The organism is Kitasatospora sp. DSM 101779 (assembly GCF_025655475.1).
Taxonomy (GTDB): Bacteria; Actinomycetota; Actinomycetes; order Streptomycetales; family Streptomycetaceae; genus Kitasatospora.
In genome coordinates this window covers 5,661,670-5,716,548 of record NZ_JAHTIK010000001.1, presented here as the reverse complement: position 1 = coordinate 5,716,548, position 54,879 = coordinate 5,661,670, and the positions used below count along the sequence as shown (strand labels likewise).

At 73.1% G+C, this 54,879-nt stretch carries 49 protein-coding genes, 4 tRNA genes and 2 pseudogenes (1 of these 55 only partly in view); 28 read left to right on the top strand and 27 right to left on the bottom strand.

Translation table 11 applies throughout. From position 1 onward, the window contains the following. Window positions 1-1,657, bottom strand: the 5' portion of a protein-coding gene (gcl, locus tag KSNIM_RS25990; protein ID WP_263105544.1) for a glyoxylate carboligase. 125 nt of this gene lie to the left of the window's left edge; only the first 1,657 of its 1,782 coding nucleotides appear in the window; the start codon lies at window positions 1,655-1,657; its stop codon lies beyond the left edge, outside the window. A gap of 175 nt (window positions 1,658-1,832) precedes the next feature. On the opposite strand from gcl, the gene KSNIM_RS25985 reads away from it, so the two are divergent. Next, window positions 1,833-2,588, top strand: a complete 756-nt coding sequence (locus KSNIM_RS25985; RefSeq protein WP_263105543.1) for a PP2C family protein-serine/threonine phosphatase — start codon at window positions 1,833-1,835, stop codon at window positions 2,586-2,588. A 128-nt stretch (window positions 2,589-2,716) separates the two neighbouring features. Beyond that, window positions 2,717-3,412: a type 1 glutamine amidotransferase domain-containing protein gene (locus KSNIM_RS25980; RefSeq protein WP_263105542.1), complete on the top strand. Its 696-nt coding sequence runs from the start codon at window positions 2,717-2,719 to the stop codon at window positions 3,410-3,412. Window positions 3,413-3,534: 122 nt separating this feature from the next. Here the strand turns inward: KSNIM_RS25980 and KSNIM_RS25975 are convergent, their stop codons facing one another. Next, window positions 3,535-4,854, bottom strand: coding sequence for an aldehyde dehydrogenase family protein (locus KSNIM_RS25975; RefSeq protein WP_263105541.1), 1,320 nt, complete (start codon window positions 4,852-4,854; stop codon window positions 3,535-3,537). Between the two features lie 74 nt (window positions 4,855-4,928). On the opposite strand from KSNIM_RS25975, the gene KSNIM_RS25970 reads away from it, so the two are divergent. Beyond that, window positions 4,929-5,354 (top strand): MarR family winged helix-turn-helix transcriptional regulator, encoded by a 426-nt coding sequence (locus KSNIM_RS25970; RefSeq protein WP_263105540.1) that lies wholly within the window; start codon window positions 4,929-4,931, stop codon window positions 5,352-5,354. Window positions 5,355-5,420: 66 nt separating this feature from the next. On the opposite strand, the gene KSNIM_RS25965 is transcribed toward KSNIM_RS25970, so the two are convergent. After that, on the bottom strand, window positions 5,421-5,921 hold the full coding sequence (locus KSNIM_RS25965) for a hypothetical protein (RefSeq protein WP_263105539.1): 501 nt from the start codon (window positions 5,919-5,921) through the stop codon (window positions 5,421-5,423). 159 nt (window positions 5,922-6,080) lie between these two features. On the opposite strand from KSNIM_RS25965, the gene KSNIM_RS25960 reads away from it, so the two are divergent. The 5 genes and pseudogenes from KSNIM_RS25960 (at window position 6,081) to KSNIM_RS25945 (ending at window position 10,408) form a co-directional block, all read left to right on the top strand. After that, window positions 6,081-7,802: a SulP family inorganic anion transporter gene (locus tag KSNIM_RS25960; RefSeq protein WP_263105538.1), complete on the top strand. Its 1,722-nt coding sequence runs from the start codon at window positions 6,081-6,083 to the stop codon at window positions 7,800-7,802. Beyond that, window positions 7,778-8,113: pseudogene (locus KSNIM_RS39470) on the top strand (3-hydroxyacyl-CoA dehydrogenase family protein); the annotation flags it as partial. The gene KSNIM_RS25960 and the pseudogene KSNIM_RS39470, both read left to right, overlap by 25 nt. A gap of 293 nt (window positions 8,114-8,406) precedes the next feature. Continuing rightward, window positions 8,407-8,844: a peptidase inhibitor family I36 protein gene (locus KSNIM_RS25955; protein ID WP_263105537.1), complete on the top strand. Its 438-nt coding sequence runs from the start codon at window positions 8,407-8,409 to the stop codon at window positions 8,842-8,844. A 67-nt stretch (window positions 8,845-8,911) separates the two neighbouring features. Continuing rightward, window positions 8,912-9,856 carry a hypothetical protein gene (locus KSNIM_RS25950; protein ID WP_263105536.1) on the top strand — a complete coding sequence of 315 codons (945 nt, stop codon included), beginning with the start codon at window positions 8,912-8,914 and terminating at the stop codon, window positions 9,854-9,856. A gap of 111 nt (window positions 9,857-9,967) precedes the next feature. Continuing rightward, window positions 9,968-10,408, top strand: coding sequence for a hypothetical protein (locus KSNIM_RS25945; protein WP_263105535.1), 441 nt, complete (start codon window positions 9,968-9,970; stop codon window positions 10,406-10,408). Between the two features lie 77 nt (window positions 10,409-10,485). Here the strand turns inward: KSNIM_RS25945 and KSNIM_RS25940 are convergent. Then, a tRNA-Val gene (locus KSNIM_RS25940) sits at window positions 10,486-10,557 on the bottom strand. Between the two features lie 170 nt (window positions 10,558-10,727). On the opposite strand from KSNIM_RS25940, the gene KSNIM_RS25935 reads away from it, so the two are divergent. The 3 genes from KSNIM_RS25935 to KSNIM_RS25925 all read left to right on the top strand — a co-directional run bounded on the left by KSNIM_RS25935 (window position 10,728) and on the right by KSNIM_RS25925 (window position 12,821). Then, on the top strand, window positions 10,728-11,981 hold the full coding sequence (locus KSNIM_RS25935; protein ID WP_263105534.1) for a hypothetical protein: 1,254 nt from the start codon (window positions 10,728-10,730) through the stop codon (window positions 11,979-11,981). Between the two features lie 65 nt (window positions 11,982-12,046). After that, a complete protein-coding gene (locus KSNIM_RS25930; protein ID WP_263105533.1) occupies window positions 12,047-12,571 on the top strand; it encodes a DUF4442 domain-containing protein in 525 nt (174 codons plus the stop codon). Between the two features lie 25 nt (window positions 12,572-12,596). Further along, window positions 12,597-12,821 (top strand): FmdB family zinc ribbon protein, encoded by a 225-nt coding sequence (locus KSNIM_RS25925; protein ID WP_030267496.1) that lies wholly within the window; start codon window positions 12,597-12,599, stop codon window positions 12,819-12,821. Between the two features lie 138 nt (window positions 12,822-12,959). On the opposite strand, the gene KSNIM_RS25920 is transcribed toward KSNIM_RS25925, so the two are convergent. The 3 genes and pseudogenes from KSNIM_RS25920 to KSNIM_RS25910 all read right to left on the bottom strand — a co-directional run bounded on the left by KSNIM_RS25920 (window position 12,960) and on the right by KSNIM_RS25910 (window position 17,606). Then, window positions 12,960-13,814 carry an HAD family hydrolase gene (locus KSNIM_RS25920; RefSeq protein WP_263105532.1) on the bottom strand — a complete coding sequence of 285 codons (855 nt, stop codon included), beginning with the start codon at window positions 13,812-13,814 and terminating at the stop codon, window positions 12,960-12,962. Continuing rightward, window positions 13,814-16,334 (bottom strand): annotated as a pseudogene (locus KSNIM_RS25915) (phosphoribosyltransferase). Before KSNIM_RS25915 ends, KSNIM_RS25920 begins: the two are co-directional and overlap by 1 nt. 105 nt (window positions 16,335-16,439) lie before the next feature. Continuing rightward, window positions 16,440-17,606 carry an HpcH/HpaI aldolase/citrate lyase family protein gene (locus tag KSNIM_RS25910; protein ID WP_263105531.1) on the bottom strand — a complete coding sequence of 389 codons (1,167 nt, stop codon included), beginning with the start codon at window positions 17,604-17,606 and terminating at the stop codon, window positions 16,440-16,442. A 322-nt stretch (window positions 17,607-17,928) separates the two neighbouring features. Here KSNIM_RS25910 and KSNIM_RS25905 point away from each other — a divergent pair, with 322 nt between their 5' ends. Continuing rightward, a complete protein-coding gene (locus tag KSNIM_RS25905; RefSeq protein ID WP_263105530.1) occupies window positions 17,929-18,924 on the top strand; it encodes a TerD family protein in 996 nt (331 codons plus the stop codon). Window positions 18,925-18,995: 71 nt separating this feature from the next. Here the strand turns inward: KSNIM_RS25905 and KSNIM_RS25900 are convergent, their stop codons facing one another. Next, complete coding sequence (locus tag KSNIM_RS25900) at window positions 18,996-19,736, bottom strand: Tellurium resistance (protein ID WP_263105529.1); 741 nt, start codon at window positions 19,734-19,736, stop codon at window positions 18,996-18,998. Window positions 19,737-20,055: 319 nt separating this feature from the next. Here KSNIM_RS25900 and KSNIM_RS25895 point away from each other — a divergent pair, with 319 nt between their 5' ends. Beyond that, on the top strand, window positions 20,056-21,120 hold the full coding sequence (locus tag KSNIM_RS25895; RefSeq protein ID WP_263105528.1) for a DUF2637 domain-containing protein: 1,065 nt from the start codon (window positions 20,056-20,058) through the stop codon (window positions 21,118-21,120). A gap of 119 nt (window positions 21,121-21,239) precedes the next feature. Here KSNIM_RS25895 and KSNIM_RS25890 read toward each other — a convergent pair whose 3' ends face one another. From KSNIM_RS25890 to KSNIM_RS25870, 5 genes are all read right to left on the bottom strand, one after another. Then, on the bottom strand, window positions 21,240-22,334 hold the full coding sequence (locus KSNIM_RS25890; RefSeq protein WP_263105527.1) for a DUF475 domain-containing protein: 1,095 nt from the start codon (window positions 22,332-22,334) through the stop codon (window positions 21,240-21,242). A 55-nt stretch (window positions 22,335-22,389) separates the two neighbouring features. Then, a complete protein-coding gene (locus KSNIM_RS25885) occupies window positions 22,390-22,965 on the bottom strand; it encodes a TerD family protein (RefSeq protein ID WP_263105526.1) in 576 nt (191 codons plus the stop codon). 251 nt (window positions 22,966-23,216) lie between these two features. Further along, complete coding sequence (locus KSNIM_RS25880; RefSeq protein WP_263105525.1) at window positions 23,217-23,792, bottom strand: TerD family protein; 576 nt, start codon at window positions 23,790-23,792, stop codon at window positions 23,217-23,219. A gap of 191 nt (window positions 23,793-23,983) precedes the next feature. Next, complete coding sequence (locus KSNIM_RS25875) at window positions 23,984-24,442, bottom strand: peroxiredoxin (protein WP_263105524.1); 459 nt, start codon at window positions 24,440-24,442, stop codon at window positions 23,984-23,986. Between the two features lie 223 nt (window positions 24,443-24,665). Then, window positions 24,666-25,103 carry a DUF3052 domain-containing protein gene (locus tag KSNIM_RS25870; protein ID WP_263105523.1) on the bottom strand — a complete coding sequence of 146 codons (438 nt, stop codon included), beginning with the start codon at window positions 25,101-25,103 and terminating at the stop codon, window positions 24,666-24,668. Between the two features lie 521 nt (window positions 25,104-25,624). Here KSNIM_RS25870 and aceE point away from each other — a divergent pair. Next, entirely contained in the window at window positions 25,625-28,375 is a 2,751-nt protein-coding gene (gene aceE / locus KSNIM_RS25865) for a pyruvate dehydrogenase (acetyl-transferring), homodimeric type (RefSeq protein WP_263105522.1), read from the top strand. A gap of 66 nt (window positions 28,376-28,441) precedes the next feature. Here aceE and KSNIM_RS25860 read toward each other — a convergent pair whose 3' ends face one another. Together KSNIM_RS25860 and KSNIM_RS25855 are read right to left on the bottom strand one after the other, a co-directional pair. Next, window positions 28,442-30,223, bottom strand: a complete 1,782-nt coding sequence (locus tag KSNIM_RS25860; protein WP_263105521.1) for a serine/threonine-protein kinase — start codon at window positions 30,221-30,223, stop codon at window positions 28,442-28,444. A gap of 208 nt (window positions 30,224-30,431) precedes the next feature. Next, on the bottom strand, window positions 30,432-32,045 hold the full coding sequence (locus tag KSNIM_RS25855; protein ID WP_263105520.1) for an MFS transporter: 1,614 nt from the start codon (window positions 32,043-32,045) through the stop codon (window positions 30,432-30,434). A 229-nt stretch (window positions 32,046-32,274) separates the two neighbouring features. Here KSNIM_RS25855 and KSNIM_RS25850 point away from each other — a divergent pair, with 229 nt between their 5' ends. From KSNIM_RS25850 to KSNIM_RS25840, 3 genes are all read left to right on the top strand, one after another. Further along, window positions 32,275-32,964, top strand: a complete 690-nt coding sequence (locus KSNIM_RS25850) for a TetR/AcrR family transcriptional regulator (RefSeq protein WP_263105519.1) — start codon at window positions 32,275-32,277, stop codon at window positions 32,962-32,964. Between the two features lie 51 nt (window positions 32,965-33,015). Further along, on the top strand, window positions 33,016-33,366 hold the full coding sequence (locus KSNIM_RS25845) for an MmcQ/YjbR family DNA-binding protein (RefSeq protein WP_263105518.1): 351 nt from the start codon (window positions 33,016-33,018) through the stop codon (window positions 33,364-33,366). Between the two features lie 153 nt (window positions 33,367-33,519). Further along, complete coding sequence (locus tag KSNIM_RS25840) at window positions 33,520-34,701, top strand: alpha/beta hydrolase family protein (RefSeq protein WP_263105517.1); 1,182 nt, start codon at window positions 33,520-33,522, stop codon at window positions 34,699-34,701. Window positions 34,702-34,732: 31 nt separating this feature from the next. On the opposite strand, the gene KSNIM_RS25835 is transcribed toward KSNIM_RS25840, so the two are convergent. After that, the gene (locus tag KSNIM_RS25835; RefSeq protein WP_263105516.1) at window positions 34,733-35,791 is read right to left on the bottom strand and encodes a helix-turn-helix transcriptional regulator; all 1,059 of its coding nucleotides are present in this window, start codon (window positions 35,789-35,791) and stop codon (window positions 34,733-34,735) included. Between the two features lie 90 nt (window positions 35,792-35,881). On the opposite strand from KSNIM_RS25835, the gene KSNIM_RS25830 reads away from it, so the two are divergent. Continuing rightward, window positions 35,882-36,460, top strand: a complete 579-nt coding sequence (locus KSNIM_RS25830) for a TIGR03086 family metal-binding protein (protein ID WP_263105515.1) — start codon at window positions 35,882-35,884, stop codon at window positions 36,458-36,460. A gap of 55 nt (window positions 36,461-36,515) precedes the next feature. Here the strand turns inward: KSNIM_RS25830 and KSNIM_RS25825 are convergent, their stop codons facing one another. Both KSNIM_RS25825 and KSNIM_RS25820 read right to left on the bottom strand, forming a co-directional pair. Continuing rightward, entirely contained in the window at window positions 36,516-37,520 is a 1,005-nt protein-coding gene (locus KSNIM_RS25825; RefSeq protein ID WP_263105514.1) for an aldo/keto reductase, read from the bottom strand. Continuing rightward, window positions 37,517-38,035: a MerR family transcriptional regulator gene (locus tag KSNIM_RS25820; RefSeq protein ID WP_411543776.1), complete on the bottom strand. Its 519-nt coding sequence runs from the start codon at window positions 38,033-38,035 to the stop codon at window positions 37,517-37,519. Before KSNIM_RS25820 ends, KSNIM_RS25825 begins: the two co-directional genes overlap by 4 nt. 107 nt (window positions 38,036-38,142) lie before the next feature. Between KSNIM_RS25820 and KSNIM_RS25815 the strand changes: the two genes are divergently transcribed. Then, entirely contained in the window at window positions 38,143-38,976 is an 834-nt protein-coding gene (locus KSNIM_RS25815) for a serine hydrolase domain-containing protein (RefSeq protein WP_263105513.1), read from the top strand. Between the two features lie 221 nt (window positions 38,977-39,197). Here the strand turns inward: KSNIM_RS25815 and KSNIM_RS25810 are convergent, their stop codons facing one another. After that, a complete protein-coding gene (locus KSNIM_RS25810; RefSeq protein WP_263105512.1) occupies window positions 39,198-39,974 on the bottom strand; it encodes a pirin family protein in 777 nt (258 codons plus the stop codon). 266 nt (window positions 39,975-40,240) lie between these two features. Between KSNIM_RS25810 and KSNIM_RS25805 the strand changes: the two genes are divergently transcribed. The 5 genes from KSNIM_RS25805 to fabF all read left to right on the top strand — a co-directional run bounded on the left by KSNIM_RS25805 (window position 40,241) and on the right by fabF (window position 45,217). Then, window positions 40,241-41,437, top strand: coding sequence for a helix-turn-helix domain-containing protein (locus KSNIM_RS25805; protein ID WP_263108114.1), 1,197 nt, complete (start codon window positions 40,241-40,243; stop codon window positions 41,435-41,437). Window positions 41,438-41,527: 90 nt separating this feature from the next. Next, complete coding sequence (locus KSNIM_RS25800; protein WP_263105511.1) at window positions 41,528-42,469, top strand: ACP S-malonyltransferase; 942 nt, start codon at window positions 41,528-41,530, stop codon at window positions 42,467-42,469. Further along, window positions 42,466-43,497, top strand: coding sequence for a beta-ketoacyl-ACP synthase III (locus KSNIM_RS25795; protein ID WP_263105510.1), 1,032 nt, complete (start codon window positions 42,466-42,468; stop codon window positions 43,495-43,497). Before KSNIM_RS25800 ends, KSNIM_RS25795 begins: the two co-directional genes overlap by 4 nt. Window positions 43,498-43,589: 92 nt before the next feature. Next, on the top strand, window positions 43,590-43,832 hold the full coding sequence (locus KSNIM_RS25790) for an acyl carrier protein (protein WP_030267568.1): 243 nt from the start codon (window positions 43,590-43,592) through the stop codon (window positions 43,830-43,832). A 116-nt stretch (window positions 43,833-43,948) separates the two neighbouring features. Beyond that, window positions 43,949-45,217, top strand: coding sequence for a beta-ketoacyl-ACP synthase II (fabF, locus tag KSNIM_RS25785; protein ID WP_263105509.1), 1,269 nt, complete (start codon window positions 43,949-43,951; stop codon window positions 45,215-45,217). Window positions 45,218-45,348: 131 nt separating this feature from the next. Here the strand turns inward: fabF and KSNIM_RS25780 are convergent, their stop codons facing one another. Both KSNIM_RS25780 and KSNIM_RS25775 read right to left on the bottom strand, forming a co-directional pair. Continuing rightward, on the bottom strand, window positions 45,349-45,843 hold the full coding sequence (locus KSNIM_RS25780) for a DUF3145 domain-containing protein (RefSeq protein WP_263105508.1): 495 nt from the start codon (window positions 45,841-45,843) through the stop codon (window positions 45,349-45,351). A gap of 364 nt (window positions 45,844-46,207) precedes the next feature. Continuing rightward, window positions 46,208-47,227 (bottom strand): NADP-dependent oxidoreductase, encoded by a 1,020-nt coding sequence (locus tag KSNIM_RS25775; protein WP_263105507.1) that lies wholly within the window; start codon window positions 47,225-47,227, stop codon window positions 46,208-46,210. 99 nt (window positions 47,228-47,326) lie between these two features. Here KSNIM_RS25775 and KSNIM_RS25770 point away from each other — a divergent pair, with 99 nt between their 5' ends. Both KSNIM_RS25770 and KSNIM_RS25765 read left to right on the top strand, forming a co-directional pair. Continuing rightward, on the top strand, window positions 47,327-47,773 hold the full coding sequence (locus KSNIM_RS25770) for a MarR family winged helix-turn-helix transcriptional regulator (protein WP_263105506.1): 447 nt from the start codon (window positions 47,327-47,329) through the stop codon (window positions 47,771-47,773). Window positions 47,774-47,952: 179 nt separating this feature from the next. Beyond that, window positions 47,953-49,491, top strand: coding sequence for an LCP family protein (locus KSNIM_RS25765; protein ID WP_263105505.1), 1,539 nt, complete (start codon window positions 47,953-47,955; stop codon window positions 49,489-49,491). Here KSNIM_RS25765 and KSNIM_RS25760 read toward each other — a convergent pair. The 3 genes from KSNIM_RS25760 to KSNIM_RS25750 all read right to left on the bottom strand — a co-directional run bounded on the left by KSNIM_RS25760 (window position 49,478) and on the right by KSNIM_RS25750 (window position 51,775). Further along, complete coding sequence (locus KSNIM_RS25760; protein ID WP_263105504.1) at window positions 49,478-50,407, bottom strand: 1-aminocyclopropane-1-carboxylate deaminase/D-cysteine desulfhydrase; 930 nt, start codon at window positions 50,405-50,407, stop codon at window positions 49,478-49,480. The genes KSNIM_RS25765 and KSNIM_RS25760 overlap by 14 nt on opposite strands. A 22-nt stretch (window positions 50,408-50,429) precedes the next feature. Then, window positions 50,430-51,128, bottom strand: a complete 699-nt coding sequence (locus KSNIM_RS25755; protein ID WP_263105503.1) for a class F sortase — start codon at window positions 51,126-51,128, stop codon at window positions 50,430-50,432. Between the two features lie 161 nt (window positions 51,129-51,289). Continuing rightward, a complete protein-coding gene (locus KSNIM_RS25750; protein ID WP_263105502.1) occupies window positions 51,290-51,775 on the bottom strand; it encodes a hypothetical protein in 486 nt (161 codons plus the stop codon). Window positions 51,776-52,077: 302 nt separating this feature from the next. On the opposite strand from KSNIM_RS25750, the gene KSNIM_RS25745 reads away from it, so the two are divergent. Beyond that, window positions 52,078-52,887 (top strand): polysaccharide deacetylase family protein, encoded by an 810-nt coding sequence (locus KSNIM_RS25745; RefSeq protein WP_263105501.1) that lies wholly within the window; start codon window positions 52,078-52,080, stop codon window positions 52,885-52,887. A 448-nt stretch (window positions 52,888-53,335) separates the two neighbouring features. On the opposite strand, the gene KSNIM_RS25740 is transcribed toward KSNIM_RS25745, so the two are convergent. After that, window positions 53,336-53,409: transfer RNA gene (locus KSNIM_RS25740), tRNA-Ile, on the bottom strand. Window positions 53,410-53,679: 270 nt separating this feature from the next. Between KSNIM_RS25740 and KSNIM_RS25735 the strand changes: the two genes are divergently transcribed. After that, window positions 53,680-54,423 (top strand): trypsin-like serine peptidase, encoded by a 744-nt coding sequence (locus tag KSNIM_RS25735; protein ID WP_263105500.1) that lies wholly within the window; start codon window positions 53,680-53,682, stop codon window positions 54,421-54,423. Between the two features lie 124 nt (window positions 54,424-54,547). On the opposite strand, the gene KSNIM_RS25730 is transcribed toward KSNIM_RS25735, so the two are convergent. After that, window positions 54,548-54,620: transfer RNA gene (locus KSNIM_RS25730), tRNA-Asn, on the bottom strand. A 46-nt stretch (window positions 54,621-54,666) separates the two neighbouring features. After that, window positions 54,667-54,739: transfer RNA gene (locus tag KSNIM_RS25725), tRNA-Asn, on the bottom strand. Between the last annotated feature and the right edge of the window lie 140 nt (window positions 54,740-54,879).

The window sequence follows — 54,879 nt, the reverse complement described above, 5'->3', positions numbered from 1 at the left end:
CCTCGACGACGACCGGGACGCGGAACTCGGCGGCGAGCTTCTTCGCCTCCTCGAAGGCCGGCAGCAGCTGGTCCGGCTCGGTGACCCGGATCGCCTTGCAGCCGAGGCCCTCGGCGACCTTGACGTGGTCGACGCCGTAGACGCCCAGCTCCGGCGAGTTGAGGTTCTCGAACTCCAGCTTGACCTGGAAGTCGATGTCGAAGTTCCGCTGCGCCTGGCGGATCAGGCCCAGGTACGAGTTGTTCACCAGGACGTGGACGTAGGGGATCCGGTGCTGGGCGCCGACCGCCAGCTCCTCGATCATGAACTGGAAGTCGTAGTCGCCGGAGAGCGCGACGACGGGGGTCTGAGGGTCGGCGGTGGCGACGCCCAGCGCGGCCGGGACGGTCCAGCCGAGCGGGCCGGCCTGGCCGCAGTTGATCCAGTGCCGCGGCTTGTAGACGTGCAGCATCTGCGCGCCGGCGATCTGCGAGAGGCCGATGGTGGTGACGTACCGGGTCTCCGGGCCGAAGGCGCGGTTCATCTCCTCGTAGACGCGCTGCGGCTTGAGCGGCACGTTGTCGAAGTGGGTGCGGCGCAGCAGGGTGGCCTTGCGTTCCTGGGCGGCGGCGGCCCAGGAGCTGCGGTCCTTGAGCACGCCGGCGGCGCTGCGCTCCTTGGCGACCTCGACGAAGAGCTCCAGGGCGGCGGCGGCGTCGGAGGCGATGCCGTAGTCGGGGGCGAAGATCCGGCCGATCTGGGTGGGCTCGATGTCGACGTGCACGAAGGTGCGGCCCTTGGTGTAGACGTCGAGGCTGCCGGTGTGGCGGTTGGCCCAGCGGTTGCCGATGCCGAGGACGAAGTCGGACTCCAGGAAGGTCGCGTTGCCGTAGCGGTGCGAGGTCTGCAGGCCGACCATGCCCGCGTTGAGCTCGTGGTCGTCCGGGACGGTGCCCCAGCCCATCAGGGTCGGGACCACCGGGACGCCGGTCAGCTCGGCGAACTCGACGAGCAGGTCGGAGGCGTCCGCGTTGATGATGCCGCCGCCGGCGACGATCAGCGGGCGCTCCGAGGCCTGCAGCAGGTCGATCGCCTTCTCGATCTGGGCCCGGGTGGCGGTGGGCTTGTAGACCGGCAGCGGCTGGTACGTCTCGGGGTCGAACTCGATCTCGGTCATCTGGACGTCGATCGGCAGGTCGATGAGGACGGGGCCGGGACGGCCGGAGCGCATCAGGTGGAAGGCCTGCTGGAAGACGCCGGGGACCTGCGCGGCCTCCAGGACGGTGGTGGCCGCCTTGGTGACCGGGCGGGCGATCGAGGCGATGTCGACCGCCTGGAAGTCCTCCTTGTGGATCCGGGCGACCGGGGCCTGCCCGGTGATGCACAGGATCGGGATCGAGTCGGCGATGGCCGAGTACAGGCCGGTGATCATGTCGGTGCCGGCCGGCCCGGAGGTGCCGATGCAGACGCCGATGTTGCCGGGGTTGGCACGGGTGTAGCCCTCGGCCATGTGGGACGCGCCCTCGACGTGGCGGGCCAGCGTGTGGTGCACGTCCCCGGCGGCCTGGAGGGCGGCGTAGAAGGGGTTGATCGCCGCGCCCGGCACGCCGAACGCATTGGTCACGCCCTCGCGCTTGAGGATCTCAACTGCCGCGCGGGCGGCTGTCATTCGAGGCATCGGCTTCTCCTGCCCGAGCGGAAGTTCCGCGATGTGGAATGATGATTCTGAACTGCGGAATCAAACTAAGCCGGGGGCGCCGAGGGCGTCAAGGTAGGTTTCAACAGATCGTTGAAGACTTCGGCGGGGGCGGCCCGGCGGGCACCACAATGGGAGGGGAGAGGGGGCGAGCCACATGCCGTACATCGCCGTCAGTGCGCTGAGCCACGAGGGCCTGGTCCGCGACCACAACGAGGACAGCCTGGCCGTGGGGCCGTGGACGCTCTGCGCCACCGTCACCGAGAGCCCGCAGACACTGCTCTTCCCGCTCGGCGGGACGCCCGTCGTGGTGGCGGTGGCGGACGGGCTCGGCGGCCACCCGGCCGGCGAGGTCGCCTCCTCGCTCACCGCCCGCCGGCTCGCCGCGGCCGGCACCGCACTGCGCTCCGAGGACGACGTCCGCGGCGAGCTCCGCTCCTGCAACGCCGTCCTGTACGACGCCGCGGACGACGACCCGGACCTCACCGGGATGGGCACCACCGTCGCCGGACTGGTGCTGAGCGCCGAGCAGGTCCTGGTGTTCAACATCGGCGACAGCCAGGTCTTCGAGATCGCCGGACCACCCGGCGCGCCCGAGCTGCGGCTGCTCAGCACCGACGACAGCCCGCCGCCCCCGCCCGGCCGGCGTACCACCAACATCGTCACCAGCACCCTCGGCGGCACCGTCGTCCGCCGCGAGGTCGAACCGCACCTGCGCCGCCTGCCCGCCGCGGTCGGCGCCCGCTACCTGGTGTGCAGCGACGGCCTGACCGACCCGGTGCCGCCGGAGGAGCTGGCCGCCGTCCTCGCCGGCGAGGACGACCAGCGGGCCGCCTTCGAGCTCTGGCGGGCCGCGATCGAGGCGGGCGGGCCGGACAACATCACCCTGGCGCTGGTACGGATCGACGAGTGACCGGGCCGTGGCCGCCGAGCGGGTGAACCATCGGGATCGCGATGGATGCCATCGGAGGATCTATTGGCCCGGACGCCGGTCGGCGGCCTAGCGTCGAGGGAAAGCCGAACGAAGGAGTGACCGCCGACATGGCGAAGATCCTGTTTGTGATGACCGGCGCCGACCACTGGACCCTGGCCGACGGCAGCAAGCACCCCACCGGTTACTGGGCGGAGGAGTTCCTCACCCCGTACCGCACCTTCACCGCCGCCGGGCACGAGGTCGTGGTGGCCACGCCGGGCGGCGTGCAGCCGACCGCGGACGCCGCCAGCCTGTCCGCCGGCGCGCTCGGCGGCGAGGAGAACGCCGCCGAGGCGGCCGCCGCGATCGCCGCCGCCGAGCCGCTGCGGCGCCCGATCGCCCTGACCGACGTCGACCTCGCCGACTACGCGGCCGTCTTCTACCCCGGTGGCCACGGCCCGATGGAGGACCTCGCCGTCGACGCCGACTCGGGCCGGCTGCTCACCGCCGTGATCGACGCCGGGCTGCCGCTCGGCGTGGTCTGCCACGGCCCGGCCGCCCTGCTGGCCGCCGTGCGCCCGGACGGCACACCGACCTTCGCCGGGTACCGGCTCACCGGCTTCAGCAACGCCGAGGAGCGGCTCGCCGGCCTCGCCGACCGCGCCCCCTGGCTGCTGGAGGACCGTCTGGTCGCGCTCGGCGCCGACTACGCGGCGGGCGAGCCCTGGGCGCCGCACACCGTCACCGACCGCACCCTGCGCACCGGCCAGAACCCGGCCTCGTCCGGCCCGCTGGCCGAGGAACTGCTGAACGCGATCGGCTGAGGTACCGGCCCCGGCAGTCCCGTCGGGGCGACACAACTGCTTGACATCATCAAGCAGACGGGCGGGAGCCGGCCATCGGCTCCCGCCCGCGGCGCACACACCCTCCGTCGGTGTCCCGCCGGTCAGCCGACCGGCACCTCCAGCACCGCCTTGCGGTGGCTGAACGCCTCGATCGAGTACCGGCCGTGGTAGCTGCCCATGCCGCTCTCCCCCACCCCGCCGAACGGCAGGTCGGAGACGGTCAGGTGGGCCAGCGGCAGGCCGAACCCGAGCCCGCCCGAGGAGGTCTCCTCGGCGAGCCTGCGCCGGGTCTCCTCCGACGGGCTGAACACGTACAGCGCGAGCGGCTTGTCCCGGTCGTTGACGAAGTCGATCGCCTCGTCGAGGTCCGCGACCTCGACGACCGGCAGGATCGGCCCGAAGATCTCCTCCTGCATCACCGGCGAGTCCGGCGACACGTCCGCGAGCACGGTCGGCGCCAGGTAGCGCCCGGCCCGGTCGTGGCCGCCGCCGACCACCGTCCGGCCGGAGTCCAGCAGTGCGGCGAGCCGGTCGAAGTGCCGCTCGTTGACGATCCGGCTGTACAGCGGCGATGCCGCCGGGTCCTCGCCGTACCGGGCCCGAACCGCGTCGGCCAGCAGCGGCTCCAGGGCGCGGGCGGTGGCCGGGTCGGTCAGCACGTAGTCCGGGGCCACACAGGTCTGGCCCGCGTTGAGGAACTTGCCCGCCACCAGGCGCTCGGCCACCACCGCGAGGTCCGCCCCCGCGTCGACGAACGCCGGCGACTTGCCGCCCAGTTCGAGGGTGACCGGGGTGAGGTGCTCGGCCGCGGCCCGCATGACGACCCGGCCGACGGCGCCGTTCCCGGTGTAGAAGATGTGGTCGAACCGCTGGGCCAGCAGCGCCGTGGTCTCCGGCACCCCACCCTCCACCACCGCGACCGCCCCGGTGTCCAGGTACGCGGGCAGCAGCCGGGCGAGCACGGCCGAGGTGGCGGGCGCCAGCTCGCTGGGCTTGGCCACCACCGCGTTGCCGGCCGCCAGCGCCCCGGCGACCGGCGCCAGGAGCAGCTGCACCGGGTAGTTCCACGGCGCGATCACCAGCACCACGCCGAGCGGGTCGTACTGCGTCCGCGCCTGTGCGCCGGCCAGCCGCTCGGGCACCGGGGCGTCCTCCGGCCGGAGCCAGTCCGCGAGGTGCTCCAGGGTGTGGTCGATCTCCCGCACCACGAAGTCGACGTCGGTGCGCATCGCCTCCTGCTCGCTCTTGCCCAGGTCGGAGCCGAGCGCCGCGGCGAGCTCCGGCCCGTTCTCGGTGAGCAGTGCGCGCAGCCGGTGCAGCTGCCCGGTGCGCCAGGACAGCGGCCGGGTGAGGCCGGTGCGGAAGGTCGCACGCAGGCGGGCGACGAGGTCGGCGGGCTGCTCGGCCGGACGGTCGTTCATGGGGTCCTCGCAGGGAATGGTTGATATCCTCAACTACCTGCTGTCAGGAAACGCCGGTTACTTGAGGATGTCAAGTGAATCCAGATGCGTCGGAGCTGGTGGAGCCGCTCGCCCGCGTGGTCCGCGGCTACTACGACGACCTGGCGGCGGTCGCCGGCCGGCACGGGCTCAGCACCACCCAGGCCCGTGCGCTCATCGCCCTCGACCACCCGCTCAGCATGAGCGCGCTCGCCGAGCACCTGGTCTGCGACGCCTCCAACGCCACCGGGCTGGTCGCCCGGATGGAAGCCCGCGGACTGGTGGCGCGGACCCCCTCCCCCGAGGATCGCCGCAGCAAGACGGTGCACGCCACCGGGGACGGGCACCGGCTCGCCCGGTCCCTGCGCGCCGAGATGCACACCGTCCACGGCGCCCTCGCCGGCCTCACTCCCACCGAGCGCGGCGCCCTGCTCCCGCTGCTGCACCGGCTCGGCGAACTGCTCGGCCGGCCGCAGGACTGAACGCGCGCGGCCGGCGCCGGGGAACGCCCCGGCGCCGGCCGTCGTCGCCGTGTGCCCTGCTACTGCTCAGCCCGCTGCCGCCTCCTGCTCGGCGTGGAACCGGGCGACCGCCGCCTCCGTCCGCGGCAGACCCACCAGCGGCTCGCCGACCACCCGGCCGGCCACCTCCACCGCCGCCACCACCACGGCCTCGCGCAGCTCGGCCTCGGCGATCACCCGGCTCGCGGCCAGCTGCACCTGCGCCGCCGCGACGAGTTCCTCCCGCTCCCGCAGCGCCTCCGCCCGGGCGGCCGCCACCAGGGCCGCGCCCTTCTCGGCCGCCTCCTGCCGGATGCGGGCCGCCTCGTGGCGGGCGGCGTCCAGCTGTGCGCGGCGCTCCTGGCCGAGCTCCAGGGCCTCGTGGCGGATCCGTTCCGCCTCGGCGAGCCGACCCCCGGTGGCCTCTTCGCGCTCCGCGAGCGTCCGTTCGATCCGCGGCAGCACACGCCCGCCGAGTATCCGGAACAGGAAGAAGAAGCAGATCAGACCAATGACGAATTCCACCGGGTTCGGCTCGAGGGGTCCCATGCCCCGAACCTACCCATGTCCCGTACGGGCATGCGACTGACTTTCCGTCAGCAACGGCCCGCCGCGGGGCCGCCGGAGCCCTCCGCATCCGGCATGCGTGGCCTGACCTGCGTCCGGCCGGTTCCGGGGCATCATGTCCCCAGGCGAAGGGAGTGTCCCGTGTCGCAGCAGACCGACGCCTCCGACCGGCCGTGGTGGCACCGCGTGGTGCCCGCCGTCCCGGGCCTCGCCGTGCTCCGGCACTACCGGCGCGGCTGGATCCGCGGCGACCTGCTGGCCGGCGCCACCGTGGCGGCGTACCTCGTGCCCCAGGTGATGGCCTACGCCAGCGTCGCGGGCCTGCCGCCGGTGGCGGGCCTGTGGGCGATCCTCCCGGCGATCCTCTGCTACTCCGTGCTCGGCTCCTCCCGGCTGCTCTCGGTCGGCCCCGAGTCCACGACCGCGCTGATGACCGCCACCGCGATCGGCCCCCTAGCCGCCGGCGACAGCTCCCGGTACGCCGTCCTGGCCGCCGCCCTCGCCGTGGTCGTCGGCCTGCTGTGCGTGGTGGCGTGGGTGGCACGGCTCGGCTTCGTCGCCGACCTGCTGTCCCGGCCCGTCCTGATCGGCTACCTGGCGGGCGTCGCCCTGATCATGATGGTCGACCAGCTGACCAAACTCACCGGCGTGGAGACCGAGGGCGAGGGCTTCTTCCCGCAGCTGGTGTCCTTCGTCGAGAACCTCTCCGACCTCCACGCGGCGACGGTGGTGTTCAGTGCGGCCGCACTGCTCTTCCTCTTCGTCGTGGGCCGGTTCCGGGGAGTCCCGGGACCGCTGCTGGCACTCGTGCTGGGGACGGTCGTGGTCTCGGCCTTCGGCCTGGAGGACCACGGCATCAAGGTCATCGGCACGATCCCGCCCGGCCTGCCCAGCCCCGCGTTCCCGAGCCTCTCCGACCTGTCCCAGCTGGTGCTGCCCGCGCTCGGCGTCCTGCTGGTCGGCTACACGGACGTGATCCTCACGGCACGCGCCTTCGCCACCGCGGGCGACGGCACCCGGCTGGACGCCAACCAGGAGCTGCTGGCACTCGGCGCGGCGAACGTCGGCTCCGGCGTACTGCACGGCTTCCCGGTGAGCAGCAGCGCCAGCCGGACGGCACTCGCCCAGTCCGCGGGCGGCCGCACCCAGGTGTACGCGCTCACCGCGGGGCTGGCGGTGGTGGCGGTGCTGCTGTTCTTCAGCTCGCTGCTCAGCCACACCCCGACGGCCGTCCTCGGCGCCCTGGTCGTCTACGCGGCCGTCCGTATGATCGACGTGGCGGGCTTCCGCCGGCTGCTCTCCTTCCGCCGCGGGGAGTTCCTGCTGGCGCTCGGCTGCCTGGCGGGCGTCCTCGCCCTGGACATCCTCTACGGCGTGCTGGTCGCGGTGGGCCTGTCCATCGCCGAACTGCTGACCCGGGTGGCACGCCCGCACGACGCCGTCCTCGGCACGGTGCCGGGGCTCGCCGGCATGCACGACGTCGACGACTACCCGGCCGCCCGCACGGTGCCCGGCCTGGTGGTCTACCGCTACGACTCGCCGCTCTTCTTCGCCAATGCCGAGGACTTCCGCCGCCGCGCCCTGGCCGCCGTCGACGACCAGCCCGACCCGGTGCACTGGTTCGTCCTCAACGCCGAGGCCAACGTCGAGGTGGACATCACCGCCCTGGACTCCGTCGACTCGCTGCGCCAGGAACTCGCCGATCGCGGCATCGTCTTCGCCCTGGCCCGGGTCAAGCAGGACCTCCGCGATGAACTCGACGCCTACGGCCTCACCGCCTCCGTCGGCGAGGACCGCATCTTCCCCACCCTCCCGACCGCCATCGCCGCCTACCGGGCCTGGGCCGACAGCAGCGGCCCTTAGGCCCTCTCCCTCGGATCCCGCCGGGCCTCGCGTCGCACCCTGCGAGGGGGACATCCCCCACCAGCGACGGCAGCGCCGCCAGAGGCCGACTGTTCCGAGAGACCGAGCAGCGCGGCGATCTGGTACATCGGCAGGTCGCTGGTCTCCAGGTACCGACGCGCGGCGTCGCCGATGCCGCGACCGTCGACACCGCCTGGAAGATCGGCACCGGCGCCATCGTCGACCCCTTCGAGATGATCGACAGGATCGGTCTGGGCCCCGCGCACGCCATCGCCACGGCTATGCCGGACGGCCGGGGGCGGCGTTCGCCCGTCACCTCGAGACCGAGTGCCTGGCCAAGGGCACGTTCGGCCTGGAATCCGGTGAGGGCTTACACACGTACGGACCGACCGGCGCATGACGGCACCGGGTACCGGGCTGCCGCGCTACCGGAACGATACGGTGATCATGAAAGCCTGAGGCGGTGGGAGTGCGCCGACGTGCCGGCATTCCGGCGCGAGCCGGGGTGCCGGCACGTCCGCTCCCGGAGCAGTCCAAACCACCGTCCAGCCCCGGGGAAGCAATGTTCTCTGTCCGCACAGCACTTGTCACGGCATCAGTGGCGATGTCCGCCGTTCTCGGCGGGATCGTCGCGGCCTCCCCGGCGAACGCCGCGATCACGGTCAACACCAACACCGACTGCGACGCCCAGTGCATCGTCCTCTACTTCAACACCGGCTACGCCGGCTCGCACACGGTGATCCACTCCGACACCCCCGACAGCGGCGAGGGCATCTACAACCTCGAGGGGTACACCTTCCTGAGCAGCGGCAACGGGAAGGGCCAGGGCCTGAAGAACAACGCGGCCTCGGCGAAGGCCCGGATCTGGGGCATCAACTCCAGCGTGACGGTGTACTACAACAGCGGCTACTCCGGCCCCTGCGACAAGTTCGCCAAGGTCGAGGGCCCGGCCGCCTACCAGCTCAAGAACACGTACAACGAGAACGCGTCGGTGTTCTTCCGGAACAAGACGGTCAACCAGAACTGCGCCGACTTCGGCTGATCCGGATCCCGGATCGACGGCGGCCGCGCCCTCCGCGCGGCCGCCCTGTTCTTCGTGGAGATGTGCGGTGACTGTGGGAAGACGGCGTGCGCGGGCCCGCGCACCACGCGCTCTGGTACTGGTCGCGGCCGCGCTCGCGGCGACGGCCGCCTGCTCGGCGGCCGGGGACGGGCCGGGCGGTGGGCCTGCCGGGCGGAGCGCGGCCGGCGGCCCCTCGGCGGCGGCGCCCTCGGCGACGGCCGCGGGGCGGATCTCCCTGCCCATCGACCGGTTCACCCTCACCGCGGACGAGTCCTACGCGGTCGAGCGGGCCAAGGTGCTGCTCACCAACGAATGCCTGCGGGGGTTCGGCCTCGACTACCGGGTGCCGGAGAGCCCGCCGCCGACCGCGGAACCCTCCAGACGCTACGGGATCGCGGACCGCGAGGCCGCTCGCGACCGCGGGTACCACCTCCCGGCGTCGACCGGCCGGAGCGGCGCACCCGCCGCGGAGCCCACCGAGACACAGGCCGTGGTCCTCCTCGGCACGACCCGCGCGGGAGAGCCCCGGTCGACGACCGCCGACGGCCGCCCGATCCCGCCCGGCGGCTGCTACGGGGAGGCCGAGACCCGGCTGGACGGCGGAGCCCGTCCGGAGTCCGACATCGCCGCCGCGTCGGCCGTCGACACGGACAGCTACAAGCAGTCCCTGGAGGACCCGACGGTAACGGCGGTCTTCCACTCCTGGTCGGCCTGCATGGAACGCCACGGCCACCACTACGAGAGCCCGATCGCCTCCGTCGGGGACAAGGCCTTCGACACCGCGGAACCGACCCCGCGGGAACGGGCCGTGGCACTCGCGGACGTCGGCTGCAAGACCGAGACGGGCCTGCTGCAGACCTGGACGGCGGCCGAGTCGGCGATCCAGACGCGGATGATCGGGGAGAAGTCCGCCGTCCTGGACCGGCTGACCGCCTTCCAGAAGCGCAAGATCACGACCGCCCGCGAGGCGATCGCCCGCCTCGGCCGGTGATAGGCCGGTGGGCAGCAATCCGGTGGGCGTCGCAACCGACGTTCCGCCGGGGCGGGCGGGAACCGCGGGGCGGCGCAGCGAGTCGACCTGTACGTGTCCCAGTCGCTTTCCGTGACCGAGACGGCCTCCGGGTCCGGCGACGCCGGGACGGTGCTCGCCGGCCTCGCCCTCCTCGGCCCCGTGCTCGCACCGGCCCTGCTCCTGCTCTGTGCGGTCGGGATGGTGCGCGCCCGGCGCGACCGGCCGCCGCACGGGGACGCCGGCCTGCTCGTCCGGCTCTCCCTCATGGGTCTCTGCGTGGCGTACGGGGCGTTCAGCACGGGTCTGATGTCGGGTCCGACGTGGATGTCCGCGCGCGAGTACTGCGGCGCCCGGGGCTTCCCCGCGGTCGGGATCAGCACGCGGATGTTCCCGGTGAGCGTGCGCTGCGGACCGGACGGCGAGCTGGTGCCGTCCTGGGTCAACCCGGTGCTGGTGGGCGGTCTGGTGCTCGCGCTGGCCGCCCTCGGCGCGGCCGCCGTGGCGGCGTACCGCTCGCGCCGGAACCGTTGACGTCGCTGATGTCGGCCACCGATGTCAAAAGCCCCGGACCGGGAAGGGTCCGGGGCTTTCGCGGTGTTCACAGCCGGTGGGCGCAGACGGTTTCGAACCGCCGACATCCGCCTTGTAAGGGCGGCGCTCTACCGCTGAGCTATGCGCCCGTGTCGCGGCACACGGGGGTGCCCGGGTGCACGACGGAGGCCTAGCGTACCTGGTCCGGGGGGTTGCCCGCCGCCACCGTCCGGATGGCGTCGGACGGCGGGTCCCGGGCGGTGGGGGCGATCGGGAAGAATGGGCCTGGATCAGGCGTACGAGCAGCAGGGAGCGCGTGGTGAGGGTGGCCGGCGGTGGCGGCGGGCGGGGCGGCTGGTGGCGTCGGGGCGAGGGTGCGCGGGCCGAGGCGGTGGCTGCCCGGGACGCGGCGCAGCAGACCTTCTACGAGCTCGACTCGGCGCAGCGCGACGCCCAACTCGCCCTGGAGACGATCCGCTCCGCGGAGGACGGCGCGGCGGCGGGCCGGGCGCAGGCCGACTTCCAGGCGCTGACGGCGCGGATCAACGAGGTGACGGTCGGCTACTTGTCGGCGCTGGACGCGTACGACCTGGAGGATCCGGAGCTGGACGCCTCCGCTGCGGGCCGGGCCCGGCGGCAACTGGACCAGGCCAAGCGGGACCTGGAGGCGCAGCGGACGGAGCTGGACGCCTTCGTCCAGCGCTTGCAGCCCCTGGTGCAGCACGCGGAGTCGCAGCTGATCCGGGTGACGCCGGCGGTGGAGAAGGCCCGGCAGGCACTGCTGGCGGCGACGACGGCGCTGGAGCAGGTGCGGTCGGCGGGGCTGAAGGCGGACGACCTGGCGGCGCGGCTGGCGGAGCTCGGCCCGGAGCTGACCCGGCTGAACGAGGGGGTGGCCCGGCACGGGGTGCAGGCCACTCTGCAGCGGGCGGAGGACGTGGCGCGCCGGGCCGGTGCCGTCCGCGACCAGGCGGAGCAACTGCCGCAGCGGGCGAAGGAGATCGATCGGCGGGTGGCGAGCCTGCGGACGCGGGTGCAGGCGCTGGAGACCCGCGGGGGCACGGTGGAGCCGGCGTTGAGCGAGCTGCGGCGGCGGTTCTCGGTCTCCTGCTGGCAGGACCTGCAGCGGGTGCCGGCGCAGACGGCGGAGGCGGTGGCGACGGCCTCGCGGAAGCTGGACGAGGCGGCGCGGGCCCGTGACGAGCAGCGCTGGGCGGACGCGACCGGCGCGATCGGGGCGGTGCGGGCGGTGCTGGAGACGGCGGAGGGTTCGGTGACGGCGGTCAACGACCGGCTCCGGCAGCTGAACGAGGTCTCGCACGACCCGCACAAGGAGATCGAGCGGACGCGGTTCGCGCTGCGGGACGCCCAGCGCCTGGCCATGGCGGGCCGTCAGACCCCGGACCCGCGGCACGCGGCCCCGCTGGACGCGGCGGTGGCGCGGCTCGACCGGGCGGTCTCGGCGCTGGAGGAGGCCGGTCGGCACCCCGACTACTGGCACTTCCTGACCGAGCTGGCGGCGGTGCGGGAGACTGCGGCCGGGGTGGTGGCGATGATCCGGGGGCCGCGTTGACGGGCCGCCACGGACGTGACCCAGGCCACATTACTCACCAGTAACTTAGTGCTAGAGTCGCGCCCATGGCACGCAAGCGCACGCTCTCCGCAGCCACCTTCCGGCGCGGCATCAACCTCTGGCCGCCGTTCCTGTTCGCGGGCATCAAGGTGCTGGCCGTCGACGACGCCTTCCGCAGCGCGAAGGTCCGGCTGCGGCTCGGGCGGCTGAACCGCAACTGGGTCGGCACCCACTTCGGCGGCTCGATCTTCGCGATGACCGACCCGTTCTGGATGCTGCTGGTGATGCAGAACCTCGGCCCGGACTACTACGTCTGGGACAGCGCCGCGGAGATCGACTTCGTCTCCCCCGGCCGTGGCGACGTCTTCGCCGAGTTCGTCCTCACCGACGACCGCCTGGCGGAGATCCGCGAGCTGACGGCCGACGGCAGCAAGGCCCTGGTCTGGTTCGACACCGAGGTGCTGGCGGCGGACGGCTCGGTGGTCGCCCGGGTCCGCAAGCAGGTCTACGTGCGGCCCAAGCCGGAGCGCACCCGGCCCGAGCGGGGCGAGCGGGCCGAACGGGCCGAACCCGTCGGTACTGCCGTCTGAGCTGCCGCCTCGGTACCCTGCCGCTATGCCTCGCTACGACTTCCGCTGCCGCTCCTGCGGAGCCACCTTCGAACTCCGCCGCACGATGGCCCAGGCCAACGACCCTGCCGTCTGCCCGGAGGGCCACGCCGACACGGTGAAGCTGCTCTCCACCGTCGCCGTGACCGGCACCGCGGGCGGCGGCGCCGCCGCGGCCCCCGCCCCGAGCGGTGGCGGCGGCGGTTGCTGCGGCGGCGGCTGCTGCGGCTGACCCCGGAAAGGGGCCGGATCGGGGCCCGGCCGACGGCCCGGCCCCGATCCAGCCAGCCCCGATCCAGCCGGCCCCGATCCAGCCGGCCCCGATCGAGACGGCCTCGGCCGGCCCCGATGACGCGGCCCCGATGACCGGTCAGGCCCGGACGGCCGCCCCGGCCCGGACGCGCTCCAGCATCCGCCGGACGATCTCCTCGCCCGCCGCGACGCCGACCTGGGTGAGCGTCGTGACGCCGGGCGCCGCCCAGCCGGTGTCGGCGAGTTCGCCGTGACCGGGCCGCCAGCCCGCGTCGGCGGCGAGCAGCAGCTCCGCGTCGAGCAGCGAGTCGCCGGCGGTCAGCACGGTGGCCGCGCCCGTCCGGCGCTCGACCTCGGCGAGGGCCTCGCTCTTGGTGAGCGGGGCCGGCACCGCGTACACCTTGCGGCCCTGCAACGAGACCGTCCAGCCGCGCTCGGCGCACCAGCCGGTGAGCTCCTCCAGCCAGCCCTCGGGCAGGTCGGCGCGCTCGACGACGAGGTAGGCGAAGAGGTCCTCGGCGACCCGGCGCTTGTGCGTCCACTCCGGGTCCGCGCTGATCGCCAGGTGCTCGACGACCTCGGCGAGCGGGGCGCTGGCGGCGGAGAGCCGGGAGCGCACCTCGGCGTGCCAGTCGCGGTCCCAGACGCCGTCGACCAGCACGTGGCCGCCGTTGGCGCAGATCGCGTACTTCGGGATCCACCCCGGTGTCGGGCCGGGCAGGTTGACCCGCTCGTACTGGGCCCGGGTGCGGGTGGTCGCGGGGACGAAGACGGCGAACCGGGTCAGTTCGACGAGCAGCTCGGCCGCCTGCTCGGTCATGAACGAGAGCGCCCGGCCGTCGTTGACCTCCACCGAGAGCAGCCGGGGGGCGAGCCGGTCCGGCACGTCCAGGGCGAGGGCCCGGTTGGAGTAGATCAGGGTACGGTCGAGGTCGCTCGCGACCAGGAACTGACTCGGCTGCTGATTCGGCATCAACTTTCCTTCGTGAGAACTTCGCCGCCCTCGGCGGCGGTCACCGCCGTGCCGTCGGCGCCGGTCGCCCCGCGGGTGTAGCGGGGGTGGATCAGGCCCACGCAGGAGTACGGCAGGTCGTCCACCTCCTCCACCGGGACGCCGCGCTGTGCGGCGAGCAGCCTGACGTGGTCGAGGTCGGCTCCGGTACCGCGCCGGGCCAGCACTCGCCAGGGCACCCGGCGGAGCATGACGCGGGTGGTCTCGCCGACCCCCGGCTTCACCAGGTTGACGTTGTCGATGCCGTACTCGGCGCTGATCCGCTCGACGGCGGCCCAGCCCTCCCAGGTGGGCGTGCGGTCCTCGGTGGCGAGGGCGTCGGCGGCCGCGACGGCCTCGGCCCGGACGGCCGGGAAGTGCGCGGCGACGGCGGTGAGGAAGTCGTTCGAGACGTCGGCGACGGCGAGCTCGCGGTAGAACTTGGCGCCGTGGAAGTCGTCCGGGCCGATCAGGTCGGGGCGCAGCACGGTGCGCGAGATCAGGCCGGAGACGGTCGAGTTGAGGCAGGCGGACGGGATGAGGAAGTCGTCCCGGGTGCCGTAGGTGCGCACGCAGCGGCCGGGATCGGCGAGCACCGCGAGGTCCGGGTCGAAGCCGGTGCCCTGCAGCGCGTCGGCGAGCTCGCGGGTGATGGCGCCCTTGCCCGTCCAGCCGTCGACGAAGACCACCGAGCCGGCGTCGTGGTGGGCGGCGAGGTGGCGCAGGGCCACCGGGTCGATGCCGCGGCCGCGCACGATGGAGACGGTGTAGTGCGGGACGTCCAGGCCGTGGGCGAAGCCGAGCCAGCGGCGGATCAGCACGCCGACCGGGGTGCCGGCCCGGGCGAGCGAGGCGAGCACCAGGCCGCGGCCGCGCTCGCGCAGCAGCGTCTCGGCGACGGTTCCGACGGCCAGCGCGATCCGCTCGCCGGAGGCGGTGAGCGCCTGCCGGTACAGCTCCTGGTACTCGGGGCTGGGCTGGTACTCGATCGGCAGCGACTCGGCGTAGTGGGCGCCGCCGGACTGCACGGCCTCCTCGCGCTCCTCGGTCGGCGCCTCCAGTGCCACCCCGGAGAGGTCCTTGAGCAGCCAGATCACGTCCTCGGCCGGGTACGAGGAGAACGCGGGGCCGAACAGCGGCGCGGGCAGGGTGGTCGTCATGGTCGCCTTACGTGGGGAGGTGCGCTGTCGATGGTGGGGGACGGAGGCGTCAGCGGGGTGACCCGGGCCGGTACGCGGGGAGAACGGCGAGCACCACCTGGTCGGTGACGGCCCGCAGCTGGCGCAGCAGGGCCTCCTCGCCCTCGTGCAGGGCGGCGGTGTCGCCGGGGGTGTCGACGACCAGGACGATCGCGTCGAAGCGGCGGTCGGGGTCGCTGCCGGGGGCGACGTTGTAGGCGTACCGCTCGGTGGAGCGGTCGGCCGGGTCGTCGTGGGCCGGGAAGGCCAGCCGGGTGCGGATCGCGTAGCCCGGGTCGTCCACGGCGAGCACCGGCGAGCGGGTCGTCGTGGAGAAGCGTACGCGGTCGCCGCCGAGCCGGTCGGCGAGCGCCCCGGCCAGGCGCAGCGGCGCGTACATCAGCTCCTCGAAGCCGAGGACGAGGATGCGGCGGCGGTCGGCGAGCAGGTCGGCGAGCGGCGCGGCGAGTCCGGGCAGGGCGGCGTCGAGGCGGCGGCGGTGGTCGGCGGTGAAGCCGTGCCGGCCGCCGTCGGGCAGGTCGGCCGGCCAGTCGAGGGCGGGCCGGTGGACGGGGGCGAGCGGCCCCTCGGGCAGCGGGACGGCGGCGGGCTGCGCGTCGACGATCTCCTGCGCGCGGGTCAGCACGTCGGAGGGCAGCCGGACGCCGCCGACCGCGGTGGCGACCAGGTCGACGCGGGCGCCGAGCTCGGCGGCGGCCTTGTCGAGGCGCTCCCGGTCTGCCTCGGTGCGCAGGTCGACCAGGGCGACCACCACGTACCGGTCGCGGGGGTGCGCGGCGTGCAGCGCGCGGACGGTGTTGAGCACGGTGTTGCCGGTGGAGAACTCGTCGTCGACCAGCACCAGCGGCCCGTCGCCGGCGAGCAGGCCCGGGTCCTCGGGCAGCAGCAGGTGCGAGGTGGCGTGCGAGTGCTCCTCCTCGAAGCCGCCGACCGGCTCGACACCGTCGACCGGGCGGCGGGTGGAGTGCAGGTACGGGGCGTCCAGGCCGTCGGCGACGCTGTGGCCGAGCGCGGTGGCGGTCTCCGCGTAGCCGAGGACGACGGCCCGGGCGGCGTCCTCGGGGCCGAGCAACTCGGCGACCCGGCGGCCGAGCTCAAGGCCTGCGCCGTGCACCACGGCGGGGTGCTGCGGCACGTGCTTGCCGAGCACGTGCGAGACCAGCAGGTGGGCGCGGCGCGGGTTGCGCCGCAGGGCGAGGCCGATCAGCTCCCGCAGCTCCGGCGAGCCGGTGAGCCCGATGCCGAGCCGGTCGGTGACCCACTGGCCGGTCCACGGGGCCGGGGCGGGGTGCTGTGCGGTCAAGGCTCCTGCTTTCGGTGGTGCGGCGGTGCGGTCGTGCCGGGGTGCGGGTCGTGCGGCAGTGCAAAGGTGCCCAGGGTATGCAAGGGAGCCGAGGGTACGGCCCGGTCAGCCGCAGAGGCAGGCGCCCAGCAGCTCGGCGAAGCTGACGTCCTCGCGGGCCACCCCGAAGACCTCGGCGCGCAGCAGCACCCGCTCGGCCCAGGCCCGGTGCGGCTTGGCCTCGTTCATCTTGTTGGTGTACGCGGAGCGCAGCACCCCGCCGCCGTCTCGGCTGAGGATGTCCTGCGCGTCGGAGTACTCCTCGTGCGTGACCACGGAGAGCGCGTGCACGGCGGGCACGTGGCTGGGGTGGATGCAGGTCTTGCCGAGCAGGCCGTTGGCGCGGTCCAGCTCGATCTCCCGGATCAGGCCGTCCAGGTCGTGCTCGATGATGCGCTGCCGGACGCCGTCGGCCGGCGGGTGCGCCTCCGCGAACGGGGTGCGGCGCAGCTGCGGCTTGAACATGCGCTCCTGCACCGGGAAGTACTCCCAGACCGGGCCGGTCACGGTGTACCCGGTGCCGTCGGCGCGGCCGAGCACGTTCACCACGTCGCCAATGACACCGGCCACCAGGGCCACGTCGTAGGCGGTGAGGTCGGGCGAGCGGCGCAGTCCGTACGCGGAGCACAGGTCGGTGACGCCGAGCCGGACGGCGAGGATGCGCTCGCGGTGCTTGTCGAGCAGCCGGGCGATGGCGAAGAGCTGCTCGCGGCGGGTCTCCAGGTGGGCGAGCTCGGGCGACTCCAGCACGGGCATGGCGAACAGCCGCTGGCCGGAGCGCTCCTCGGCGGCGGTGAGCGCCTCCAGGAAGGCGCCGCCGCTCTCCTCGGTGAACTTGGGCACCACGTAGCCCGCCAGCAGCCGGACGGCGGGGCCGAGCCGCGCGGTGAGGTCGGTGATCTGGGCGGCGGCGCGGACCCGGACGAACAGCAGCGGCAGCCCGGTGTCGCCGGCGGCGGCGAGCTCGCCGAGCTGGGCGACGAGGTTCTCCTCGGCGGCGGGCACCTCGTGGTCGGCGATCGCGTCCTCGAGGCAGAGCACCATGGAGAGCACGCCGCGGGCGGCCTGCTTGCGGATGTCGGCGGCCAGCGTGCTGCGGGTGGCCGGGCTGTAGAGGGTCGCGCCGAGCGCGGTGGAGAGCACGGCGGGGGCACTGCCCAGGTCGAAGTCGACCGGCTGGTGCAGGAAGAGCCGTTCGCGGACGTCGTCGGCGAGGTGGCCGAAGTGGCGCAAGCTGCTCTCCCTGCGATCGTGGTGGCGGGGCCCGGTCACCGGGCGGGATTGGGCTGACGTCCCGACAACAGGGACGAACAGCGGGGCCCGATGGTTTCGCGGGTGGGGGCGGCGCGGTCGCCCTCGCGTCCGCCGCGTCGCGTTCGCCGAGGTGGGTGGTGTACCGGGAGCCGTTGGCCGCTAATCGTACGGTCCTTCAGGGCTTTGCAAAGACCTGAAACATCGAATTCTCGGAAGGTTACCCGGTGCGACACAAAACCCCCCTCCGGGCCTGTGGCGGCCCGCATTGTCCGCGGAGGGCGGGGCCGGGCAGGATTGGGGCATGACGCACGTGATGGCGAAGGGCGCCAACATCCCGCTGACGGCCACCGCCGTCCGCGCCGTGCTGCGCTGGTCGGCGACGCCCGGTGCACCCGACGTGGACGTCTCCGCGCTGCTGGTCGCCGCCGACGGCAAGGTCCGTTCGGATGCCGACTTCGTCTTCTACAACCAGCCGAGGCACCCCTCTGGCCTGGTGCGCCACCTGCCCAAGCAGCAGGCCGGCACCGGGGACGAGGTGTCGGACACGGTCGAGATCGACCTCGGCCGGCTGACCGAGGACGTCGACCGGGTGGTGCTGGCGGGCTCCTCCGAGGAGGGTTCCTTCCCCTCGGTGCCGCGGCTGCGGGTGCTGGTCTTCGACGCCTCGGCCGGCGAGGGTGCCGAGCCGCTGGCCGAGTTCCCCGTCACCGACAGCGGCGACGTCACCGCACTGGTGGCCGGCGAGTTCTACCGGCGCGACGGCGGGTGGAAGTTCCGGGCGATCGGCCAGGGGTACGCGACCGGCCTGAGCGGGCTGGCGACGGACTACGGCATCGCGGTCGAGGACGGCGAGGAGGTCGCGGACGCGCTGCCGCCGGTGGGCGGGCCGCCGGCGCCCGAGCCGGCCGAGCTGCCGGAGGAGCCGGACATCTACACGCTGGCGCCGGCCGCTCCCCCGGCGGCCCCGGTGCCGCCGCCGCCCAGTACCCCGCCGACCGTGGGCACCCCCGCCGCCCCGGCGCCCGCCGGGTACGGCTACCCGCAGCCGGCCGCCGCCCAGGCCGGCGGCTACGGCTACCCGCCCCCGCAGCAGCAGCCCCAGCAGCCGACCGGCGGGTACGGCTACCCCCAGCAGCAGCCGGGGTACGGCTATCCGCAGCAGCAGCCGGCGCCCGGGTACGGGTACCCGCAACAGCAGCCCGCCCCGCAGCCCCAGCCGCCGGCGCCCGCCCCGCAGCCGACGGGTGCGCCGGGCTTCGCGCTGCCGCCGCAGGGCCCGCAGTTCCAGCCTCGCTGACCGCCGGGGGCGTGCCGCCCGCGCGGCGCGCCCCCGGTTGCGTCAGGTCGGGCCCCGGGCCGCCGGCCGGCTCAGGCGGCCGGCCCGGACGGGCCCTTGTAGCCGCGCTGCCACTGCATGCCGAAGCCGTACAGCCGGTCCAGATCCGACTGGAATCCGTGCACGTAGCGGACCTCGCGGCGGACGGTGAGCTGCCCGTCGCCGGAGTTCTCGATCAGCACCACGGCGCAGGAGCGCGCGGCGGGCGCCCGCTCGTCCAGCTTGATCTCGATCCGCGGACCGGTCTGCGGCACGATCGTCACGGTCGCGTGGGTGTGGCCGAAGGCGGGCGTGTCGTCGTAGATGTAGACGAAGATCAGCAGCCGCCGGAACTGGTCCTTCTTCTCCAGGTTGACGTACATCGTCTCGCCGGACGGGGCGCCGTAGACGTCGTCGCCGCTCAGCTTGATGTACGGCGGCCGGTTGAGGTCGCCGAAGTAGCCGCCCAGCGGCTGGACGACCCCGCGGCTGCCGTCGGCCAGCTCGTACAGGCAGGCCAGGTCCAGGTCGACGCTGACCGGCGCCCGGTCCAGCGACTGGGGCGCCATCGGGCGCAGGTTCCGCAGGTCGAACAGGTTGCGCAGACCGCCGCCCCCGGACGGGCGATCGGCCGAACGGGTGGTCCAGTGCAGGTTCACGTACAGATACCCGGTGGTCGCCGCCGCGCCGGTCAGCGCGTGCTGCGGTTGGGACTTGGTCAGCGTGACCTTGAACTGCCCCCCGGAGTCCACCCCTCTGCGATCCCCCTTGAGGAACTCCCAGACCGAGACCATGGCGTCCGCCCTCCCCCTCTCCCGGCCGTCCGGCCGGTGATCACCCTCCGTCGTGCACCGTGCTCGTATCGTCCCATCAGAGCCATACCCCAACGGCGACGATGAGCCACCGTCAGTCCTCCGCCTGGCGGGCGATCGCCGCCTCCCGTACCATGCCGGGCCGTTGGACGCGATATCGTCGGTGCCGCACAGGAGTCTCCGACGTCCCGTGCGGTGGCGTCCACGACGCCCCGTCAGGATCCCGACCCGCCCGGGCCGCCTCCTGTGCCCGACCGCGTTCCATCCCCCCGTCCTGCGGAAATTCGAGGCCCGACCCACGATGAACCTCTCCTCCATACAGCTGGTATGGGCCGTCATCGGCGGCGCAGCCCTGCTGTTCACCGCCGTCCTGGTGGCCGTGCTGCGCGTCAAGAACAACAAGGTCGACGAGAACACCGACTCCTGGGAGCGCAGCGAGGAGCGCCGCCGCCGCAAGGAGGCGGTCTACGGCGGCGCCTCCTACGTGCTGCTGTTCTGCTGCGCCGGTGTCGCGGCCGCGCTGTCCTTCCACGGCCTGGTCGGCTTCGGCCAGGAGAACCTCGGCCTGTCCGGCGGCTGGGAGTACCTCGTCCCGTTCGGCCTCGACGGCGCCGCGATGTTCTGCTCGGTGCTCGCCGTGCGCGAGGCCAGCCACGGTGACGCGGCGCTCGGCTCGCGCCTGCTCGTCTGGCTGTTCGCGGTCGCCTCGGCCTGGTTCAACTGGGTGCACGCCCCGCGCGGCGGCTCCCACGACGGCGCCCCGCAGTTCTTCGCCGGCATGTCGATCTCGGCCGCCGTGCTGTTCGACCGGGCGCTGAAGCAGACCCGCCGGGCGGCGCTGCGCGAGCAGGGCCTGATCCCGCGGCCGCTGCCGCAGATCCGCATCGTCCGCTGGCTGCGCGCGCCCCGCGAGACCTACGCCGCCTGGTCGCTGATGCTGCTGGAGAACGTCCGCAGCCTGGACGAGGCGGTCGAGGAGGTCCGCGAGGACCGGCAGGCCAAGCAGGAGGCGAAGCTGCGGGCCCGCTCGGCGGACCGCCGCGAGCGCGCCGAGCTGAAGGCGCTCGCCCGCTCGCAGGGCGGCGTGCTCTCCCGTGCCCGCGGCGGCCGCCAGGTGCCGGCGCTGACCGCGGCCGGCGCGGGCGAGTCCTCCGCTACGGAGCCTGCTCTAGCCGACGAGGACCCGATGGCCAAGGTCGGCCCCTCCGCGCTGGAGCCCGCCGCCCTCACCGCCGGCCGGCGCCCCCGCGCCGCCGTCGGCAGCTCGTCCAGCATCGACCTGACGCTGGACGAGGACACCCTGGCGATGCCGAAGCTGGACTCGCTGGAGCGCAAGCTCCGTGCGATCGAGCAGCAGCTCGGCTGACCCCGGCGACGCTGCTCCCGGCGGCGCCCCCGGCAACCGCGAAGGGCCCCGTACACCGAGGTGTGCGGGGCCCTTCGCGGTACCGTGCGCGGATCGGGCCGCGTGGACCGGCCGTCGGATCAGACCGATGTCGTCTCCGGCTCGGAGGTCTCCAGCGCCTGCTCGCGCCGGTTGCGGACCACCGAGGAGGCGAGCGCCGCACCGATGAAGCCGACGCCGATCAGGCCGGTGACCAGCTCCGGGATGTGGTACTCGATCGAGGCCAGCAGGATGAGCGCCAGCGCACCGATCGCGTAGTGGGCGCCGTGCTCCAGGTACACGTAGTCGTCCAGGGTGCCCTTGCGGACCAGGAAGACCGTGAGCGAGCGGATGTACATCGCGCCGATGCCCAGACCCAGGGTGATCATGAAGATGTCCTGGGAGATGGCGAAGGCGCCGACCACGCCGTCGAAGGAGAACGACGCGTCCAGGACCTCCAGGTAGAGGAAGAGGAAGAACGCGGCCTTGCCGCCGACCTGGACGATCGACTTGCCGGTCTTCTCCGCCTCCTCCTCGGCCTCCTCCTGCGCCTCCAGGCCGGACTCGAAGACGCCGGACAGTCCGTTGACGGCCAGGTAGGTGGCAAGGCCCATCAGGCCGGCCAGCAGGACGGTCTCGGCGTGCTCGGCCGCGAAGAGGCGGGCGGAGAGGGCGAGGACCACCAGCGCGATGACCGAGGAGAGGGCGTCCAGCTTGCCGATCCTCTCCAGCGGCTTCTCCAGCCAGCGCAGCCAGTTGAAGTCCTTCTCCTCGAAGATGAAGTCGAGGAAGATCATCAGCAGGAAGATGCCGCCGAAGGCCGCAATGGCCGGGTTGGCCGCCTCGAGGTAGTCGGCGTAGGTCTGGCCGTTGTAGGTCTTGGTCGAGTCCAGGGCGAGCTCGATGACCGTGCCCGGCGCGAGGTGGGCCGTCAGACCGACCACCAGCAGCGGGAAGATCAGGCGCATGCCGAAGACGGCGATCAGGACGCCGACCGTCAGGAAGATCTTCTGCCAGAAGGGGTTCATCCGCTTCAGGACGGTGGCGTTGACGACCGCATTGTCGAACGAGAGGGAGATCTCGAGGATCGAGAGGATCAGCACGACGCCGAACCCTTCGGCCCCCCAGATCAGGCCGGCAGCAAGGAGGCCGACGATCGTGATGGCGAAGGACCATCCGAATGTGCGGAGGAACACGGGGTCAGTTACCTTTCGAATTCATGTCCACGGGCGTGTTTTTCGGCGGCGGACTTTACTGCACGTTTACTCCGAAATCCAGGGCGATGCCGCGCAGGCCCGAGGCGTAGCCCTGACCGACGGCGCGGAACTTCCACTCGCCCTGGTAGCGGTAGAGCTCGCCGAAGATCATCGCGGTCTCCGTGGACGCGTCCTCGGTGAGGTCGTAGCGGGCGATCTCGCGCCCGTCCGTCAGGTTGACCACGCGGATGTAGGCGTTGGACACCTGGCCGAAGTTCTGGATCCGGGCCTCGGCGTCGTAGATCGACACCGCGAAGACCACCTTGTCGACGTGGACGGGCACCAGGTCGAGGTTGACCTGCACCACCTCGTCGTCCCCGTCGCCGTCGCCGGTGAGGTTGTCGCCCTGGTGCTCGACCGAACCCTCGGGGCTGCGCAGGTTGTTGTAGAAGACGAAGTACTCGTCGCCGAGCACCCGGCCACCCGCGCAGAGCAGCGCACTGGCGTCCAGGTCGAACGGTGCGCCGGTGGTCGAACGGGCGTCCCAGCCCAGGCCGATCTGCACCTGCGTCAGGTTGGGCGCGGCCTTGCTCAGCGAGACGTTGCCGCCCTTGGCCAGCGTGACACTCATCTGGATTTCCTCCCAGTCCCCCCGTCCCCGGGGCCTCTCTGCCGGGCCGGCTCCGGCCAGCGACCGGCACGACGGGACGTACCCCAGATCTACGCCCCCGCACCGTCGCACGATCCCGCGCACCGGCCTGAACTTCCTGAACTACCCGACCGCACCCGCCGCGGACAGGCAGCGGACAGGCAAGCGGCCGGGGCCGGTACGGGAGTGCACCCGTACCGGCCCCGGCCAAGAGTATGCAACCGCCTCCGCGGTCAGACGTTCACGCCGAAGTCCTGCGCGATGCCGCGCAGGCCGGAGGCGTAGCCCTGGCCGATGGCGCGGAACTTCCACTCCGCGCCGTTGCGGTAGAGCTCGCCGAAGACCATGGCCGTCTCGGTGGAGGCGTCCTCGGAGAGGTCGTACCGGGCGATCTCGGCGCCGCCGGCCTGGTTGACCACGCGGATGAAGGCGTTGCGCACCTGGCCGAAGTTCTGCTGGCGGTTCTCCGCGTCGTAGATCGACACCGGGAAGACGATCTTGGCGACCTCGGCCGGGACGCCGGCCAGGTTGACCTTGATCTGCTCGTCGTCGCCCTCGCCCTCACCGGTGAGGTTGTCGCCGGTGTGCTCGACCGAGCCGTCCTGGCTGGTCAGGTTGTTGAAGAAGACGAAGTCGGCGTCGGAGCGGACCTTGCCCTGGTCGGTGCAGAGCAGGGCGCTGGCGTCCAGGTCGAAATCGGTGCCGGTGGTGGTGCGGACGTCCCAGCCGAGGCCGACGATCACGGCCGTCAGGCCCGGGGCCTCCTTGGTGAGGGAGACGTTGCCGCCCTTGCTCAGGCTGACACCCACTAGTCCTCCAAAGGTGCGGGAGGCACGTGCTGGTGCCCCCGGTGGTGCGGGTCCGGGCCACCCCGTGCGGGGCACCCGTCCTGCCAACGGCCCGATCGTAGTGCCGGGTTCCCCACCGGCCCGCCAGGAAAACCCGGCGCGTCGGACAACCGTCCGAACGCGCCGGGCCGGGGCGGGACGCCCCCTCGGAGTCAGAGCGCGCCGAGGGCGGCCAGGTACTCCTGCTCGTCGCGGGCGTCCGGCAGCCCGTTGACCACGGACCAGCGGACGGTGCCGGCCTTGTCGATCACGAAGGTGCCGCGCACCGCGCAGCCCTTGTCCTCGGCGAAGACGCCGTAGGCGCGGGAGACCTCGCCGTGCGGCCAGAAGTCGGACAGCAGCGGGTAGTCCAGCCCCTCCTGGTCCGCGAAGACGCGCAGCGTGAACGGCGAGTCGTTGGAGACCGCCAGCACCTGGACGTCGTCGTTCTGCAGGCGCGGCAGCTCCTTCTGGATCGCGCACACCTCGCCGGTGCAGACACCGGTGAAGGCGAACGGGTAGAAGACCAGGACGACGTTCTTCTCGCCCCGGAAGTCGGAGAGCTTCACCAGTTCGCCGTGCTGGTTCTTGAGCTCGAAGTCCGGAGCCTGGGTGCCGACCTCGATGGCCATGGATGGGACCTTCCTCGTCGTGGTGCCGCGGCCGCGGAGCGCGACCTCGGGACAGGGGCATCCTCGCATCCGTCCGGGTGGTTTCCGCCGTTCGGGTGAGCCCGGCCCCATGGTTGCGCCCTCGGTGAACATCCGCACCGGCGGCGGCCACAACATGGCACGGCGCACCGAAGGGCCCCGCTGGAGGATGCTCCAGCGGGGCCCTTGACGGTCGTTCCGTAGGTCAGCGCTTCCCGGAGCGCGCGGCCTTCGGGGTGGCCAGGCGGGTTCCGGCCCAGTCCTTGGCGATCGCGACCGAGCTGGTCTGCGACAGGCCGGCCGTCTTGGCGGCGTCGGCGATCTCGTGCGCCTCGACGTGGCCGTCGCGGCCGGTCTTGGGCGTCAGCAGCCAGATCAGACCACCCTCGGCGAGGTACTCCAGCGCGTCGACGAGGGCGTCGGTGAGATCCCCGTCCTCCTCGCGGTGCCACAGCAGGACGCCGTCGGCGACGTCGTCGTAGTCCTCGTCGACGAGATCGCTGCCAGTGATGTCCTCGATGCCCTCGCGGAGCTCCTGGTCACAGTCTTCGTCGTACCCGAGCTCCTGGATGATCTGGCCCTCTTCGAAGCCGAGACGAGCTGCCGGGTTGGACTTGTCCGCGGGGTCCGCGGTCGCGCTCACGGGAATAACCTCCAGTATTCGGCTCGGCGTCCATGCCGAGGCTGTGGGCGTAGTCCACACGTGCGCGGCGGTTCGCGCAAGTACCCGACACCCGATCCCACCCAAAGGTTGACGTGGGGAAGGGGGACACGCCGAGTGACGTGTCGCGAATCACACCCGTTTGCCCTTTCCTGCCCCGACCAATCATGCTTCGCCCCCCGGCCCAGGTCCAGCACCCGCCGCACACCTGCCCGAGATGCGAACGGCATTCGGGGTCACTGCTCCGGCGGGCGTAAAGTCTCCTGTTGGCCCTCAGCCCGACCGCCCTTCCGGGCGGGAGGGACCCAGGTCGGACCACCTCTTCGTAACACCACACCCGGGGGTGCGCAGAACGGGCGACGAAGCCCGCCGCACACCCCCCGACCGGCCCGCCCACCAGGCGGAACGGTTACCGATCGGTAGAGATGACGGATCTCCGAGTCGCGGTACACGATGGAGGCGGCGCGACACACCTCAGTTTCGACCGACAGTGAAGGAACAGCGTGGCTTCCGGATCCGATCGCAACCCGATCATCATTGGCGGCCTTCCGAGTCAGGTCCCGGACTTCGATCCCGAGGAGACCGCGGAATGGCTGGAGTCGCTCGACGCGGCCATCGACGAGCGGGGGCGTGAGCGCGCCCGCTACCTGATGCTCCGCCTGATCGAGCGCGCCCGCGAGAAGCGTGTCGCCGTGCCCGAGATGCGCAGCACGGACTACGTCAACACCATCGCGACCAAGGACGAGCCGTTCTTCCCCGGCAACGAGGAGATCGAGCGCAAGATCCTCAACGCGACCCGCTGGAACGCGGCCGTGATGGTCTCCCGGGCGCAGCGCCCGGGCATCGGCGTCGGCGGCCACATCGCCACCTTCGCCTCCTCCGCGTCCCTGTACGACGTGGGCTTCAACTACTTCTTCCGCGGCAAGGACGCCGAGGGCGAGTCCGGCGACCAGATCTTCTTCCAGGGTCACGCCTCCCCCGGCATCTACGCCCGCGCCTTCCTGCTGGACCGACTCACCGAGCAGCAGCTCGACGCGTTCCGCCAGGAGAAGTCGAAGGCCCCCTACGGCCTGTCCAGCTACCCGCACCCGCGGCTGATGCCGGACTTCTGGGAGTTCCCGACCGTCTCGATGGGCCTCGGCCCGCTCGGCGCGATCTACCAGGCCCGGATGAACCGGTACCTGGAGCACCGCGGCATCAAGGACACCTCGAACAGCCACGTCTACGCCTTCCTCGGCGACGGCGAGATGGACGAGCCCGAGTCGCTCGGCCAGCTGTCGCTCGCCGCGCGCGAGGGCCTGGACAACCTGACCTTCGTGGTCAACTGCAACCTGCAGCGCCTCGACGGCCCGGTCCGCGGCAACGGCAAGATCATCCAGGAGCTGGAGTCGCAGTTCCGCGGTGCCGGCTGGAACGTGATCAAGCTGGTCTGGGACCGCAGCTGGGACCCGCTGCTCGCGCAGGACCGCGACGGCGTCCTGGTGAACAAGCTGAACACCACGGTGGACGGCCAGTTCCAGACCTACGCCACCGAGACCGGCGCGTACATCCGCGAGCACTTCTTCGGCGGCGACCTGCGCCTGCGCGCCATGGTCGAGAACATGACCGACCACGAGATCCAGCACCTGGGCCGCGGCGGCCACGACCACCGCAAGGTCTACGCGGCGTTCAAGGCGGCCCGCGAGCACAAGGGCCAGCCGACGGTCATCCTCGCCCAGACGGTCAAGGGCTGGACGCTCGGCCCGAACTTCGAGGGCCGCAACGCGACGCACCAGATGAAGAAGCTGACGGTCGAGGACCTGAAGCGCTTCCGCGACCGCCTGCACCTGCCGATCACCGACAAGCAGCTGGACGAGGGCTACGCACCCTACTACCACCCGGGCCGCGACTCGGAGGAGATCCAGTACATGCACGACCGCCGGCGCGAGCTCGGCGGCTACGTGCCGACCCGCAAGGTGCGTCCGCGCAAGCTGGAGCTGCCCGGCGACGACGCGTACAAGGCGGTCAAGAAGGGTTCCGGCAACCAGACCATCGCCACCACCATGGCGTTCGTCCGGCTGCTCAAGGACCTCATGCGGGACAAGGGCATCGGCAACCGCTTCGTGCCGATCGCGCCGGACGAGTACCGCACCTTCGGCATGGACTCGCTCTTCCCGTCCGCCAAGATCTACAACCCGCTCGGCCAGACCTACGAGTCGGTCGACCGCGAGCTGCTGCTGGCGTACAAGGAGTCCCCGACCGGCCAGATGCTGCACGACGGCATCTCCGAGGCGGGCTGCACCGCTTCGCTGATCGCCGCCGGTTCGTCCTACGCGACGCACGGCGAGCCGCTGATCCCGGTGTACGTCTTCTACTCGATGTTCGGGTTCCAGCGCACCGGCGACCAGTTCTGGCAGATGGCCGACCAGCTGGCCCGCGGCTTCGTGCTCGGCGCCACCGCCGGCCGCACCACGCTGACCGGTGAGGGCCTGCAGCACGCCGACGGCCACTCGCACCTGCTGGCCTCGACCAACCCCGGCGTCGTCGCGTACGACCCGGCGTACGGCTACGAGATCGCCCACATCGTGCAGGACGGTCTGCGCCGGATGTACGGCTCCAGCGAGGAGTTCCCGAACGGCGAGGACGTCTTCTACTACCTCACCGTCTACAACGAGCCCATCAAGATGCCGGCCGAGCCGGAGGGCGTCGACACCGACGGCATCCTGAAGGGCCTGTACCGGCTCAAGGGCGGCGAGGCGGGCGCGATCCCGGCGCAGATCCTCGCCTCCGGCGTGGCCGTGCCGTGGGCCCTGGAGGCCCAGCGCATCCTCGCCGAGGAGTGGAACGTCAAGGCCGACGTGTGGTCCGCGACCTCGTGGAACGAGCTGCGCCGCGACGCCGTCGAGGCGGAGGAGTTCAACCTGCTCCACCCGGAGGAGCCGCAGCGCGTCCCGTACGTGACCGCCAAGCTCCAGGGCGCCGAGGGCCCGTTCGTCGCCGTGTCCGACTGGATGCGTGCGGTGCCGGACCAGATCTCGCGCTGGGTGCCGGGCGCCTGGCAGTCGCTGGGTGCGGACGGCTTCGGCTTCGCCGACACCCGCGGTGCGGCCCGTCGCTTCTTCCACATCGACGCGCAGTCGGTCGTCCTCGCCGTGCTCACCGAGCTCGCCAAGCAGGGCAAGGTCGAGCGCAGCGTGCTGAAGTCCGCGATCGACCGCTACCAGCTGCTCGACGTGGCCGCGGCCGACCCGGGCGCGGCCGGCGGCGACGCCTGATCCGCTGATCCGGTCCGGAGGGCCGGCCGCCCCGCAGGGGGTGGCCGGCCCTCCGGCGTTCCAGGCTCAGGTCACGGTGAAGGTGTTGAGGACGGTGGAGAACTGCTGCCGGGTGACCGTCCAGTCGTCCTCCGGCGAGGCGGCGTAGATCGCGTACTCGGTGCCGTCCGGGGCGATGAACGCCTGGTCGATCGCGTGCCGCGGGTTGCCCTGCCGGTCGGTGGAGGTGAACTCCCAGAGGGCGCCCTCGCGGCCCTGGTAGACGTTCGGCTGCAGGACGATGCGGACGTAGTCGGGCTGGGCGGAGACGGTCTGCTCCAGTTCGAGGAAGTGCGCCTCGGGCGACCGGGTGGCGCCGGGCGCGACGCCGAAGCGCAGCAGGTGCAGGCCGCCGTCCGGGGAGTAGTCGATCTGGCCGCCCGACTCGCTGCGGGTCCAGCCCTGCGGCACGGCCACCCGGAAGCCGGCCGGGTCGTCGCTCCAGCGGAAGCCCGCCGGGGCGGGAGTGCCGGTCGGCGTGGGTGTGGGGGTGGGTGTCGGGCTCGGGGTGGGAGTCGGCGTCGGCGTCGGCGTCGGGCTGGGCGTCGGCGTGGGCGTGGGCGTCGGCGTGGGGGCGGCGGCCGACGAGGAGCCCGCGGCCGAGGACGGGCCGGGCTCGTCCGAGCCGCCGAGCAGGGCGAACGCCACGCCCCCGGCCACCGCGGCCGCCACCAGCACGCCCGCGGCGATCAGCCAGGCCCGCCGGTGGCCGTGCGCAGGCCCGGACCCGTCGGCGGGCGGCTGCGCCGGTTCCGCGGCTGCCGGCTCCCCGGACGGCAGGGCGGCGGCAGACAGCGCGGCCGGGGCCGGGACGGGCGTCGGCGGGGTGGCCACGGTGGGCACGCCCAGCACCGGAGTGACCCGCTCGGTGGGCGGCGGTTGGACGGCCCGCGGCCGGCCGCCCGCCAGTTCGTGCAGCATCGCCAGCGCCTCGGGCGCGGTGGGCCGCTCGGCCGGGTCCTTGCGGAGCAGCGCCTCCAGCACGGGCGCCAGCGGGCCCGCGTTGCGCGGCTCCGGCAGCGGGTCGGCGACCACCGCCTGCAGGGTGCTCATGGTGGTCGTCCGGTGGAACGGCGACTGCCCCTCGACCGCCGCGTACAGCGTCGCGCCGAGCGACCAGAGGTCGGACTCGGGGCCGGGCCGGTGGCCGGTGACCCGCTCCGGGGCCACGTAGTCCGGCGAGCCGACGATGTCGCCGGTGCGGGTCAGGCCGGGGGCGCCGGCCAGCACGGCGATGCCGAAGTCGGTGAGGACGGCCCGGCCGCCGCGCTCCAGCAGGATGTTGGCGGGTTTGACGTCGCGGTGCAGCACCCCGTGCCGGTGCGCCTCGTCGAGGGCGCCGAGCACCTGCTCGCCGATCCGGGCGGCGTCCTTGGGCAGCAGGGTTCCCTCCTCGGCGACGACCTCGGCGAGCGAGCGGCCGTCGATCAGCTCCATCACGATCCACGGCCGGCCGGCCTCCTCCAGCACGTCGTACACGGTGATCACGCCGGGGTGCTTGAGCATCGCGGCCGCGCGGGCCTCCTGCTCCATCCGCGCCCGGACGGCGGCGAGGTCCTCCTCGGGCAGGCCCGCGACGCTCAGTTCCTTCACCGCGACCTGGCGGGCGAGCTTGTCGTCCCGGGCCACCCAGACCGTGCCCATGCCGCCCCGGCCGAGCCGCCGCCCGAGCCGGTAGCGCCCGGCGAGCAGCCGGCCGTCCGCGTCGTCCGTGCCGTGCGCGCCGTCCGTGCCGTGCGCGCCGTGCTCGCCGTTCGGGTCGTCCGCCCCGCCGTCCGCGGGGGGCCCGCCGCCGTCCGCTGGGTCCATCGCCGTCCCCTGTGCCCCGTCCGAAATCCGTCCCGCCGCTCCGGCCGGACGGCCCCGCCGGCTCCCAGTCTGGGCCCGGTGCCCCGGCCCGGCGACCGGGAGCGCCGGGCCGGCGACGCAGCGCACCCGGCCGGGAGCGGACTCCCGACCGGGTGCGAGGGCGTGCTGCCCGGGGCTGCGCAGGAGTGCCGCGCAGGGTGTGCGGGCCTCAGATGTGGACGGCCGGACCGGCGTCGTTGGCACCGCGCTTGGTGAGCAGGCCGAGCCCGGCGGCGGCGAGGGCCACCACGGCGGCCACCACGAAGGCGAGCGACATGCCGCTGACGAAGGAGGTGTGGACGGCGTTCGCCATCGCGTCCACCGCCTGCTGCGGGGTGCCGGCCGGGGCGGGCGGGGCGATGCCGAGCTGGGCGGCCTGGTTGAGGCCCTCGGCCTGGGCGCCCTGGACGGGCGGCAGGCCGGCCTTCGCCCAGTTCTGCGGCAGCACGTCGGTGACCTTGGAGGCCATCACGGCGCCGAGCACGGCGGTGCCGAGGCTGCCGCCGACCTGCATCGCGGCCTGCTGCAGGCCGCCGGCCACACCGGAGAGCTCCAGCGGGGCGTTGCCGACGATCACCTCGGTGGCGCCGACCATGACGGGGCTCAGGCCGAGGCCCATCAGCACGAACCAGAGCGACATCACGCCGGTGCCGGAGTCGGTGGAGAGGGTCGACATGCCGAGCATGGCGGCGGTGGTGAAGAGCATGCCGGCGACGATCGGGATGCGCGGGCCGAGCTTGCCGATCGCGGCACCGGCGACCGGGGCGCCGACGATCATCATGCCGGTCATCGGCAGCAGGTGGACGCCGGCGTCGACCGGGGCCATGCCGTGCACGTTCTGCAGGTAGAAGGTGACGAAGAAGACGCCGCCGAAGAAGGCGAAGGCCATCAGCACCATGAGCAGGGTGCCGGCCGACAGCGGCACCGACCGGAACAGGCTGAGCGGGATCAGCGGCTCCTCGGCCTTCGTCTGCCAGAAGGCGAAGACGACCATCGCGAGGACGGCGCCGCCGAGGAAGACCAGGGTCGCCGGGTCGCCCCAGCCCCAGACCGGGGCCTTGATGATGCCCCAGACCAGCATGAACATCGCCCCGGAGAGCAGCACGATGCCGGGGATGTCGAAGGACTTCGCGGCGTTCTCGGTGCGCACGTCACGCAGGATCCACAGGCCGAGCGCCAGGGCGATCAGGCCGACCGGGATGTTGATGAAGAAGACCGACTCCCAGTTGACGTGCTCGACCAGCAGGCCGCCGACGATCGGGCCGGCCGCGGTGGAGGCGCCGATCACGCCGCCCCAGATGCCGATCGCCATGTTGAGCTTCTCGGCCGGGAAGGCGCCGCGCAGCAGGCCCAGCGCGGCGGGCTGCAGCAGCGCGCCGAACAGGCCCTGCAGCACGCGGAAGAGGATGACCGTCCGGATGCTGCCCGCGAAGCCGATCGCGGCGGAGGTGGCGGCGAAGCCGGCCGCGCCGACCAGGAAGGTCGACTTGTGGCCGAACCGGTCGCCGATCTTGCCGGCCGTGATCAGGAAGACCGCCAGCGCCAGCAGGTAGCCGCTGGTGACCCACTGGATGTCGGCGGGCGAGGCGCCGAGGTCCGCCTGGATGGCCGGGTTGGCGATGGCGACGACGGTGCCGTCGAGGGCCACCATCATCACGCCGACCGCGACGGTGAGCAGGGTCAGCCAGGGGTGGCCCTGGAGGCCCCGGGAGCCGGTCGGCGGGGCGCCGGCGGACTGCGGCGGGGTGTCCGCCTTCCCGGTCTTGACGACGGACGAACTCATGCTGCCCTCCGGGGCTTTCGGACGAGACGAGGGTGACGTGCTGCGTGACGTGGGCGACGTGGCGCCGCGGGCCCACCCGTCCCCACGGCTGTCCGGCCGCACGGCGCCACTCGCGGGAACATTATGTCAGCTACTGACATTCGGCAATTCATGTCGTACGTCTGGCACTGACATATGGCAGAGCGGCTATCGTGGTATCCGTCCCGCTCTGCCAGGAAAGGCGCCCTGCATGGCCCTGCCGCTCACCCCCTCCCGCACCGGACAGCCGGCCTCCGACTGCCGGGTCCTCGGACTGCGCGAGCGGAAGAAGCAGCGCACCAGGGACTCCCTGGTGGCGGCCGCCCACGCCCTCTTCCTGCGGCAGGGGTACGCCCGCACCACGGTCGACGAGATCGCCGCGAGCGTGGACGTCTCGCAGCGCACCTTCTTCCGGTACTTCGCCAACAAGGAGGAGGTGGCCCTGGCCGTCCTCGCCGACGCCGAGGACTACTTCGTCGACTGCCTGCGGCGCCGGCCCGCCGCGGAGACGCCGCTGCAGGCGATGCGGGCCTCCATCACCCAGGCCTGGCAGGTGCTGAGCCGGGACGAGGGCAGCGGGCCGGGCGGCGTGCAGGCCGCGCTGGAGCTGATCGACCTCATCGAGTCCACGCCGGTCCTGCTCGCCGCCCACCTGCGGCGCACCATCGAGCAGGAGGGCGTGGTCACCGCGATCCTCGCCGAGCGCGAGGGCCTCGACCCCGCCACCGACGTGCGGCCCCGGGTGCTGGCCGCCGCCTTCGGCGCCGTCGTCCGGGTCTCCCACCTGTCCTGGACGGCCGACACCGCCGCCCACGCGGCCGGCCCCGACGGCATGATCGCCATCATCGAGCGCCACCTCGACCAGCTCGGCCCCGCCCTCGCCGGCCCGTGGCGCAACTGACCCACCGGGGACCGCCCAAGGGCGCGCGGGGGCACGTCTAGGCTGGACCGCATGGTGACGTTCGATCAGTTCCTGGAGATGGGGCTGGCCCTGCCCACGGCCACCGAGCGGCTGACCTGGGAGACCGAGGTGACCCTGCGGGTCGGTGAGAAGATCTTCGCCATGGGCGCCCCCGAGTCCGGCCGGGTCCGCGTCAAGGCCTCCAAGGACGAACAGGCCGCCCTGCTCGCCGCCGATCCGGAGACCTACGCGGTGGCCCCGTACGTGGGCCGGCACGGCTGGGTGCTGGTCGAGCTCGGCCGGGTCGGCGCGGACGAGCTGCGCGAACTGGTCACCGAGGCCTGGCGCAGCACCGCACCCAAGGGACTGGTCCGGACGTTCGACGCCGAACGGGCAACCTGACGCCACGCCAGGTCCCTCGTGTGTGTGACCCATCGCACGGTTTAGACTCTGCTCACCCCCAGCTCGGGCGTTCTACCCTGGCTGGCACAGCAGTCGTACCACCGTCGGGCCACGCCCGCTGTCACGGTCACCGGCCCGAGGGAGAGTACGCCCATGCAGCGCAGGCGGGTCAAGCGCATGCTGATAGGCGCGTTCGCCGCCTCCGCCGTCCTGCTGGACGCCGGAGCCGCCGCCGCCCAGGCCGCCGCCTCCAACGAGCAGGTGGCGATCACCACCCCGCCGGCCGGCAGCGCCGCCTGGGTCGAGGACGAGTCGCTCGGCCGCGCCCTGCCCGACCCGGCCACCGCGGACGCGCCCGCCGTCGCCGCCTTCTTCGCCGGCCTGACCGAGGCCCAGCAGGACCGCCTCGCCGAGGTGTATCCGCTGGTGGTGGGCAACCTCGACGGGGTACCGGTGGGCCTGCGCTACCGCGCCAACCGGATCGCGATCACCGAGGAGGTCGAACGGGCCCGGGAACGCGCCGCCGACGACCGCCTCACCCCGGTCGAGCGCGCGGCCGCCGCCGTCCGCGCCGACGACACCGAGCGGCTGCTCAAGCCCGGCCGGCAGATCCTCGCCTTCGACCCCCGCGGCCGCGGACTGGTCAGCGAGGCGTACGGCGACCTCACCACCGCCGACCGGATCTCCGTCCTGGTGCCCGGCTCGGACGCGGACCTCGCGCACTTCGACCAGACCGCCGACCCGTTGCGCTCGGTGACCGGCATGGCCCGCGCCCTGCTCGCCGAGGAGCACCGGCAGTCCCCCGGCAGCCGTACCGCCGTGATCGCCTGGACCGGTTACGTCACCCCCTCGGGGCTCGGCCCCGACGCGGTCACCTCCCGGCTCGCCGAGGCCGCGGCGCCGCGGCTGCTGCGGCTGCTGGCCGGGCTGCGGGAGACCGGCAGCGCCACCCTCCCGCCGACCCTGTTCTGCCACTCCTACGGTTCGGTGGTCTGCGGCACCGCCGCCCCCTCGATCCACGGCTCGGCCCCGGCCGACGTGGTGGTCTTCGGCAGCCCGGGCATGGGTGTGCAGACCTCGACCGAGCTCGGCCCGGGCGTGCGGGTGTGGGCGACCCGCAACCCCACCGACTGGATCGGCAACGTCCCGTACCTGGAGTTCGGCGGCTTCGGGCACGGCGCGGACCCGACGACGCAGGAGTTCGGCGCCGTCGAGGTCTCCTCGCAGGGCTCCAACGGCCACACCGGCTACTTCGCGGACGGCACCCAGAGCCTGCACAACTTCGGCGCCATCGCCCTCGGCGACTACCGCGACGTCACCCGCCGCCAGCCCTAGAGCTCGTCGTCGAAGGCGCACGGGAGGTCGGTCAGGGGCGCGTGGGGCACCTCCCGGCCGAAGGCCGGGGGAGAAGCCCCTCGTCGGTTCCCATGCGCCCATGAGGACGCGCCGTGGCGCCCTTCTCCGGCGGCCCGTACAGGGCGAGCGCCTCGGCGGCCGCCCGGCGCAGTTCGTCCCGGACCTCGGGCGGCGAGACCACCTCGACGTCGGCTCCGAAGGCCAGCAGGGAGCGGGCCGCGGGCAGCGCCCGGAAGCCGAGCACCGTCTCCAGCCAGGCGCCGTCGCCGACCGGCACCACCGGGGCGAGGACGTGGTTGGCGTGGATGCGCAGCACCAGGTCGGCCCGCTCACGGCGGATGCGGACGGCGGCCTCGACCTCGTCGGGGATCCGCTCGACCTGTTCCCGCAGGTTCTCCCACACCTCGGCGAGCTGCCGGCCGGGCCGCCGGCGCACCGGGTCGTCGAGGACCTCGGCGGTGAGGATCCGCTCGGCGCGGAACAGCCGCGGCGCTCCGTCCAGGTCGGCCACCAGGTACCAGACGCCCGCCTTGTTGACCAGGCCGTACGGGTCCAGGGTGTAGTCGCTCGGCCCGTCCGCGCCGCTGTGGCGGTAGCCGAGCCGCAGCCGCCGGTCGGCGAACACGGCGTTCTGCAGGGCTCCGAGGTCGACCCGGACGGCGGGCTCGGAGCGCAGCCAGCGGGCCGGGTCCACCAGGATGCGTTCGCTGGTGCGTTCGGCGGCCGGGCGGTGCGGTGCGGGCAGTGCGGCCATCACCTTGCGCAGGGCGGAGCCGATCGCCTCGCCGAGGCCGAGCGCCTCGTGCGCGCCCTGGGCGGAGAGCACGAACAGCGCGCGGGCCTCGTCGCCGGTCAGGCCGGTGACGTCGGTGCGGTAGCCGGGCAGCAGGTGGATGCCGCCATGCCGGCCGCGCTCGGCCCAGACCGGGACGCCTGCCGCGGAGAGCGCCTCGACGTCCCGGTAGACGGTGCGGACGGAGACCTCCAGCCGGGCGGCGAGCTCGGGGGCGGTGACCCGGCCGCGGGTCTGCAGGAGCAACAGGATCGACAGCAGTCGGTCGGCTTTCACCAGCCGAAGAATAGAACCTGACAGGGGATGTCAGGTATTGCCGGGAGAGTGTCCGCCGTCAGACCGTCCCTCCCGACGAGGAGTTGTGCCATGGACACCACCGCAGACCCCCGCCCGCCGTACCTGCGCGCGCTCGGCCAGCTGGAGAAGCTCGCCACCGCCGTCACCCCTGAGATGCTGGAGCAGCCGACCCCGTGCAGTGCGTACGACCTGCGGGCGCTGCTCGGCCACACCGTGGGCGGGGTGCACCGAAGCGCGTACACCGGCGAGGGCGGCCGGGGGATGGACGTGGCCACCGCGGTGGGCGCGGTCGCGGACGACGACTGGGCGGGGGCGTTCGGCCGGGCCCGGGAGCGCTGGGCGGCGGCCTGGCGGGAGGACGCCGCGCTGGAGCGGGTGGTGGAGGTTCCGTGGGGGCGGGTGCCGGGGCGGCTCGCGGTGGGCGGCTACCTGGTGGAGGCCGTCACCCACTCCTGGGACATCGCGCAGGTGGTCGACCCCAGCGCCGCGCTGGACGAGGAGCTGGCGCACCTGGTGCTCGGCATCGCCCGGCAGGTGCTGCCGGCCGAGGGCCGCGGCGAGGGCGTGCCGTTCGGCCCGGTCCAGCCGGTTCCGGACGGCGCCGGGACGTACGCGCGGATGGCGGCCTGGATGGGCCGCACGGTCTGAGCCGCGGTGTCCCGGGGAGGGGCGGCCGAGCCGCGGGCGCGGCCGCCCCACCGGACTACTCGCGGCCGGCCGAGGTCGAGGACATGTCGGCGTAGCGGTTGCCGGTCACCAGGCCCGCGATCGGCTCCAGCTCGGCGAGCTCCTGCGCGGTCAGCCGCAGCTCGGCCGCCGCGACGTTCTCCGCGAGCCGGCTCCGCTTGCGGGTGCCGGGGATCGGCACCACCGTCAGTCCGTGCACCTCGGCCCGCTGGTGCACCCAGGCCAGCGCGACCTGCGCCGCCGTGGTGCCGCGCTCCGCGGCGATCTTCTGGATCGGCGCCACCAGGGCCGCGTTGCCCGCCGCGTTCGCACCGGAGAACTGCGGGTGGTAGCGGCGGTAGTCGTCCGCGCTCAGCTGCTCGGCGGCGGTGAACGCGCCGGTCAGGAAGCCGCGGCCGAGCGGCGAGTACGGCACGAAGGCGACTCCGAGCTCGGCGGCGGCGGGGACGGCGGTGCGCTCGACGTCCCGCGAGAAGATCGACCACTCGGACTGCAGGGCCGCGATCGGGTGCACCGCGTACGCCTCGCGCAGCTCGTCGCCGGTGACCTCGGAGAGGCCGAGGTGGCGGACCTTGCCGGCCCGCACCAGCTCGGCCATGGCGCCCACCGACTCGGCGAGCGGCACCTGCGGGTCGCGGCGGTGCATGTAGTAGAGGTCGATCACGTCGATGCCGAGCCGCTGCAGCGAGGCGTCCACCGCACTGCGGATGTACGCCGGGTCGTTGCGCACGCCCCGGTACGTCGGGTCGTCGGCGCGCCGCTCGATGGCGAACTTGGTGGCCAGCACGACGCGGTCGCGGTTGGCCCGGACGAAGGGGCCGACCAGCTCCTCGTTGCGGCCGGAGCCGTAGATGTCGGCGGTGTCGAACAGGGTGACGCCCAGGTCGAGCGCGGAGTCCAGGGTGGCCAGCGCCTCCTCGGTGTCGGTCGGGCCGTAGAACTCGCTCATTCCCATGCAGCCGAGGCCCTGGATGCCGACGACCGGGCCGTTGGTGCCGAGCGGTGCGGTGGGGAGGGTCATGCGCTCTTCTGCTTCCTGCCGGACGCGTCCGCGGGGGCGGCGCCGGCCGAGGGGCCGGTCGCGCCGTCGCCGGGGATGCTGGACGAATAGAGGTCGATCTTGTGGTCGAGCACGGCGAGCGTGGCGTGCAGATCCGCGATCCGCTGCCGGACCTCCTCGCGCTGCGCGACGAGGATGTCGTGCCGCTCGCCCATGGTGTGGTCGCCTTCCCTGACCAGCTCCACGTAGCGCAGCATGTCCGCCACCGGCATTCCGGTCAGCCGCAGCCGGCCCAGGAAGGCCAGCCGGGCCAGGTCGGCCCCGTTGTAGCGGCGCTGCCCCGAGTGCGAGCGGTCCACCGGGTCGAGCAGGCCGATCCGCTCGTACCAGCGCAGGGTGTGCGCGGTCAGGCCGGTGGTCGCGGAGACCTCGCTGATCGTGTGCCACTCGCTGCGCACCGGCCCGGCCGGCTCGACCTCGTGCGTGCAGGCGAGCGGATCGGCGAGAACGGGCGCGGAGCGGACGGGCGGTGCCACGGGAGGCCTCCTCGGTGGTCGGCGACGGCTACGACGCTACTGAGTTGGAGTGCACTCCAAGCAAGCCTGTCACGCGGCGGCACCCGGCGGGCGGCTATGGTCGGCGCATGCAGAGCTTGCGGATGATCGAGGACTGGCCGGTGCCGAACGCGGCGGCGGCGGTGGTACGAGGCGCGGACGGGGCGGTGCTCGGCGCGCACGGGACGCAGGAGCACCTGTTCCCGCTGGCGTCCGTGACCAAGCTGCTGTCCGCGTACGCCGCTCTGGTCGCCGTCGAGGAGGGCGTCTTCGAACTCGACGACCCGGCCGGGCCCGAGGGCTCGACCGTCCGTCACCTGCTCGCCCACACCTCGGGACTGGCCTTCGACGAGCACCGGGTGATGGCCGCGCCGGGCACCCGCCGGCTCTACTCCAACGCCGGTTTCGACGTCCTCGCCGACACCCTGGAGAAGGCCTCGGGCATCCCGTTCGCGCAGTACGCGCAGGAGGCCGTCTTCCGGCCGCTCGGGATGCACGCCACCCTGATCAACACCGCGCACCGGGCACCGGCCGGCGCGGGCGGCCTGTCGACCGTGGCCGACCTCGTCCTGTTCGCGGCCGAGCTCCAGGCGCCGCGGCTGCTCGACCCGACCACCGTGCACCGGGCCACCCGCGAGGTCGCCTTCCCCGGCCTCGGCGGCGTTCTGCCCGGCTTCGGCCACCGGCGGCCCAACGACTGGGGGCTCGGCTTCGAGATCCGCGGCACCAAGGACCCGCACTGGACGGGCACCACCAGCTCGCCGGGGACCTTCGGCCACTTCGGCCAGTCCGGCACCTTCCTCTGGGTCGACCCCGCCGCCGGCGTCGCCGCGGTCGCCCTGACGGACCGTGACTTCGGCCCCTGGGCCGCCGAGGTCTGGCCGATCTTCACCGACGCCGTCCTCGCCGATCTCCGCGGCTGAAGCAGGACCGCGCGGGGTGCACCACCAGACGCGTGGGGGGCACCGTAGTGACACGGGCCGAGCCCGTACTTGTACGGCGGTCCGCATCCGAGGTGCGCGGTTCTCCCCCAGCCTTCGGCCGGGAGGTGCCCCCACGCGCCCCTGTGGCTGCACGATCGCCTTTGAAGACACGCCGTAGGGGTGCACCCGGCTCCCCGCGTCCCGGAGTGGTCGGCCCGGCGTCAGCCGAACTGCAGCGGTGAGTGCATCTCCCACAGCAGGAGTTCGGCGCCGTCCGGGCCCGCGGTGGGGTCGGTGAAGGCGTCGCCGGTGATGCGGACGGAGTCGCCCGGTTCGAGGGAGCGGCCGGCGCCGTGCGGGCCGGGGACGGTCCGGTAGCCGAGCGAGCCGGCGGTGAGGTGGACGTACCGGTAGGGCGCCTCGGGAAGGGCGGGCAGCGGCTGCCACGGGCCGGCGCTCACGAGGTACAGGGCGGCGTCGGAGCGGCGCAACCGCAGGGCGTCCGACGCCTCGTCACGTGCCAGACCGGAGGCGAGCAGGGTGAGTCCGTCCTCGGCGGGTTCGACCCGCCGCAGGCCGTACGCGGGGGGCGTGCCGAAGGTGTCCGGCTGCAGCCACATCTGGACGAAGCGGACGGGCACCGTGGCGCCGCCGAGGTTGCGTTCGGTGTGGCTGGTCCCGGAGCCGGAGCTGAGGTGCTGGACCATGCCGGGCCGGACGACCCCGGCGTGCCCGTCGGCGTCGCGGTGGGCGAGCGCGCCCTCCAGCACCCAGGTGAGGATCTCGGTGTCGCGGTGGCGGTGCTCGTCGAAGCCCGCGCCCGGGGCGAGGGTCTCCTCGTTGCAGGCGAGCAGCGCGCCGAAGTGGGTGTTCTTCGGGTCGTAGTGCCCGGAGAAGGAGAAGGAGTGCCGGGTCTCGATGCCCTCGGCCGGGGTGGAGCGGTAGCGCTCGGGCGCCCGGCGGAGGTCGGCACGGCCGCGGTCTCGGGTCTCGGTCACCCGCTCACGGTAGCCGGTACGGCCCGGCGGGTGGCCGGTGCGGCCCGGCGCGCCGGGTACGACCGGCGGGGGGTGTGCACGAGCACGGCGTGCGGTGAGGCAGTCTTGTTCCTGTGCCAGCCGCTTCAGCAGAACCCGACAGCGCAAAGCCCGACAGCGCAAAGCCCGACAGTTCGAGGGCCGACAGTACGAGGGCCGACAAGAAGGCCACCGCCCGCAAGGCGGTGCCGGCCGGGGAGTCGCCGCGCCCTCCGAGAGGGGGTCGGCTGACCGCGCAGGAGCGCAGACTGGCAGCCGAGCGGGCCGAGTTGCGCTCGGCGACGCTGAAGCGGCTGGAGAAGTCCTCGGGCAAGCTGGCGACCGCGGCGATCGCCCGGATGGACGACCAGCTGTCCTGGTACCGGCGGATGCCGCCGGAGCACCGGTCGTGGATCGGGCTGGTCGCGCAGGCCGGCATCGCGGCGTTCACCGAGTGGTACCGGCATCCGGAGGCGCCGCAGGCGATCTCCACGGACGTGTTCGGGACGGCGCCGCGCGAGCTGACCCGGGCGATCACGCTGCGGCAGACCGTGGAGCTGATCCGCACCACCATCGAGGTGATGGAGGAGGCCATCGAGGAGGTGGCCGCCCCGGGCGACGAGGCGGGGATGCGCGAGTCGGTGCTGGTGTACGCCCGGGAGATCGCCTTCGCGACGGCCCAGGTGTACGCACAGGCGGCGGAGGCCCGCGGTGCGTGGGACGCCCGGCTGGAGGCGCTCGTGGTGAACTCGCTGCTGTCCGGCGACGCGGACGAGGGCGTGCTGTCGCGGGCGGCCGCGCTGGGCTGGGGGTCGCCGAGCCAGGTGCGGGTGGTGATGGGCAGCGCCCCGGACGGGGACAGCGAGGCGGTGGTCGAGGCGATCCGACGGGCCGCCAGGTACGCCAAGCTGCAGGTGCTGACGGGGGTGCTGGGCCGCCGGCTGGTCGTGGTGGTGGGCGGCGACAAGGAGCCGGTGCACACCGCGAAGGCGCTGATCGGGCAGTTCGCGCCGGGCCCGGTGGTGGTCGGTCCGAGCGTGCCGGACCTGCTGTCGGCGACGCGTTCGGCGCAGGCCGCGGCGGCCGGGCTGCGGGCGTGCGCGGCGTGGCCGGACGCGCCGCGGCCGGTGCTGGCCGACGATCTGCTGCCGGAGCGCGCGCTGGCCGGGGACCAGGCGGCACGGCGGCAGCTGGTGGAGGAGATCTACACACCACTGGACGAAGCGGGGTCGGCACTCCTGGAAACGCTGAGTGTCTACCTGGAGCAGGCGTCCTCGCTGGAGGGGGCGGCGCGGATGCTCTTCGTCCACCCCAACACCGTGCGCTACCGGCTGCGTCGTGTGACTGACGTCACGGGCTATGCTCCCTCGGACGTGCGCTCGGCGTTCACCCTGCGCATCGCCCTTGCGCTGGGCCGTCTCGGAACGGTCGCCGACCAGGCCTGACCGCGCTGTAGGGACTGCACAACCCGGCGTGCTTTTCTTCGTTGTCGTCGCCTACCCGTCCACGGGTGCCTGGCGAGAGAGGGTTGAACCGTGCTCGTAATCGTCGCCCCTGGACAGGGTGCTCAGACCCCCGGATTCCTCAGCCCCTGGCTCGAGCTGGACGGCGCCGCCGACCGGCTGCGGCAGTGGTCCGAGGTCGCCGGTCTCGACCTCGTCCGCTACGGCACCGAGGCCTCCGAGGAAGAGATCAAGGACACCGCGGTGGCCCAGCCGCTGCTGGTGGCCGCCGGTCTGCTGACTTCCGCCGAGCTGTTCGCCGGCTCCGACTTCCGCTCGGTGGTGGGCGGCGTGGCCGGCCACAGCGTCGGCGAGATCACCGCGGCCGCGCTGGCCGGCGTGCTGAACGCCGAGGACGCCCTGGTGTTCGTCCGCGAGCGCAGCCTGGGCATGGCCGAGGCCGCCGCGGTGACCGCGACCGGCATGACCGCCGTCCTCGGCGGCGAGCCGGACGTCGTCGCCGCCAAGCTCGCCGAGCACGGCGTGACCGCGGCCAACAACAACGGCGGCGGGCAGATCGTCGCGGCCGGCACCCTGGAGCAGCTGGAGGCGCTGAAGGCGGACCCGCCGGCCGGCGCCCGGCTGATCCCGCTGAAGGTGGCGGGCGCGTTCCACACCGAGCACATGGCCCCGGGTGTGGCCCGGCTGGAGAAGCTGGCGCCGACCCTGACGGTGGCCGACCCGGCCGTCGCGTACGTCTCCAACAGGGACGGCGGTGTCGTCGCCTCCGGGGCCGAGGTCCTGGCCCGGCTGGTGTCGCAGGTGTCCAATCCGGTCCGCTGGGACCTGTGCATGGAGACCCTCCAGCAGCTCGGCGCGACGGCAGTGATCGAACTGTCGCCCGCCGGCACCCTCACCAACCTGGTCAAGCGCAACCTCAAGGGCGTGGCGACGCTGGCCCTCAAGACCCCTGCCGATCTCGACAAGGCCCGCGGGCTGGTCGCCGAGCACGGCGCTCAGGAGAACAACGGATGACAGCGCCCCAGATCAAGCCGGCCACCGGTGCCGCGTACTCGCGCATCCACGGCGTCGGCGGCTACCGCCCCGTCCGGGTGATTCCCAACGCCGAGGTGCTCAACTGGATCGAGTCCTCGGACGAGTGGATCCGCACCCGCAGCGGCATCGCCGAGCGCCGTTGGGCCGGCCCGGAGGAGACCGTCGCCGAGATGTCGGTGCAGGCCGCCGGCAAGGCGATCGCCCAGGCCGGGATCAATCCGGAGCAGATCGGCGGCGTGATCGTGGCCACCGTCTCGCACCTGAAGCAGACCCCGGCGATCGCCACCGAGATCGCGGACCGGCTGGGCTGCGGCACCGCCCCGGCCTTCGACATCTCGGCCGCCTGCGCGGGCTTCGGCTACGGCCTGGGCCTGGCCGACGGCATGGTGCGCGGCGGCGGCGCCGAGTACGTGCTGGTCATCGGCGTGGAGCGGCTGAGCGACCTGACCGACACCTCCGACCGCTCGACCGCCTTCATCTTCGGTGACGGCGCGGGCGCGGCGATCGTCGGCCCGTCCGAGACCCCCGGCATCGGCAAGGTGATATGGGGCTCGGACGGCTCGCAGCGCGACGTCATCTCGCAGACCCAGGCCTGGGACACCGCGTTCGCCAAGGAGGACGCCGTCAACGGCGTCGGCGACGAGGCCAAGTGGCCGGCGCTGCGGATGGAGGGTCAGTCCGTCTTCCGCTGGGCGGTCTGGGAGATGGCGAAGGTGGCCCAGCAGGCGCTGGACGCCGCCGGGATCACCGCCGACCAGCTGGGTGCCTTCATCCCGCACCAGGCGAACATGCGCATCACCGACGCCATGATCAAGGCGCTGAAGCTGCCCGAGTCGGTGCCGGTGGCGCGCGACATCGCCGAGACCGGCAACACCTCGGCGGCCTCCATCCCGCTGGCGATGGAGCGCATGCTGGAGAGCGGCGAGGCCAAGAGCGGCGACCTCGCGCTCATCATCGGCTTCGGGGCGGGTCTCGTGTACGCCGCCGCAGTCGTTACTCTCCCCTAGGCGTCACTCTCCCAGGGCGCCCGCGCCCCCCTGAAAACCCGCGACGGTCCGCCGGACCGCTCGCTGTCAACACCCGAAGAGGAGCAGCCGCTATGGCTACCAAGGACGAGGTTCTGGAAGGTCTCGCCGAGATCGTCAACGAGATCGCCGGCATCCCGACCGAGGACGTCGAGCTCGACAAGTCCTTCACCGACGACCTGGACGTCGACTCGCTGTCCATGGTCGAGGTCGTCGTGGCCGCCGAGGAGCGCTTCGACGTGAAGATCCCGGACGACGAGGTCAAGAACCTCAAGACCGTCGGCGACGCGGTGGACTACATCCTCGCCAACAGCTGAGCCCGCGGCCGGCCAGTCCGGCTGCCTGCGGTCGGCCGGGGCGCACCCAGCCCCGGCCGGCCGGTCCCCCCACGGCCCCTCCGCCACCCCTTGCACACGTGAGAGAAGAAGAACCAGTGACCGCTGAAAACCGCACCGTGGTAGTCACGGGTATCGGCGCCTTCACGCCGCTGGGCGGCGACGCCGCCTCGTTCTGGGAGGGCCTGCTGGAGGGCCGTTCCGGCGTGGGCGCGCTGACCGAGGAGTGGGCCGCGGACCTGCCCGTCCGGATCGCCGCGCGCACCGCGGTGGACCCGGGTGACGTGCTGCCGCGTCCGCTGGCCCGCAAGCTGGACCGCTCGGCGCAGTTCGCGCTGATCGCCGCCCGCGAGGCCTGGGCCGACGCGGGCTTCGACACCCCGGCCACCGACGAGTCCTCGAAGCTCGCGCCCGAGCGCCTGGGCGCCGTGATCGCCTCCGGCATCGGCGGTGTGACCACCCTGCTCGACCAGTACGACGTGCTGAAGGACAAGGGCGTCCGCAAGGTCTCCCCGCACACCGTCCCGATGCTGATGCCGAACTCCCCCGCGGCCAACGTGGGCCTGGAGGTCGGCGCGCGCGCCGGCGTGCACACCCCCGTCTCCGCCTGTGCCTCCGGCGCCGAGGCGATCGGCTACGCGATCGAGATGATCCGCACCGGCCGCGCCGACGTCGTGGTGGCCGGCGGCACCGAGGCGGCGATCCACCCGCTGCCGATCGCCGCGTTCGCCAACATGATGGCGATGTCCAAGAACAACGACGAGCCGCAGCGCGCCTCGCGTCCGTACGACAAGGCCCGGGACGGCTTCGTCCTCGGCGAGGGCGCGGGCGTCGTGGTGCTGGAGTCGGCCGAGCACGCGGCCGCCCGCGGTGCCCGCGTCTACTGCGAGGCCGTCGGCCAGGGCCTGTCCTCGGACGCCCACCACATCGCCCAGCCGGAGCCGACCGGTGCCGGTGTCGCCCGGGCGATCGCCGACCTGTTCGAGCGCAGCGACCTCGACAAGGCCGAGATCGTGCACGTCAACGCGCACGCCACCTCGACCCCGCAGGGCGACACCGCCGAGGTGAAGGCCCTCTCGAAGGAGCTCGGCGAGCACCTGGAGCACGTGGCCATCTCGGCGACCAAGTCGATGACCGGCCACCTGCTGGGCGGCGCCGGCGGCATCGAGACCGTGGCGACCGTGCTGGCGCTGCACCACCGCACGGCCCCGCCGACCATCAACGTGGACGACCTGGACGACGACGTCCAGGCGGACATCGTCCGCGGCGAGCCGCGCGAGCTGCCCGCCGAGGGCCGGATCGCGGCGCTGAACAACTCCTTCGGCTTCGGCGGCCACAACGTGGTCCTCGCCTTCCGCACCGTCTGAGAATCGCTCACTCGGCACAGGTAGCGGCAACAGGAGGGGCGCGGGGAACCGCGCGGACCGGCAGGGCGAGGCATCCGCCCGAACGGTCCGCGCGGCCCCCGCGCCCCTTCGGCGTGCGTGGGTGCCGTTGCTCAGACCACCTGGTGCAGCCAGCGGACGGGAGCGCCCTCGCCGGCGTAGCGGAAGGGTTCGAGCTCGTCGTCCCAGGGCTTGCCGAGCAGCCGGGCGAGTTCGGCCTCCAGGTCGCCGCCCTCGGTGCGGGCGCGCAGCAGCACCGCCCGCAGCCGGTCCTCGGGGATCAGGATGTCGCCGTGGATGCCGGTGACGGCGTGGAAGATGCCGAGGCTCGGGGTCGAGCTGTAGCGCTCGCCCTCCGCGCTCGCGCAGGGGTCGCTGGTGACCTCGTACCGGATGAGCTGCCAGCCGCGCAGGGCCGAGGCCAGGCGCGAGGCGGTGCCGGGCTCGCCCTGCCAGGAGAGCTCTGCACGCCAGTGCCCGGGCGCGGCGGGCTGGCGGATCCAGTCGAGGCTGACCCGCACGCCGAGCACGCCTGCGACCGCCCACTCGACGTGCGGGCACAGCGCGCGGGGCGCGGAGTGGATGTACAGGACACCACGTGTCGTCACCGGGACCTCCAGGCTGTGGACGAGGGTCGCCTTCCCCAGCTGCCTCGTGCCATCCGCCGGCAGGTGCTGATGACCACCGTGAAGCTCAACTTACTCGACATTAGGTAATCAAATTGAGCAAAACGGACAAGCTTTCACCCAATGCTAGTCGAATCCCCCATGAGGTCCACCCCCTTGCACCCGCTCTCCCCCGAACGGACCTATTCCGTCCGGGGGCGCACCATCACCCGCCGCAGGGACCGGTGCTGACGCCCTGTCGGACTTGCGACCAGGCCGTTCGCACCTCCCGGGCCGACGGGCCGATACGCCGACCACCCCCGCGGGCGACGGCCCGCGGGGGTGGTGGTGAGGCGGCGTCAGCCGGTCAGAGCTTGACGACCATCTTGCCGGTGTTGTCCCCGCGGAGCAGGCCGAGGAAGGCCTCGGCAGTGTTCTCGACGCCCTCGACCACGGTCTCGTCGTAGCGCAGGCTGCCGTCCTTCAGCCAGCCGGCCACCTCGGCAACGAACTGCGGCTGCAGGGCGGCGTGGTCGCGCACCAGCATGCCGCGCAGGTTCAGCCGCTTGCCGATGGCGAGCGCGAGGTTGCGCGGGCCGGCCGGCGCGGAGGTCTCGTTGTACTGGGCGATGGCGCCGCACAGGGTGACCCGGCCGTGCGGGTTGAGGGCGCCGATCGCGGCCTCCAGGTGGTCGCCGCCGACGTTGTCGAAGTAGACGTCGATGCCCTCGGGAGCGGCCTTCGCGAGCTGCTCGGCGACCGGGCCGTCCTTGTAGTTGAAGGCGGCGTCGAAGCCGTACGAGCCGGTCAGGGTGGCGACCTTCTCGGCGGAGCCGGCCGAGCCGATGACGCGGGCGGCGCCCTTGAGGCGGGCGATCTGGCCGACCAGCGAGCCGACCGCGCCGGCCGCGCCGGAGACGAAGACGGTGTCGCCCTCCTTGAAGGAGGCGACCTCCAGCAGGCCCGCGTAGGCGGTGAGGCCGGGCATGCCGAGCACGCCGAGGTAGTACGAGAGCGGCGCGAGGGCCGGGTCGACCTTGACGCTCTGCGCAGCGGGCAGCGTGGCGTACTCGCGCCAGCCGAGGCCGTGCAGCACGGCGTCGCCGACCGCGAAGCCCTCGGCGGCGGAGGCGACGACGTAGCCGACCGCGCCGCCGTCCATGGCCGCGCCGATCGCGAACGGCGGGACGTAGGACTTGACGTCGTTCATCCGGCCACGCATGTACGGGTCGACCGAGAGGTAGGCGTTGCGGACCAGGATCTCGCCCGGACCGGGCTGCCGGACGGGCGCCTCGACCAGTGCGAAGTCGCTCGGAACGGGCCGGCCGACGGGGCGCGCCGCCAGGTGCCACTCGCGGCCGGTGGTGGGGATCGCCTGCTCTGCCATTGCTGCCTCCGTGGTGCATCCACCTGAAAGGTTGAGTTACTGAAGCAATCGTGGACACGAATAGTTCAGGTTGTCAAATGTTCAGGTACAGTGGAGGGCATGGAGACGCAGCAGCCGCCCACGGACCCGGTCACGCTGGAGGTCACCGACCTCATGGCGAACCTGGTCGGAATCTTCCACCGCGAGTACGAGGAGGCCGCCGCCGCCCGCTCGCTCACCGGCGCCCAGGCCAAGGTGCTCGCCCTGCTGCGGCGCGGGCCGATGCCGATGCGCCACATCGCGCAGACCCTGAGCTGCGAGCCGTCCAACATCACCGGCATCGTCGACCGGCTGGAGTCGCGCGGGTTCGTCACCCGTGAGGCCGACCCGCAGGACCGCCGGGTCAAGCTGGTCGCCGCCACCGGCTCCGGCACGGCCGCCTCGGTGGAGCTGCGCGAGTCGCTGCACTTCGCCCGCGAGCCGCTCGCCGCCCTCGACCCCGAGGAGCGGATCCAGCTGCGCGACCTGCTCCGCCGGATGCTGGCCGGCGCGGTACCGCCCGCCTGACGGGCGCAGCACCTCACGCAGGGGGCGACCCGATCGGTTCCGGACCGGAAACGGCCGTATCCGATCGGGTCCGCGTGTAACCGAACGGCCCGCCGGGCCGTCTCAGTGGTGGGGGCACACAGGAGTGCCGGCCAATACCCTTCCGGGCCGGGCACGGCCGTACAGAGAGCAACTGTGTGATGACCGACAAGAGCGGGCCGGCCGCGGCCTCCCGCGGGACGGGCCGCCGCCTGGCGCGGATCGCCGGCGCCACCGCAGCCGTCCTGGTCCTGGCGACCGCGGGCGCGGGAGCCTGGTTCTACCACCGCCTCGACCAGAACATCAGCACCTTCTCCGCGGACGGCATCGCCACCAGCCGGCCCCCGGCCGGCCCCACCGCCGCGGGCGGCGGCCGCCCGGTCAACATCCTGCTGCTCGGCTCCGACACCCGCTCCGACGGCAACGGCGACCTCGGCGGCGGCGACGAGGGCGTCGGCCACTCGGACACCGCGATCCTGCTGCACGTCTACGCCGACCACAAGCACGCGGTGGGCGTCTCCATCCCCCGCGACACCCTGGTCACCGTCCCGCCGTGCAAGCTGCCGAACGGCACCTGGACGAGCGAGCGCCTCAACCAGATGTTCAACTCGGCCTTCACCGTCGGCCTGTACCCGCAGGGCAACCCGGCCTGCACCCAGAACACCGTGGAGGCGCTCACCGGCCTGCGGGTGGACCACACGGTCGTCGTCGACTTCAAGGGCTTCGCCGCCATGACCGACGCGGTGCACGGCGTCGACGTGTGCGTCCCCAACGACGTCGACTCCTACGGCATACACCTCACCAAGGGCCGCCGGACGCTCAGCGGCCAGCAGGCGCTCGACTACGTCCGGGCCCGGCACGGCTTCGGCGACGGCTCCGACATCGGCCGGATGAAGCGCCAGCAGGCCTTCCTCTCCTCGCTCATCAAGAAGATCCAGGGGCGGGGCTTCGACCTCACCACGCTGCTGCCGCTCGCCGACGCCGCGACCCGCTCGCTCACCGTCGACCAGGAGCTCGGCAGCGCCATGAAGCTGGCCACCTTCGCCCAGTCGCTCCAGGACATCAAGCTGGCGGACATCTCCTTCGTCACCGTGCCCTGGGAGTACGCGGGTGCCCGGGTCGCGCTCGTCCACCCGGACGTCGACACCCTCTGGGAACTGCTCCGCCAGGACCGCACCCTCGACGGCCGGGCCACCGCACCGGCCACCACCGCAGCCCCCACCGCTGCTCCGGCGACCACCGCGACGCCCTCCGTCCCGGCCGCGCCCACGCCGTCCCCCTCCCCGTCCTCCGCCGTCCCCGGCCAGACCGGCGCGGCCGGACCGGATGCCACCGCCGTACCGGTCACCGTGCACAACGCCTCCGGCGCCACCGGCACCGCGGGCCGCGCCGCGACGGCGCTGAAGGCGCACGGCTACCGCGAGGTCGTGCTCGGCGCCAACACCAAGGGCCGGACCACCACCACGGTCGGCTACTCGTCCGGCCACAAGGCCGCCGCCGAACAGCTCGCCGCGCTGTACCCGGGTGCCACCGTCCGGCCCGACGCCGACGCCGACGGACTCGTCCTGACGCTCGGCCAGGACCACGCGTCCGGCGACACCTCGGGCCCGGTCGTGCTGCCGAGCGGAATCCCCACCGGCATCTCCTCGAACACCCGGCCCGCCGACAGCGACCTCTGCGCCGACCTCAGCTACGGCTGACCGCGGAGCCCGGCGGCGGCGCAGCGGCACCGTCCGGCAGTCCGGTGACCACCAGGGTCACCCGGCTGCCGGGCGGCAGCACCGCCGTCCCGGCCAGCCCGTACACCGCCTGCAGCGCCTTGGCCACGTACCGGCGCTCCACACCGATCCCGTGCCGCTCGCCGAAACCGGCCGCGAACTCCTCCAGCGCGGCGGGCACCTTCCCGTACCCGCCGCCGTGGTGGCCGTGGTCGATCCGCCAGTTCGCGAAGGTCCGCCCGTACGCCGCCCGGTGCAGCGCGGCCACCTCCTCCTCCAGGTAGCCCTCGCCGCGCAGCACCGCCACCCCGAGCGCCCGTGCCCCGGGCGGCAGGCCCGCCGCGATGCCGGCCAGGGTGCCGCCGGTACCGACCGCGCAGCACACCGTGTCGCGCTCGTCCAGGTCGCCGAGCTCGGCCGGCAGAGCCACGGTACCCCGCACGGCCAGTGCGTTGGACCCGCCCTCGGGCAGCACCAGGCAGCGCCCCCACCGCCGCACCGTCGGCCGGCCCCGGTCGCGGACGAGCTCCCGGTAGGCGCCGCGGGTGACGAACTCCAGCTCCATCCCGTCGGCCTCGGCCGCCGCCAGCGAGGGGTTGCGCGGCCGGTCGGCGAGCTCCTCGCCGCGGACTATGCCCACCGAGGACAGCCCGAGCGCTCGGGCCGCGGCGGCGGTGGCCCGCAGGTGGGTGGAGTAGGCGCCGCCGAAGGTGACCAGCCGGGTGTGCCCCTCGGCGAGCGCGTGCTCCAGATTGGGCGTGAGCTTGCGCCACTTGTTGCCCGGCACCGTCGGGTGCAGCAGGTCGTCGCGCTTCAGCCGGAGTTCGACGCCGGCCCGGGCCAGCACCGGGTCCTCGACCGGGGTGAGCGGGGTCGGCAGGTCGGCTGGCAGCAGCATCCCGCCAGGATAGGGGCCGCCGTCAGGCCGGGCGGGTGGAGCTCAGGTGGGCGAAGACCACGACGTTGTCGGCGTAGTCGTGGGTGGCCCGGTTGTACTCGCCGGCGCAGGTGATCAGCCGCAGCTGGGCGTCCGGGGTGTCGCCGTAGACCAGCTGGTCGGGGAAGGCGTTCTTGGCGAAGGTCTGCACCGAGTCGACGGTGAAGACGGCGACCGAGCCGTCGGCGCGGGTGACCTCGACGGGATTGCCGGGACGCAGCACATACAGCATGAGGAAGACCGCCGGGCCCTTGGTGGTGTCGACGTGCCCGGCGACCACCGCGGGGCCGCGTTCGCCGGGGGTCGGGCCGTCATTGTACCAGCCGACGAGGTTGCGGTCGTCGGCCGGCGGGGCGGCCAGGCCGCCGGTCGGGGTGAGACCGAGCTCGGTGAAGGGGGCCTCGACGAAGAGCTGCGGGATGCGCAGCTTCACTGGCTTGGAACGGGACATCACGGGCGTGGCCGGGGTCGTCCGGGAGGGCGGCGCGGTGGGCACGGGGCTCGCACTGGCGACGGCCGCCGGACCGCCGTCGACGGAGCGGGGGGCGGCGGGGGTGGTCTCCACGGACTGGTACATGACGAACACCCCGACGGCGGCGAGGCCCATCGCCCAGCGCAGCGGGCTGCGGCCGGGGTCCTTGCCCGCGGGCCCTTCACCGGTGCCGGATGTCTGCTGGCCCATGACGGCCGCCTCTCACGGGGTGCTGCGGGTCCTGCTGGTCCTGGGGAAGGACGCGTCCGGCCGTGCCCGGCTTCCGGGGCGGGTACGGCCGGACGCGGCCGGTGGGCGGCGGGTCCGCGGGGTCGGACCGCGCCGCAGGGGGTGGTGCTACCGGGCCGGGATCAGGCCTCGGATCCGCGGCGGCGGCGCAGGGCGACCGTGCCGACGCCGAGACCGCCGGCGAGCAGCGCGGCGCCGGTGGCCAGGCCGCTGCCCGAGAGGGCGATCCCGCCGCCGCCGGTGTGGACGCCGCCGTGCGGGGCCTTGTCCGCCCAGGAGCCCTCGGCCGTGGTCTCCTTGCCGGAGTCCTTGCCCTCGGACTTGCTCTCGGACTTGCTGTCCGACTTGCTCTCGTACTTCATGTCGGACGTGCTCTCGGACTTGCTGTCCGACTTCGTGTCGGCCTTGTGGTCCTCGGGCGCGGACTTCTGCTCGGCGGTCGAGCCGGGTGCCTTCTCGGGAGCCTTCTCGACGGGGGCCTGCTCCTGCCACACCCTCTGGTCGTCGCTCCCGGGACCAGTGGGCGGGTCGGCGTAGGCGGCCGGGATCGCGATGGCCAGGGCGGCGGCGCCGGCCGCTCCGGCGAAGAGGATGCGCTTGGGCAGCATGGGGGTTTTCCTTCCGGCGCCTCCGTGCGACAGCCGGCCTCGGTGCCGGCGCAAGGGATCGCGGACGCGCCGTGACCACCGTGGTTCACACACCGTCAGACCGCCACCGCAGGTCGTGGCCGTGCGAGGGGTCCGCGGACCGTCACGCGGACGTCCCGCCAGCGTGCGCCGGAGTGTCGCGACCGGGGCGGCACGGGTCCGTCCGGGGCGGCCACTGGGCCGTTGGGGTGTAGCTGCGGGAATCGGCGCGCCATCGCTGCAGCCTCGGGCATGCATCCGTCATGCTGTCACATCATCAGATCATGTCCCGCCGGCTGTTGCTGAGCGTCGCCGGGATGGGCCTGCTCTCCGCGGCCGGGTGCCAGCTGGCCTCGCACGACGGCGGCGACGGAGCGGTGCCGGCCGGCGTCCTGCCCTCCGAGCCCGCCTCTCCCCCGGGGTCGAGCGCACCACCCGCGCCCCCGTCCTCCTCCGCCGCGGCGAGCCCCGCCTCGGGGCCGGTACCCGCGCAGCCCCGCAAGGTGAGCAATCCGCTGTTCTCGCTCGCCGCCGACGACCGGCTGGTCGCGCTCACCCTCGACGACGGACCGGACCCGGTGCACACCCCCGTCGTCCTGTCGATCCTGGAGCAGTACCGGCTGCGCGCCACCTTCTTCCTGATCGGCGAGAACGCCGCCCGGCAGCCCGCGCTCGTCCGCGAGATCGCCGCCCGCGGCCACCACATCGCCAACCACACCTGGAGCCACCCGGACCTGCGGGGCATCCCCGACAGCACGGTCCGAGACGAGCTGCTCCGCACCTCCGACCTGCTGGGGAACACCACCGGCCGCACCCCCACCTGGTTCCGGGCCCCGGGCGGCGACTGGTCCGACGCCTCCCTGCGGATCTGCGCCGAACTCGGCATGCGTCCCATGGGCTGGTCCGTCGACCCCCAGGACTGGGCCCGCCCCGGCACCTCCCTGATCACCCAGCGCGTCCTGCAGACCATCGGCCCCGGCTCGATCGTCCTCAACCACGACGGCGGCGGCGACCGCTCCCAGACCATCGCCGCCCTGCGCACCTACCTCCCCGTCCTCCTCGACGAGGGCTACCGCTTCACCGCCCCGAAGTAGCCCGCACTCCAGTCCCCGGACGCCCGCATCGGCCACTGTGCGGAGCGGCTCCCCGTCCAGCCCGATTCCGGCATGCGCACGGCCGGTGCCGCCCTCGACCCGCCTGCCACCGGCCCGAAAGGCTCCGAGGCTCTGCTGCAGCCCGAGGACGCGGTTCTGCCTGCCCTGGGCTCCGGCGGACACCGAGCGCTGAGCCCACGGCCTCGAGGAGCGGGAGCAGTCGCACCGGAACTCTCCGACACGGTACGGGCGGAGGGCAGTGGGTGACGGTTCGCCAGCCGATTCGGATCCCTGTCCGGCAGCGGCCCCGACCGACATGCACGGGCGGGTGAATCCCGGCGTGGTGTGCGGCCCGCGGGCCGTGCGGTGCTCTAGAGTGAGAGTCGCCGGCCTGGGTGTTTCGCCTGGTCAGGCACCCTTCGGGGCTGACCGGCCGTCGGGTCGGAGGTAGGGCGGGTGGGACTCGAACCCACGACCAAGGGATTATGAGTCCCCTGCTCTAACCGGCTGAGCTACCGCCCCCCGATCCGGCCTGCCGCATCGGCGCGAAGGCCCTTGCAGCAGCAGACGGCCCCTCAGGGCCGTCACCGGCAGCATAGCCGGTCGATCAGTCGGAATGCGCGCCGGGTGCGCATCCGGGTACGCCCGCGCACTCCCGCCGCTGCCGCCCGCCGCCCGTGACGCCCGGTGGCCGGCCCCTCCGCCATCTCTGGCGCGCCCCGGCAGGGTCCTGATTAGATCTTGAAGGGGCCGGCATCCGCGGCTCGGCGGCGAGGGAAGCGAGACAGGCTGATGGCAGGCAGGCGGCGCACCGGTGCCCTGGCACTGCTGCTGGCGGCCGTCGGCTGGGCGACCGCCTCCTGCGCCTGGCCCGGGGGCGGCCCGGACACCCCCGGCTCCCACCCGGCCCCACGGGACCCCGCGAGCGACCGGATCGGCGCGCTCTTCCTCGGCAGCGCCGACGGCCCCCGGATGTGCACCGCGAGCGTGGTCAGCAGCCCGCGGCACAACCTGCTGGTGACCGCCGCGCACTGCGTGGAGACCCTCGACCGGGGACGCGAGGAGGGCCTGGTCTTCGCCCCCGGCTTCCGGGACGGCCGCACCCCGCACGGCGTCTGGCCGCTCACCGGGATCACCGTGGACGAGCACTGGACGGACTCCGAGGACCCGGAGTACGACGTGGCCTTCCTCACCGTCGCCGACGTCGACGGGCAGGAGATCGAGGACGTGCTCGGCGGCAACCGGCTCGGCACCGGCCGCGGCTTCGGCCTGCCGGTCTCGGTCACCGGCTACCCGAACGACAGCGAGGAGCCGATCACCTGCACCACCCGGACGGCCTCGCAGAGCCCCACCCAGGAGAGCTTCCGCTGCACGGGCTACAGCGTCGGCACCAGCGGCAGTCCCTGGCTCACTGAGGACGGCTCGGTGGTCGGCGTGATCGGCGGCTACCAGCAGGGCGGCTACGAGGACGAGGTCTCCTACAGCGTGACCTTCGACGACCGGGTGGCCGCGCTCTACCGCCGGGCCACCGCCTGAGCCCGGCGGGCGACCCGGCCCCCGGCCCCCGATCTCCCCCGGCGGGGCCCGGGAAACACGAAAGCCCCCCGGCTGTGCCGGAGGGCCCTCGCTCTGCGCTGATCACCCAACACTCCGGGTGAAGCTCCCCCAATTGGACTCGAACCAATAACCTGCCGATTAACAGTCGGCTGCTCTGCCAATTGAGCTATGGGGGAATGCTGTTACTGCAAACGAACGGGCGGCCGCAGGGGCCGTCCGGAGCTCCCCCAATTGGACTCGAACCAATAACCTGCCGATTAACAGTCGGCTGCTCTGCCAATTGAGCTATGGGGGATCGAGCTTCCGCCTCGACCCCCGGTTCTCCCGGGTTCTCGGCGCTCGCTGCGGGACATACATTAGCGCACTGAGGGGGGTGGTCCGCCAATCGCTTTCCCCCGGCCACCGCGGCAGCCGCCCGCGGGTGGGCCCCGCCCC

Bases quoted from the DNA above. Each gene is read 5' to 3' on its own strand.
- KSNIM_RS25775 (WP_263105507.1), bottom strand. From the start codon at position 47,227: ATGGCAGAGCAGGCGATCCCCACCACCGGCCGCGAGTGGCACCTGGCG.
- KSNIM_RS25920 (WP_263105532.1), bottom strand. From the start codon at position 13,814: ATGCCGAATCAGCAGCCGAGTCAGTTCCTGGTCGCGAGCGACCTCGAC.
- KSNIM_RS25925 (WP_030267496.1), top strand. From the start codon at position 12,597: ATGCCTCGCTACGACTTCCGCTGCCGCTCCTGCGGAGCCACCTTCGAA.
- KSNIM_RS25790 (WP_030267568.1), top strand. From the start codon at position 43,590: ATGGCTACCAAGGACGAGGTTCTGGAAGGTCTCGCCGAGATCGTCAAC.
- KSNIM_RS25770 (WP_263105506.1), top strand. From the start codon at position 47,327: ATGGAGACGCAGCAGCCGCCCACGGACCCGGTCACGCTGGAGGTCACC.
- KSNIM_RS25975 (WP_263105541.1), bottom strand. From the start codon at position 4,854: ATGAACGACCGTCCGGCCGAGCAGCCCGCCGACCTCGTCGCCCGCCTG.
- KSNIM_RS25850 (WP_263105519.1), top strand. From the start codon at position 32,275: ATGGCCCTGCCGCTCACCCCCTCCCGCACCGGACAGCCGGCCTCCGAC.
- KSNIM_RS25840 (WP_263105517.1), top strand. From the start codon at position 33,520: ATGCAGCGCAGGCGGGTCAAGCGCATGCTGATAGGCGCGTTCGCCGCC.
- KSNIM_RS25980 (WP_263105542.1), top strand. From the start codon at position 2,717: ATGGCGAAGATCCTGTTTGTGATGACCGGCGCCGACCACTGGACCCTG.
- KSNIM_RS25895 (WP_263105528.1), top strand. From the start codon at position 20,056: ATGAACCTCTCCTCCATACAGCTGGTATGGGCCGTCATCGGCGGCGCA.
- KSNIM_RS25735 (WP_263105500.1), top strand. From the start codon at position 53,680: ATGGCAGGCAGGCGGCGCACCGGTGCCCTGGCACTGCTGCTGGCGGCC.
- KSNIM_RS25955 (WP_263105537.1), top strand. From the start codon at position 8,407: ATGTCCGCCGTTCTCGGCGGGATCGTCGCGGCCTCCCCGGCGAACGCC.
- KSNIM_RS25765 (WP_263105505.1), top strand. From the start codon at position 47,953: ATGACCGACAAGAGCGGGCCGGCCGCGGCCTCCCGCGGGACGGGCCGC.
- KSNIM_RS25830 (WP_263105515.1), top strand. From the start codon at position 35,882: ATGGACACCACCGCAGACCCCCGCCCGCCGTACCTGCGCGCGCTCGGC.
- KSNIM_RS25930 (WP_263105533.1), top strand. From the start codon at position 12,047: ATGGCACGCAAGCGCACGCTCTCCGCAGCCACCTTCCGGCGCGGCATC.
- KSNIM_RS25825 (WP_263105514.1), bottom strand. From the start codon at position 37,520: ATGACCCTCCCCACCGCACCGCTCGGCACCAACGGCCCGGTCGTCGGC.
- KSNIM_RS25845 (WP_263105518.1), top strand. From the start codon at position 33,016: ATGGTGACGTTCGATCAGTTCCTGGAGATGGGGCTGGCCCTGCCCACG.
- KSNIM_RS25905 (WP_263105530.1), top strand. From the start codon at position 17,929: ATGACGCACGTGATGGCGAAGGGCGCCAACATCCCGCTGACGGCCACC.
- KSNIM_RS25875 (WP_263105524.1), bottom strand. From the start codon at position 24,442: ATGGCCATCGAGGTCGGCACCCAGGCTCCGGACTTCGAGCTCAAGAAC.
- KSNIM_RS25860 (WP_263105521.1), bottom strand. From the start codon at position 30,223: ATGGACCCAGCGGACGGCGGCGGGCCCCCCGCGGACGGCGGGGCGGAC.
- KSNIM_RS25900 (WP_263105529.1), bottom strand. From the start codon at position 19,736: ATGGTCTCGGTCTGGGAGTTCCTCAAGGGGGATCGCAGAGGGGTGGAC.
- KSNIM_RS25750 (WP_263105502.1), bottom strand. From the start codon at position 51,775: ATGCTGCCCAAGCGCATCCTCTTCGCCGGAGCGGCCGGCGCCGCCGCC.
- KSNIM_RS25760 (WP_263105504.1), bottom strand. From the start codon at position 50,407: ATGCTGCTGCCAGCCGACCTGCCGACCCCGCTCACCCCGGTCGAGGAC.
- KSNIM_RS25885 (WP_263105526.1), bottom strand. From the start codon at position 22,965: ATGAGTGTCACGCTGGCCAAGGGCGGCAACGTCTCGCTGAGCAAGGCC.
- KSNIM_RS25855 (WP_263105520.1), bottom strand. From the start codon at position 32,045: ATGAGTTCGTCCGTCGTCAAGACCGGGAAGGCGGACACCCCGCCGCAG.
- KSNIM_RS25795 (WP_263105510.1), top strand. From the start codon at position 42,466: ATGACAGCGCCCCAGATCAAGCCGGCCACCGGTGCCGCGTACTCGCGC.
- KSNIM_RS25965 (WP_263105539.1), bottom strand. From the start codon at position 5,921: ATGGGACCCCTCGAGCCGAACCCGGTGGAATTCGTCATTGGTCTGATC.
- KSNIM_RS25745 (WP_263105501.1), top strand. From the start codon at position 52,078: ATGTCCCGCCGGCTGTTGCTGAGCGTCGCCGGGATGGGCCTGCTCTCC.
- KSNIM_RS25985 (WP_263105543.1), top strand. From the start codon at position 1,833: ATGCCGTACATCGCCGTCAGTGCGCTGAGCCACGAGGGCCTGGTCCGC.
- KSNIM_RS25815 (WP_263105513.1), top strand. From the start codon at position 38,143: ATGCAGAGCTTGCGGATGATCGAGGACTGGCCGGTGCCGAACGCGGCG.
- KSNIM_RS25755 (WP_263105503.1), bottom strand. From the start codon at position 51,128: ATGGGCCAGCAGACATCCGGCACCGGTGAAGGGCCCGCGGGCAAGGAC.